We start from the raw sequence: 57671 nt of genomic DNA, 5'->3' as shown, positions 1-57671 counted from the left end.
GTCTCGGTGAGCTCGCGAAGCGCCGCCTCGTCCTTTTTGCGCCGTGTCACATCAATCGCCGTCCCGATAACCCTGATGCAGCGTCCGTCACGGTCGAACACACCGCGGCCCTTCGCTGCCACCCAGCGGACCCGCTGATCTTCCTTGCCAACAGTGCGGTACTCGACATCGTATAGGGCGCGCGTGTCCGGGTCGGTGGCCGCGGCGAACGCGTGCGTAGTGCGCGCTCGGTCATCCGGGTGCAGGCCCTGATAGAAATCGGCCATGCTGACCGGCTGATCTGCGGAAATTCCGAACATCGCTTTCACAATGGGGGGCCAGATCAAGACGTCATTCACCACGTCGACATCCCAGAAACCAACTTCCGCTGCTTCTGTTGCGAGGCGAAGACGCTCTTCAACTTCGCGCAAAGTCGCTTCAGAGGCTTTTCGGTCGGTTATATCGAACGCCGCTCCCGGGAAACGGAGGGGAGTGCCGTCCGCGTCGGTAACACATCGGCCGCGCGCCGTGACCCAGCGTACATCGTCGCCGGAGTGTGCAATCCGGTACTCCTCACGGTATTCCCCACCTGAGCGGATCGCGGCGTCGATCGATGCCGCGACGCGGGCCCGATCCTCGGGATGGATGGACGACACATAGTCGCTAAGCGGCAGTCCGGCCGCAGCACGGTCGGGATCGATGCCAAACATCTGCGCAAAATGCTGACCGCCGTAAACCCGGTCTTCGCGCATGTCCCAGTCCCAGGTGCCGATGCCGCCTGCCGCATCGAGCGCAAAGCGAAACCGCGCTTCGCTTTCTTCAAGTTGCCGTGTTGTCTCGCGCAAGGCCTGTTCGGCCTCTACGCGCTGGGAGACATCAACCGAAGTTCCGACTAAACCGATCACTTCACCGGATGGTGCGCGGAGCGGAGCCTTGGTCGACAACCATATGGCCCGGCGCCCATCCGGGAAACTCACGGCTTCTTCGAGCTGCTGCACCTGCCCCTGCGCCATGACACGTGCGTCGTTGGCCATGACGGCGGCGGCCTGTTCCTTGTCCTCGAGGAACTCGGCATCGGTCTTGCCCAGGAAACTCTCGATTGGCTTGCCGATCAGTTCGGCCGTGCCTCGGTTGGCGACCAGCATCCGGCCGCTTCTGTCCTTTGCATAGACGACGCCCGGCACCGCTTCGGTAAAGGTGCGCAGGAGCGCAAGCGCCTGATCACGCTCCTGCTCGACCGCGCGTCGGTTTTCGACATCGAGGAGCACGCCGGGAAACCTCACGAATTCTCCGTCGTCCCCCCGGTCGACCCTGCCGTTGGCTTCGATCCAGTAATATTGCCCATCGGCGCGGCGGACCCGGTACTGATGCGCATAGCGGCCTCCGCGGCTGATAACCTCCTCAATGGCCAATTTGAGGGCTGCACGGTCATCAGGATGGACGGTCGAAATGACTTGCTCAAGGCTGAGGCCCGCTCGCCCAAGCTTGGGATCCAGCCCGAATGCAATTGCAAACCGTTCATCGACGGCAAAGCTGTCGCGCTTGACGTCCCAATCCCAGGTCCCGATGATCGCGCCGGCTTCGAGGGCGAGCTGGACCCGTTCTGCTTCCCGCTTCAACGCCTGCTCGGCATCGTGGCGCTGCGTCACGTCGCGATAGAAGATCGCCAGGCCTTCCTCGACCGGAAACGCGCGCATTTCCAGCCAGGCGCGCCGCCCGTCTTCCCATTGGTACTGGTGATCGAGAGCGACCGGCACACGCTCGGTCATTGCCTGCTTGTACGCGCAGCCAAGTTCAGTCCCTTCACTGCCGGGGTACGCAGCCCAATGAGTCTTGCCCACTAGCTCATCGCGCGGCCGCTGTTCGAGCCGCAAGGCTTCAGCATTTACATCGATTATGCGGTAATCGTGATCAAGAAGCGCAAAGCCTTCGCCCATGCCGTCCAGCACGCGGCGGAGCCTTGCCTCCGCGCTGCGGGCCTCGCGTTCGGTCGCGACCAGATCGGACACCTCGCTGTTGACGCCGAACCAGCGTCGCACCTCGCCCCTGCCGTCCCGAACGGGGGCGGCGCGGGTCTTGAAAGGGCGGTAAACGCCATCAGCGCCGCGCAAGGGGAAGGTCATTTCGAATGGCTGTCCGGTCGCGATCGCGTCAATCCATCGCTTTTCGACGTCCGGCAAGAGAGCCGGGTCATGCACGGCACGCCAGCCCCAGCCTTCCATTTCCGTGGGGGTCGTGCCGCAATACTCGTGCCAGCAGCGATTATACCAGTAGATGTAGCCATCGCCCCTCGCGATCCAGCACAAGATCGGCAGGTTCTCGGCGAACAGGCGAAATTCTGCGTCACTTGGATCGTCGTGCGGATCGCTGGAGATGCCTTCCGCGCTAGTGGCATTATGCCAGTACATGGGACCCGGGTCGCCAACATCAGTCACATCGCTCAAGGTTTTACGCCTCTCTAGTAGGGCCCGGGTAGGTCGCCGGATTGATACCAGCGCAGCCCAGCACAGAAAAGGCGCAAAAGCAGCCGCCCCAGAAGGCAGTGCGGTTGATGGCAGATACGATGCGGCGCCGTGGCGGGCGCAGAATCCTGTCAGCCCGCCACGGCCCTGCGATATCGGGAGTGTCTTGGCAGAAGATGCGGCGGGCTCGAGAGCCAAAACAACCGCTCAGCTGCAGGAGCGCTGGCTGCTATTCGCTAGAGCTATTGCTACTGGACAGAGAGCTGAACCGGCGGGAACGGAGCCTTGACCGTGCGTTTACGATCGAAGGGCGGGGCGCAGGGAGCAATTTGCATGAAAAGTGTCGCATTGTGTCTTGAGGCTGCCACCAAAACCAAAGCCTGTGCCATGGTCGTACATGATCGGTACATCCGTGAGGACCTGATCACGAAAGCCGACCGCTTGCTGGATCGGCCCTGGTCCATGAACGAGGCGAGCCCATTGGCGCCGCCCCTGCCGGCAGACTGCTGCCGACCTTGCGATCGGATCTTTCGGCAAAGGTAACGCGGTCGCCCCGGCATCACCGGCGCTGGGCGAAGGCAATATCCTGCAAGGAAGGTGCAAATCTTGGCGCAGCGATGGCCGTGATGAACCGAAAAAACCGGATTTGCGCGAGAAGCATGGCGCGTACCGCGGTGCCTATCTTTGTCTAGAACGAGGACCAGTCGTCGTTGGGGACGATAGCGAGCCTGCGCGAGGACGCGCCTGTCAGTACGGGCGTCATGGTGTGTCTGGGAGACGCGATTCTTGAATCCATGACCCTGTCCGCGCCCCGCCGCGGTGCAGGCGAGGCTGCCGCGACGATGTGCCGCGCGGTGCTGTTCCGGCTGCCACGAAACTGATCGACAAGGCGGATCATTGCGTCAGCGCGCTCGGCGAGGCTGCGTGCAGCCGCCGTACTTTGCTCCGCCATGGCCGCATTCTGTTGGGTCATGCGGTCCATTTCGCCGATGGCCATGTTGACCTGCGCAAGGTTGCCCGCCTGGCATGCAGCTGTCGCCGCGATTGTTTCTACACTCATGCCAACCTCACCGATGCGGTCGACGATCTGGGTGAGGGCGCTGCCGGTTTCGCCCACAAGCTCGACGCCCTCGTCGACCTGGGCGTTGGATTTGCCGATCAGGTTCCTTATCTCGCGGGCGGCGTCGGCCGAACGCTGTGCAAGAGCGCGAACCTCGGTGGCGACCACGGCAAACCCCTTTCCCGCATCGCCCGCCCGTGCGGCCTCGACGCCCGCATTGAGGGCGAGCAGGTTCGTCTGAAAAGCGATACCGTCGATGACCCCGACAATGCTCGATATTTCCTGTGCCGAGGCGTGTATGGCCTGCATCGCGGCCACCGCCCGGGACACGACCAGGCCGCCTTCGCTGGCTTCGGCATGCACTTGGCTAACCGCCGCATTGACAGCGGCAGCCAACGCCGCGTTGGATTGGACCCCGCCGCTCACTTCGCCCATCGCGCGCGTTGTGCCCTCGATCGCCGCTGCATTCTGTTCTGTACGGGCTGATAGGTCATCGGATGCTTCGCGTAATTCCGCGACGCTGGTGTGGATATCGTGAGCCGTTGTGCGAACCGCGGCGATCGTCTCTCGCAGGGCCGCCGTCGCCGCATTGAAGTCCTTGCGCAGCTGGTCGTATTCTGCGGGGAATAGATCGGTGATGACGTACTCGAGGTCTTTTTGCGACAGGCGGTGAAGTCCCTCGCGTACCGCGGCGACAATCGCCTCCAGGGCAATCTCGTTGTCGCGAACGGCGACGATGTTCCGGCTGAAAACAGCCATCGCCCGGGTCATACGGCCTACGCAATCCAGATGTTGGGTGTGGTGTACGGGGCTGCTGACATCGCCATTGGCCAGAGCTTCCATGCGAACCACCGTGTCGACGTAGGGCTTGCATATCAGGTGGCTGAACAGCAGGCCGAGCAAAGCCGCGGCCAGGAGCGGGGCCGACGCTGCAGCAATAAGCCAGTATGAGTGTGTTGCCAGCGCCGTACAGACAAGGCCCATCGATGCCAGCATGCAATGGACGACCATCATCACGCGAAATTTGTGGCGGATAGAAAGATCTTCCCGGAACCAGCGCAGCATGTCGGCACCTTACTAATAGGCAATTCCGATGTGCATAATTTGAATGCATTGAAATGCATTGGGCGTAATTATAAGTATTGTCCCTAACGCAGTTGACACTCTGTGCATACCGTAAAGCGGCGATTCAATGACAAGTGCGGTAGCTGCCTGTCAGCGAACATTATCGCACGATCGCATGCCCGATCTGACCTTCCGCGGCCATCATCGACAAAATCAGACCGTACAGCCCTATCGGGCCGGATTGGTGTGTTATTGCACACATCGGCCCTCCGAGACGAACCCGACTGAAGCCAACACGGCGTCGCCGGTGCTGCGGCTGCCCCCTGGCTTCCCGCTATCAATATCCGTCACATCAGCGGCGTCTGCGGCAACTTTTAAGGGGCTCGCGGAACAGTGCTGCAAGTTGCGGGTTATGAAACGGCGGACGAACAGCACACCGGCTCGCGGTTGGTTTGGTGTGCCTGAATGACAGAAATGCACCAATTCAGCAAAAGGGCGGATCGATGGCACCGAAGACTTCACGGCGTGAAGATGGCAAGATTGCAGGGCAGTCGGCGGTCAAGGAGCCAGCGCTGCCCAAGGGGGCCCTGCTGCCCGCGACGTTTGAGGAGCCCGTCGGCAACGGCGGCGAAACGCACCAGCAGGCGCAAAGCGCGGGCCAAACCATGACCACTCAGCAAGGCATGCCCGTCGCTGATGATCAGAACAGCCTTCGCGCGGGGCCGCGCGGGCCTACCCTGCTGGAAGATTTCATCCTGCGCGAAAAAATCTTCCATTTTGACCACGAACGTATTCCCGAGCGCGTGGTTCACGCCCGCGGCTTCGGAGCGCACGGGGTGTTCGAGCTGACGGAAAGTCTCGCAGAGTTCACCACAGCCGAGGTGCTGGCCAACGTCGGACAGCAGACCGAGGTCTTCGTGCGCTTCTCGACTGTCGCAGGGCGGGCGGGCTCGATGGATCTGGCCAGAGACGTGCGCGGGTTCGCCGTCAAGCTCTACACCCCACAAGGGAACTGGGATATCGTCGGCAACAATATCCCGGTCTTTTTCATTCAGGACGCGATCAAGTTTCCCGATCTGGTCCATGCCGTAAAGGAAGAGCCCGATCGCGGCTTTCCCCAGGCTCAGTCAGCGCATGACAACTTCTGGGATTTCGCCAGTCTCATGCCTGAGGCCTGGCATATGATCATGTGGCAGATGTCGGACCGAACCATTCCACGGTCGTTTCGCACCATGGAAGGGTTCGGTGTTCACAGCTTCCGGCTTGTCAACGCGTCGGGCGAATCCACCTTCGTCAAATTTCACTGGAAGCCGCGCCAAGGTCTGCAATCGGTGCTCTGGAACGAAGCGGTCAAGATCAATGGGGCAGATCCCGATTTCCATCGGCGAGACTTGTGGGACGCGATCGAAAGCGGAGATTATCCCCAGTGGGATTTGGGCGTGCAGCTATTTACCGAAGAACAGGCTGAAACGTTCGAGTTCGATCATCTCGATGCGACCAAACTGATTCCCGAGGAGGTGGTTCCGGTCCGGATCATCGGGACAATGACGCTCAACCGGACCGTGGACAACTTCTTTGCAGAGACCGAGCAGGTCGCGTTCTGCACGCAGAACATCGTGCCCGGCATCGACTTCAGCGACGACCCTCTGCTTCACGGCCGAAATTTTTCCTATCTCGACACGCAGCTCAAGCGCCTCGGAAGCCCGAACTTCACGCACCTGCCGATCAATGCGCCGCGATGCCCCGTCATGCATTTCCAGCAGGATGGCCACATGGCAATGGTCAATCCTAAGGGCCGGGCAAATTACGAGCCGAACAGTTGGGGCAAGCAGGCCGGTCCCCGCGAAGATCCGGCCCGCGGCTTCCGATCCTTTGCGGCGCAAGCGGATGGCAGCAAGCAGCGCATTCGTTCGGAAACGTTTTCGGACCATTACAGCCAGGCGCGCCAGTTTTATATCAGCCAGACACCGATCGAACAGAAGCATCTGCGCGACGCTCTCATATTCGAGCTAAGCAAGTGCGAGAGGGTCGACATTCGGGCGCGCGCCGTGTCGCATCTCGTCAATATTGACGCGCAGATGGCGGCAATGGTCGCCGATGGTCTTGGTATGGAGCTGCCAGAGGCTGCCGTTGCTGCAAAGCCGACGCTTGATCTTGCCGCCTCGGCGGCCCTGAGCATCATTGCCAACGGACCGAACACGTTCAAGGGACGCAAACTCGGCATCCTTTTAACCGATGACTCGGATGCGGCACTCTTCAAGGCGCTGACCGCCGCAATCGACAGGGTGGGCGCAGTGTGGGAGGTCGTGGCGCCGAAGATCGGCGGCGTGACCCTTGATGACGGCACGACTGTCGCAGCACGTCACAAGATAGATGGCGGCCCATCCGTGCTGTTTGACGCCGTGGCGCTGCTCCCTTCGAACGATGGGGCCACGATGCTGTCGACCGATGCCCCATCCAAGGATTTCGTGTCTGATGCCTATGCTCACTGCAAGTTTATCGGCCATAGCGCGGCGGCCAGTTCCTTGTTCGCAGCGGCGCGCCTTCCGACCGAGCGGGACGAGGGATTCATTTCACTCGACGGCAAGGGCAGCGTCGACAGCTTCGTAGATATGCTGGGCCAGCTGCGCTTCTGGCCGCGGGAGCTGGCGGTGGACATTGACGCGAAGCCCCCCAAATCACCCCGCAAAGCCAAGTAACCGGCCGATGCCTCAAGCTTGGGAGACTATCGTCGTGGGGGCAGGGCCAGCAGGACTGACCGCCGCGCTTTACCTTGGCCGGTTCCGCCGCACCGTTCTCGTGCTCCACGACGGGACCGCACGCGCACTACGTATTCCCCTAACCCACAACGCGCCAGGATTCGGGTCGGGCATAACCGGTCCAGACCTGGTCGAGCGGATGACTGACCATGCCGTCCGTTACGGCGCGGTTATCGATGAGGCGCGGATCGTGGCCGCGCGCCGCGAACGCGGCACCTTCGTGCTGAGCTCGCAGGCAGGCGACACGTGGAGGGCTCGCACGCTTATCCTGGCAACCGGACTTCATCTGAACCAGATCCCGCTCGATGCGGCAACGCATCAAGCGGCAATTGAAGCTGGCGTTCTGCGCTATTGTCCCATCTGCGACGGATATGAACACATTGGGGCCCGCATCGGCGTTGTCGGCAGCGACACACAGGGCGCGGCCGAAGCCCTGTTTCTGCGGCGGTATTCAGATGACATCACGCTGATCCCGAAGTCTCACGCCGAACTGTCGCCCTCGGAACGAGGCGACCTCGATCGCGACGGGATCAAGGTCATTGCTTCTGCGGCCTGTGACTATTCACTGGCCGAGGATGCGATGTCGGTGACGCTCGAAGACGGGACCGTCATGTCTTTCGATGTCGTTTATCCAGCTTTAGGCAGCCGTCCGCGTACGCGGCTTGCCAAATGTCTTGGCATCAACTTTGAGACAAACGGCTGTTTGCCTGCCGACACACCGTTCGAAACGGCGGTGCCAGGACTTTATTCAGCAGGAGATGTCGTTGACGGTCTGGACCAGATCAGCGTGGCCATCGCACATGGCGCAATCGCAGCAACAAAAGCCCATAACTGGCTGCGTGAGGGCGACGGCGAAGGTTTGTCGGAAACGCCACAATGATCGCCGAGGTCGCCAGCTGGGCGGCGCCTGCCGCGACTATGATCGCTGCCATGATGACCGCGGCAAATATCGGCTCGCGCGTAACCGGCTGGGGGTTCGCGGTGTTCGTTGCCGGGTCGGTAGCATGGTCTGTAGTCGGGATTGCGACAGGTCAGACCAACCTTGTACTCACCAACGCTTTCCTGACCCTGGTCAACCTTTTCGGTGTGTGGCGGTGGCTCGGACGGCAGGCAAAATATGATGATGGCAGTGCCCGGGCCGCGCACCGTAGCGCGCGTGCCCGTGTGCCAACCCTGTTCGCACTGGGGGCCCTGCCCGGTACAAGGATCATTGGACCTCATGGGGAGGCAATCGGCACGATCGTCGACGCAATGGCGGGGTGTCACGATGCCAAGCTGAGCTATGTCGTCGTGTCCGTGGGCGGCTTGGGGGGGCTCGGCGAACAGCTGCATGCTATTGACCCAAATCTTCTGGCCTTTTCGCATGATGGTGTGACCACGACGTTGTCGGGGGCGGATCTCGCCGAGTTACCGACGATAGAACCCGAAGACTGGCCCGCTATGCTCCCTGCAGCGACCAGAACCCCCGAAAATCCCGCGGTGGCAGCGGAGAGATCATGGCGATGAAGAGCGATACAGTTTCCCCCGGATCAAGGCGGGCGGGACCGGCGCCGGAATCCTCATGATCTCCCGGAGCCAAAGTGAAATGAGCAACTAATCCTTGTAGAATGGAGACTGAAAATGGCAGCACAGACCAAATCACGCGCAAAGCCGAAAAAGGGCGCGCGCGCCACCCGCAAGGCGTCAATCGGAACCAAGCGACCCAGCGATGCAATTGCCTTGCTGAAAGCCGATCACAAGGAAGTGAAGGGCTGGTTCGAGCAATTCGACAAGGCCGAAGACGATGCGACCAAGCAGGAGCTTGCAGACCGCATCTGCCGCGCGCTGACGGTCCATGCCCAGATTGAAGAGGAAATTTTCTACCCGGCCGCCTATGATGCGCTGGATGACGACGGCGATGATCTCCTCGACGAGGCCGAGGTCGAACACGCCAGCGCCAAGGCGCTCATTGCGCAGATCGAGGCTAGCAAGGCCGGGGAGCCTTTGTTCGACGCTAAGGTGACGGTGCTGGGCGAATACATCAACCACCACGTCGAGGAAGAAGAAAGCGAACTGTTTCCGGAGTGCCGTGCCAGCGATATGGATTTGAAGGTGCTCGGCGAACAACTGGCGTCGCGAAAGGCCGAACTGATGGCTTCAGGGCAAGTTTGAGGAATGCATCCCGTTGGCCCAATCGGCCGCTACAGCCACTTGCGCCAACGGGCCAAAACCAATGTCAGCAGTGACAGGAAGGCCAGGAGAGAGATCACCTCGAAGAACCCTGTCGTGCCGGACTTGAAGAATGGCAGTTCGAAGTTCATTCCGAGTAAGCCGGCGACCAGTCCACAGAAGCCGATAATGGCTGTCAGCAGCGTCAAGGCCTTGACCAAAGCATTGGTCTGCTCGGTTGTCATCGACGTAAACAGATCGAAGCTGCCAACGACCACGTCTCTAGTGCGTTCCACTTCGTCGATCGCACGATCAAAACGGTCCGCCAGACGCGCATAGCACTGGACGGCGACGTCTGGCAGATTGAGCACAAAGTCTGGCCGGGTAAATCCGTAAAAGATAGGCCGCTGGGCCGCGAGCAAGGCGCGCAAGCGCGACACGCGCGTGCGAACGCTGACGATACGTCGTAGGATCTGTTTGTGCGTGCCCTCGTTCAGGATTTCGAGATCAAGCTTGTCCACATCAGCTTCGATGGCAGCAACTTCGCTCAGGTATTCGGTCAGGTGCCAGTCAAGCAGGGATGCAGCGAGCTCTCCGGGGCTTAGCCGCCCAATTGCTGTTTCGCCTTTGTCTTGTGCGGTAAATCCCTGGAGATACCGGATCGGGGTGTCATGGATTGTCAGCAACCAACGGGCGCCGACAATGAACCCGAGTTGCGCGCCGGGCGCCGTGGTGCCATCTTCCCGGCGCAAATCGGGCGCATCAACCGCAAACGAATAGCATGAAGGATAGTTGTCCAGATAAGGAGCCCGGTTGCGATCGATCACCCTGTCGAGCATCGGCTGCGTTATGGCGAGAAGAGCGCATAGAGCCTGCCGGTCGGCCTGATCAATCGCTTCGGCGTCAACCCAGAGCAGTTGGTCTTCGGCCAGATCGCCCAGCAGATCAGCGTGAATCGGCACTGTTCGGTCGTGGCCGTGCGCGTCATAGAGCTTGGCCGTCAGCGACACGTCAACGCCTCATGCGGCACGGTCACAGGCAATTGCAATGGACACTCACTGTGCGAGTCAAACGACACCCGAAAACAGGCCGCGAGTTGGGGCGTTAGCAAGCTGGACGGGGAGCGCGTCATCTCCACAGGTACTGGCGATATCGTTCGAAGCACCGCGCGCCGCAGGTGAGGCGTATCAAGGCGCCTTCAGCAATCGCGACCGCCAAAGTGGGGTCGGCTGCAACGATTGGACGCAGCGCTTCGCGGTTCCAGTCGGCACTGTGCTTCACATCCAGCACCGCGTGAAGTTCGAAGTAGCGCCGCTGGCTCTCGCTGAGGCCGATACGCCGAAGTCCTTTGGCCACCATGGCTGAGCGGCCGGGAGCAGTCAGCTCAATCACGCCCAGGGCGCCGACCGAGTGCCAAGCGTAATGGCGATTTGTAGCCATGGCGGTCATGGCGTTCGCCAAGGCGAGGCTTTCCCAGACGGTCGCTTCAATGGAAGGGTCAACGCCCAGTACGCCGACAAGACGCGCAAGCATTGGGCCATGCATCCCGTTTGCATTTCCGCGCCCCATCTCATCCCAGTAGTTTCTGGCGAGTTCGAGCTTGGCGGGACTTGGCAGTTTGACCTGAGTGTAGGCCACAAGATCGTCGAAACCCGCTTCTCCGGCCGCCTCCTGGCCGAAAAACCAGCGCAGCTCGTCGCGCGAAGCTTCTTCGGCCAACCAAGGGAACAACGGATCTCCCTGACCTGGACCGGATGATTTCAGGTCTTCAAACCAAGTCACGAATCCATCAGGATCGGTAGGGACACTCATGGCCCGCTGTCGAACCTCGCCGCGAAGATACTCGACAAAACCGATTTCGAGGCGCGCCATCTGAATGTCGCGGCGTTCGATTTCGCGCCAATCGTCGGGCGGAAGGGAGGGCGCCAGACGATCACGATTCCAACGGGCAAGACCTTGCTGAAAATCATCATTCAGGAACTGCGACTGGCAGCGCGGACTACTTGGGTTGGAAATTGCGGTCATGAGCATAAAACGCCATGGCAGTTTGGCTGTTCCCGCGGTGCTGACGGCCTATCGCCTGACATCCGCGCCAGACCCGGCGGTGCCACACGCCGCTGTTCTTCCGTTACGGAGCCGAGACGGTCCTGTAACGTCAGAGCCGAGCACAACCCCAACGCGAACTAGGCGAAATTGCCAAGTACAAGCCTGGCCCAGTCCGGGAGCAACCCTTAAGCTGCGACCCGAGGGATTCGCTTATGCAAGTCGAAGCCATCACCGCCGGCCACGACGTGCAGTTTGACACCGAATATGGAGAGGGGCTGGTCGTCCCGCGCTTCAGCGACATTCGAGTGCGTAACGTCGGTACCGTCGACAATGTAGACGGCGCCAGCGCCGATCACTTTGAAGATGTTGTTGTTGAGGATGATCGCCGTATCTTCGTCGATGCCAATGCCCAGGACCCGTGGATTTTGCGCGACCGCGCCCAGCAGACGCCCGATACGGCCGCGCTCTGCAAAATGCTGATCGATGATAACGTCGCGAATCAAGCCCAATCCCGGCGCCATGTTAAGGTTGCCGATCCGGTGTGATTCTCCGCTCGCACCGCGCACCAACATCGTTTCGCTCATGACCGAAGCGCCCGCAGACGTCCCCGCGATCACGCCGCCGCGCTGATGAATGACCCGCACCATGTCCTCGACCGGCGTGTCGCCGATCTGGCTCGAGATTCGCAGCTGATCGCCGCCGGTGAAAAAGACACCTTGTGCATCTGACAGCAGCGCGCGCACGCTGTCAGACCGCGTCTCTTCACGTTCGTTGACATAAAGTTCAACAAGATTTGTTACACCAAGATCGCTAAAAGCCGCTTTATAGGCGTCAAAGTATCCTTCGGGTTCGTGACTGGCGACTGTTGCGATCACCAGTTTACCGCCGTTGAGGTACTGTGCGATTTCCTTCAAGATCAGACGATCGCCCTGTTTGTCTTCGTGGCCACCGATCACGATCAACGGGCCTGGGGCGTCATGCGTCATGAGCGTATCCTTCAAGGTCAGTCCAGTGGATACCGGCTTGCGGGTAGTCCAACCAGCTCGCGGCAATCGCCATCGCGAAATGATCGCTGTTGTGCGCAAACCCGAAACGGCCGTCCCGGCCAACCGCGATGATCCCGGCTTCGCCGCCGATGCGATCAAGCGCGGCAAGGGCAGTCCTGGCGCTTTCCGTTGGCGGCTTCCCTTGCATCTGCAAGATGACCCGCGCAGCAAGAGATACACGTAGGATACTCTCGCCGTCCCCCGAAATTGCGACGCCGCCCACTTGATTGTCAGCGTAGAAACCGCACCCGGGTATGGGCGCGTCTCCGACCCGCCCCGGACGCTGTCCGGTCAGTCCGCCTGTCGAGGTTGCGACTGCGATGTTGCCATGAACGTCGCGAGCAACGCAGCCGACCGTGTCGCATTGCGGCTCCGCCGTCGAACATGACGCAGGAGAAGAAGAGGCAATGCCTTGTTCGGCAGCAAATGTCTGGGCCCCTTCGCCAACCAAGAGCACCGTCTTCTCCTTCAGCAAGAGCCTCGCCACCGCAACGGGGTTCGATATGCCGCGCAGGGCGGCGACCGCACCGATCTCCAGGCTGCGGCCATCCATGATCGCCGCATCCATCTCGATCTGCCCCGATGACGTCGGCACCGAACCGCTACCCGCATTGAAGGTTGGATCGTCTTCAAGCTCGCGCACGGCCTGTTCGGCCGCTTCGAGTGCTGTGCCACCTCTACGCAGGATTGCTGCGCCGCGCTCGGCGGCGGCAAGACATCCCCTGCGATTGGCCGCTTGGATATCTGGCGGTATGGTTCTGGCACCGCCGTGCACGATCAGCGACCAAGCACCATCAGACATAGGCGATACTTTCGGTCTGGAGCAGATGCGCAGTCGTTGGCTCAAAACGGGAAACGAGGTCCCAGACCATGTTGACCTGACTCGGGCTTAACACGACCACGTCTCCGGGCCTGGCAAGATTGAGGCTGAACACCGTGGCTTCTGCCTCTTCCACGATCCTGTGCACGTGCTCGGGAGCAAGGCCGCCGTCGATCGCGCCTCGCGACATCAAAGCGTTGATTTCGCCGCGTGGTCGGCCCCGGCCGTGGGGCGTTTCGCGGCAGACAAGTTCGTCAAAGATCGATGCTGCAAGCGTTCCCATTCCGATCAGATCCTCATCACGCCGGTCGCCGGGCACGCTGAATGTGCCGATAAACCTGCGCCCGGGTCGCCGCAGCGTCGCGAGGTAACGGCCAAGCGCAGTGACCGCCGCGGGATTGTGGGCATAATCCACAATGACCGTGACCCCGCCGCGATCGACTATGTTGAGCCTGCCGGGACTTTCTTCAAACGTGGTGGAAAAGCTGCAAAGCGCAGCAGCGATGGTGTCTGGAGCAATTCCGAGGGCGCTCGTCATTGCAGCCGCCGCCAGCGCATTTTCTGTGTTGAAATCCGCCGCGCCCCCAAGCGTGGCAGGAATGTCGGCCACGGCGATTATCGGCCAGTGTTGCCCCTTATCATAGAGTACCAGCCAATCGGTGCCATCCACCGGTTCGCGCACGGCTGCAAGACCCCCGCCAGCGATATGGTCAGCAAGAAAAGGATCGAGGCCTGCCGCCGAAAACCAACAAATCTTCCCCCGCGCGCGGCGCGCCATAGCGCGGGTCAGGGGGTCATGGGCGTTGAGCACGCTGTGGCCGCGGCGGCTAACGGCCTCCACCACGACAGACTTGACCTTTGCCAGGTCCTCGACGGTATTGATCCCCTTGATGCCGAGGTGGTCCTCGGTGACGTTGAGCACGCAGCCTACGTCGCACCAATCGAAACCAAGACTTCGCGCAGAATCCCGCCGCGCGCAGTCTCGAGCACGGCTGCGTCAACCGTAGGATTGGCCAGCACCATCCGCGCGCTTTTCGGACCGCTGGCATCGGCGGCCCGGATCAGACGGTCACCGACATACACTCCGCTCGTTGTGGTGAGACCGACCGTCATGCCAGCCTCGCCAAGGATGCGCGCCGCCATCCGCGCCGTCGTGGACTTGCCATTGGTGCCGGTGATGGCGAGGATCGGGATCCTGCTCGTGCCGGGCTTGGGAAACAGTTGACTTACAACAGGCGCGCCCACATCCTGCGGTGCTCCGGACGAGGGAGCTAGGTGCATCCGCAAACCAGGCGCCGCGTTGATTTCGACAATCCCCCCGCCGGTTTCGCTGACAGGTCGGGCGGCGTCCGGTAACAGGAAATCAATGCCGGCAACGTCCAGTCCGATCAGTGCAGCCGCCTGTTCGGCAATGAATCGGTTCTCAGGATGGACCTCGTCGGTGCAGTCTTCGGCAGTACCACCCGTCGACAGATTGGCAGTCTCGCGCAGAAAGACGATCTGCCCTGCCGGGGGAATGCTGCCCGGTTGCAAGCCCTGACTGGCGATAACGCGCTCAGCTGTTGAATCGAGCGCGAGCTGCGTCAGGACATTTTCATGTCCTGGGCCTCGGCGCGGGTCTCTGTTCTCCTGGTCCACCAGCATTGCGATGGTGCTGTGGCCGTCACCAGCAACCGCGGCGGGAAGGCGCTTTGCAACGGCGACGACCTTCCCGCCGACGACGAGGAACCGGTAATCTGAGCCTCGCATTTGCTGTTCGACGATCACCCGGGATGAATGCTTTTGAGCAGCCGCAAATGCAGTCTCAAGTTCCGCATCACATCCGATACCAAGGCTCACACCGCGCCCGTGATTGGCATCAACCGGCTTGACGACGACCGGCCAGCCGAGCCTGCCGGCCAATGTGCGCGCTTCGTCCACTGTGCGAACCATGCCGCCCTGCGGCGCGGGCAGACCGGCAGAACGTAACATGTCGCGAGTCACCTGTTTGTCGCCGGCGAGTTCAACTGCAATGTGGGACGTCTGGCCGGTGACGGTTGCCCTGATCCGGTGCTGACGCTTTCCAAAGCCAAGCTGAATGAGGCTGCGATTGTCGAGACGCATTACGGGTATGCCGCGACGCCGCGCCGCATCGACGATCGCCTGCGTACTGGGGCCGAGCGCAGTCTTACGCAGCGCGCTGCGAATTTCTGACAGTGCTGCGTCTAGGCTTTCGTAGCTCAGCACCCCGCTCGCCGGCAGTATCGTATCACCCGTCAGCTTCGAAAATTCAGCAGGCAACAGGCTGGATACGAGCCGCAAGGCATGGAGGCCTGCGACAAGCGCAGCCTGCTCGTCCCGATATTCAAACAGGATGTCATAAACGCCGCGTTTTCCCGCCACCGACCGGGTCTTGCCGCGCGTGACGGCCGCGCCGGCAAGGCATTGCAGCTCCAGGGCGACATGCTCGCAAACATGTCCAAGCCACGTGCCTTCGGCCATACGATCGACCAGCCCGCCAACGCGGCCAAGACTGCAATGGTGGCGCCCAAGGCCGGGTAGAATAGCCAGCAAATGGTCGGAGAAGCCGGGTAAAGTATTTGTGGGGCGCGCTTCGAGAGGGCCCAGATTGATCCGAATGCGGACCATCGTCCGGCGGCTGTAGATATTGGGGCCTCGGTAAATCGAGCGCTCGAGAACAATAATCCCGGTCGGCTGGTCAGCCGCCAGCTCTACCTGTTCTTCGCCTTCACAGAGGTCGCGGAAGCGGTCGATCGAAGCGTGTTCCAAATCTTCAGCCCTTCAATAAAGCAGCAACGGGAGACAAGATTGTCCGCGTCATGTGGACAATGCGGCCGCCGCCGGCTCGATCCGGTAATGGATTGGCTTGAATGTGCCGCCGTTGGAGTCGGGCGCCGAGCACGCCGTTAAACCAATGACAAGATCGCGTGCCGCAATGAAATCGACATGATCTCCAGCCCGGCTAATCGGCGGCAACACCTGCAGCTTGCCGGTTGCAGCGTCGATCGGCACATTCATAAAGCAGTTGAAGGCCACCGGGATATCGTCCGGTACGACTCCGAATGGCGCCAACGCTTCAGCAAGATTCCCGAAACATCCGCGATGGGGCGGCAAATCAGGATAGAAATGGTGGAATGTATCAGTAGAGCAGGGCGTCAGTAAAAAATCGTGTCGGCCAACGGTGTCTTCCACGATTTCTAGAAGAACCCGTGAGCGATTTGAATATAACCTGTCGCCGGTCGTCAGATAAATGCGTTCAGCATAATCGAGTGTGCGGCCCGAGGATAGCACCTCTCGCGTGTCGCCCGCATCAAACGCGAGAAGGTCGGCAACCTGCTCGCCGCAAGGATCGATCACCACCAGACGCTCGCCCTTGGCCAGCCGGAATGCCGTTCCGCTGCGCTCGGGTATGATCCGCAGCTCGCTCATGGCCGTCCTTTATACCGAAAGGGGCAACGCCAGTCGTCGCCGACTATCCGCCCCGAATATTGCCGTGCTTCGCTGATGGTCCCGTGCTCAGCGAGCATGGGATTGCGGGACCCGGCGACGGCTTCATCGCGGATCATGATCTTTTCGCGCATGCCGTCATATTTGCCTTGGGCACGTAGCAGCTCGAACTGAGCATGAAGGTTGAACACCATTGTTGGATGCGAAAAGCGTCGGGCCGGGCGAGCCGCGTTCGGATGCAAACCAACCACAAAGTATCCCTCGCCGCCGAAAGACAGGGAAAAATGCGGGTCTTCGGGATCAGGGCTCACTCTGGCGTCATAGGGTTGGCCGCGCCACGTATCCTTATCGGATAGCGATTGTATTCGCTGCCATAGGTGCTGCTCGAATTCGGATTCCGTTAAGTTGTGTGGCCCTTCGAATACCACTGCGAAACTGCGAAACAATGATGGGCTTTTCCGGAAGCGCTCCGCGAAAGCCAGAAGCGCATCATGAATGGGCAAGTCATTCCACGCGCTTGTCATATCGCGAGCGGCGAGTACGTCGAGTGTTCCTCTTTTCAGTGCGGCTTTGGCACCCACACAAGGGAATGCGTGGTCTGAGATATGTGCATGGAGGGACCGGGTAAGCATTTCGGTCTGGCCGGAGCGGCTTGCGCCGGAGGACAACGCACTCGAGCGGCGAGGTAAGCTCGACCATCTCGCTCTCCCAATTCCGAGCACATCACTGCTAGGGTTCATGAATTCCATCCGGCTTCTACGATGCTTTAAGGTCGGTAACCAGCGCGCGGGGGTCCGTGCGGACCGCGCATGCTCAGCAAAACCCCGTTACCCGGTGTTGGGTTCCAAACACTCGGCCTCAAATAAAAACGTCGACAGGCCTAGCCCATCGGATAAATAAAAGGGACGACTGATAGTGAACGTTGTGGTCTGAGCCCCGCAATTTCCGCCAGATTTGAGTAGAGTCCGGCCCACTTAGGGGGTCGGACGGAATGAAGCGGAGCAGGTTCAGCGAGGAACAGATCATGGCGATTTTGAAGTAGCAGGAGGCCGAGATGGCGACGGCGGATGTCTGTCGCCGGCACGGCCTCAGCAGTGCGACCTTCTACAAGTGGAAGGCCGAGTTCGGCGGCCTGAAGGTGTCCGAGGTCAAACGCCGGCGGCAGCTCGAGGACGAGAACAGCAACTGAAGAAGCTGCTGGCCGAAGCCATGCTAGACGATGCGATGCTCAAGGAGATCAAATCGCTACGCGCGGCGATGCCTTCTACCTCTCAATTCTTGGCGGCGATGCGCTGTTCGAGATCGCCAAATTCGCCGAATACCTCAGTCAGCATGCCACGCGTGAGCTCGTTGTTCATATTGGGAAGTACCCGAGGCATATCGGCCTTAAACTTGCCAGCGCCCTGATGGATCGCGATGCCGTATTCCAGGCAGAAAGCGCGCATCTGGCTGATCAGCCGCGTACAATGGGCGATCATCCTGTCACGGACGCGTTGCAGAGCCTGTAGGTCAATCTGTTCCGGAGACCCGATCTCCACAAAGCGCATCGTCGGCGTGGTCACCGCTTCTGCGATTGCCTCGGCGGCGATGATGTCGTTCTTGTTCGACTTCCCAAACGGCTTCACGAACTGTGCCGGCACGATCCGCACAGTGTGGCCCATCGCCTGAAGTTTGCGCGCCAGCCACTGCGATCCGGGACACGCCTCCATCCTGATCAGCACCGTCGATGCCCGCTCAAAGAACTGCAGCAACGTCTCCCGTCTGAAAGTGGCCTTCTGGATCGGGGCGTGAGCTGCATCGAGGCCGACGACGTGAAAGACCGTCTTGCCCATGTCGATGCCTAACACGGCTGCATCTCTCGGTTTGTTGCGTATGCTCATTGCATCCTCCTTCTTGATCACCCGACTTCGAGTGGAAGGACAGGGCGGGTCATACCGTAAATGGAAGCGCCCGCTGCCAAGCGCGAAGCGGTCGCTCACCTTGAGCGGGTGTTCGAGGTGAGCCAGTGGCGGGCGTGTGATGTGATGGGCGTGGACCGGACGATGGTGCGGTATCGAAGCCGGCGCGGTGATGACGGTGCGATCCGGAGCGGATGCGGGGCCTCGCAGCGGAGCGGCGCCGGTTCGGCTACCGCCGTCTGCACTGGCTTCTCGGGCGCGAGGGTGTTTGGATCAACCACAAGAAGTTCCCGCGGGTGTACCGCGAGGAGCGTCTGCAGGTGCGGCGCCGCGGCGGCCGCAAACGGGCGCTGGGCACTCGAGCACCCATGGCCATCCCGTAGGGCCGCAACCAGCGCTGGTCGCTGGACTTCGTGTCTGTGATTTGGATTGGAGCTCGGGTGGCTTAGCTGTCTTATTTCGCCGTGATGCTCGAGGCTGTTAACGGCCTTCCTAGCCGGTGATGCTGGTGCGGAGCAAGATGGGTTAGCAGTCGCGCGGATTGGGAGGTGAAACGAAGACTCGCTCAAGTGCAGTCCAACAATGCGCAGGCCATGAATCTTTTACCGTGGACGCTGATGTGTGGAGGCTGAGCAGCCGCAGCGCCAAACAAGCGCACTGCTACCTAGAGAGCTACCTAGCACAAAAACGCTCGCGGCCGCTCGCTCGGAAGCGCTTCGTATCCAATTGAAAGGTTAGGAGAAAGTGGTGGACGCACTAGGGCTCGAACCTAGGACCCGCTGATTAAGAGTCAGCTGCTCTACCAACTGAGCTATGCGTCCACACCGTACCGCTTCCGGTAACCGGGAGCCGCCCAATTAGCGATTTCTGCCGCCCTGCCAAGCCCCAAATTCGAAAAATTATCGCAAGGCTCCGCGCGGCATGCGCGACCAGCGGTCTACGGCCATCAAAGTGCCGATGCAGAGCATGTTGGTCATCATCGAGGAGCCGCCGTGGCTGACGAAGGGCAGGGGGATGCCCACCACCGGCGCAAGGCCCATGACCATCATCAGGTTGATGCACACGTAGAAAAAGATCGTCGTCACCATGCCCGCCGCAAGCAGGCGCGAGAAGCGGTCCGGCGCGCGCAGGGCTACGCCGAGGCCCCAGCGCAGCACCAGCGCGAAGACGATGAGGACGAAGAAGCCGCCGATCATGCCCCACTCCTCCGCCATCGTGGCGAAGACGAAGTCGGTGTGCGCTTCGGGCAGATAATCGAGGTGGCTTTGCGAGCCCTGGCCGAAGCCCTTGCCGAACAGGCCGCCCGAGCCGATCGCGATCTTTGACTGGGTGATGTGATAGCCCGAACCCAGCGGATCGCTTTCGGGATCGAGGAACACCAGCACGCGCTTCCGCTGATAATCGTGCAGCACCGTGAAGAACGCCAGCGGCGCGGCGACCGCGATCGCGGCCCCTCCGCTGATGAACAGCCACAAGGGCAGACCGGCGAGGAACATGATCACCACCGCGCCAAAGCTGATCGCAAGGCCGGTGCCGAGATCGGGCTGGAGCATGACGAGCCCCGCCGGCAGGCCAAGCAGCACCACCGCCGGCGCGATCGCCCGCCAGGTGCGGATTTCGGAAGGCGGGAGCACGCTGTAGAACCACGCGAGGACCAGCACGATGCACGGCTTCATCAGTTCCGAAGGCTGGAGCTGCATGAAACCCAGATTGAGCCACCGCTGGCTACCCCCGCTGACCCGGCCGAGCAGCTCGACCAGCACCAGCAGCACGCAGAGCAAGGCATAGGACGGCAGCGCCGCATTCTTGAACCACGCGGACGGAATGCGAGAGACGACCATCGCCATGCCAAGGAACACCACGAAGCGCACCACGTGGAGCAGCGCCCAGGGCATCAGGTGCCCGCCTGCCGCCGAATAGAGCACCGCGCCGCCGAAGGTGACGAGCGCGCAGAGCGGCAGAATCACGCCCCATGGCTGGCGGGCGATGAAGGCGGGGATATAGGCGCGCTGCATGCCCTAGGCTCCCGGTGCTGGCGCGGCGGGCGCGGCGGTGGCGGCAGGAGTAGGCGCGGCTGCGGGCACGGTGAGGTCGGCCGGGGCAGGGGAGGTTTCGGGTTCGGGCGCGGGCGGTGCCGCATCGGTTTGCGCGGCGGTCGGTTCGGCGATGGGGGTGTTGTCGGCTGCGACTGCCTCGGCCGCCTGCGCCTCGTCCGGCGCCGCTGGCGCGCTCGCACCGAACCGGGCGGCATAGGCGTTATACTTGGCGGCCATGCGCTGCTGCACGTTGCCGCCCCATTCCTTCTCGTAGCCTTCGAGCACTTCCATCGCCTTGGCGCGGTCGAACAGGAAGGTCATCACGTCGCGCGCGATGGGGTAGGCCGCGCCCGATCCGCCGCCATGCTCGATGGCGACAGCGCAAGCATAGCGCGGCTTGTCGAACGGCGCGAAGCAGATGAAGTGGCCGTGGTCGCGGTGCTTCCACAAGCCGCCCTTGCCGTTGCCGATGTTGAGCCCGACAACCTGCGCGGTGCCGGTCTTGCCGGCCATCTGCACGCCTTCCACAGGCAGCCGCGCCTTGCCCGCCGTGCCGCGCCCGTTGACCACTTCGTTCATGGCCGCGTGGATCAGATCGAGGTGGTCTTGCCGGATGCCGAGCGAGGGCGCCTGCGGGGCATGGTGGTCCATCAGGAGGCGCGGGGTGAGTTGCAGGCCGGAGGCAAGCCGTGAGGCCATCACCGCCTGCTGCAGCGGATTGACCAGCATGTAGCCCTGGCCGATCGTGGCGTTCACGGTGTCATAGATCGCCCATTCCTTGCCATACTTGCGCTGCTTCCACGCAGGATCGGGCACCGTGCCATAGGATTGGCCGGGATAGGGCATGGGGAATTCCTGCCCCAGCCCCAGCCGCCGCGCCATCGCGGCGATCTTGTCCATCCCGATTTGCTGGGCAAAGTGATAGAAGTAGACGTCACACGACTGGTAGATGCCCTTCGACATGTTGGTCGTGCCATGCCCCCGGTGGTTCCAGCAGTGGAACACGCGGTTCCCCACGCGCAGCCCCCCCGCGCAGCCGACGCTCGCTTCGGGATCGAGCCCGGCTTCAAGGAAGGAGAGTGCGACCATCGGCTTCACCGTCGAGCCCGGCGGATAGAGCCCGCGCAGCACCTTGTTGCGCAAGGGTACGTGATCGTCTTCGGCCAGCATCTTCCATTCGATGCGGCCGATGCCATCGGCAAAGCTGTTGGGGTCGAAGCTGGGCATCGAGACCATCGCGAGCACGTCGCCGCTCGCGCAGTCCATCACCACGACCGAGCCGGATTCAAGCCCGATCCGCCGCGCGGCATAGTCTTGAAGGCCCGCATCGATGGTGAGCTGGATCGGCTTTCCGGGCACGTCTTCGCGCGTGCCGAGATCGCGCACCACGCGCCCGCCTGCCGTCGCCTCCACCCGCCGCGCACCAGGAACGCCGCGCAGGCGCTCCTCGAAGTGCTTTTCCAGGCCATCCTTGCCGATCTTGAAGCCGGGCGTGATCAGCAGCGGGTTGCGCTCCTTCTCGTAGTCTTCCGCCGAAGCCGGGCCGACATAGCCGACAAGATGGCCCACCGCCGCGCCGGTGGGATAATAGCGCGAGAAGCCGCGCTGCGGGATCACGCCGGGGAGTTCGGGGAGGCGCACGCTGACCGCGGCGAATTTGTCCCAATCGAGGTTGGAGGCCACTTCGACTGGCTGGAAGCCGCGCGCCTTCTTCAGCTTGTCCTTGATATCGCTGACCCGGTCTGCAGTCAGGCCGAGAAGCTTTGACAGCGTGGCCATTGTCGCATCGGCATCGACGACACGATCGGGCACGAGATCGACGCGAAAGTCCGCGCGGTTGGCCGCAAGCGCCGCGCCGGTGCGATCGATCACCCAGCCGCGCCGGGGCGGGATCAGCGTGAGATTGACGCGGTTGCTTTCCGACGCCGCGCGGTACTTGGCGTTTTCCGCCACGGCGAGCCAGGTGAGCCGCCCGGCGAGCAGGAGGCCGACGCTTGCCTGCGCCATGCCCAGCACAAAGGTCCGCCGCTGAAAGGAATGGGTGAGCTGCGCTCCGGTGACCGGCAGAGGCTTTGTTTGCTTGGACCAGGGCCATGTCCATGTCTGGCGCATCGCATCAAACCGAGCGCAAGGGGAGCAGGCGGATGCGATCGAGCAGCGCGACGAGCCGGGTTACCAGCGGATAGAGCGCGAGCGTCACGAGCAGTTGCGGGCCGATCACCAGCGGCAGCGGATAGGCGGCGGCAAGGCCCGCAATGCCCGCGCAGAGCACGAGATAGGCGATCATCATCAGGCACGCGACCGCCCAATCCTGCACGAAGCTGCGCCACAGCAGGCGGTTGTCGATCGTGTCCATCACCAGCATCGCGGCGGACCATAGCACGATCGCGCAGCCGAAGGGCTGTCCGCTGTAAAGATCATCGAACGCGCCGAGCGGGAGGCCTGCCCAAAGCGGCAGGAGGCTGGGGCGGAGCATGCGCCAGGCGAGGAGCACCATGAACGCCAGCGGCGGCACCAGCGGCGCGGACGCGATGACCGGCGAGAACGCGGCCAGCGACGCCAGCATGACCGAAATCCACGGCAGGCCGGAGGCGAGAAGCGGGGAGGGCGCCCGGTTGATCCGCTGGGGGACGATGTCCTCCGGCCGCATCGGCAGGCTCGGCAGATCGGGCAGGCGCGGGAAAGGCATCAGGTGCCGCCTCCGGCTTCGCTGGGCTCGGGCGCAGGCCCGGCGGCCTGCTGGCTGGCCCCGAGCGCGGTGACGGCTGCGGGCTGGAACACCGGCAGGACAACCACGAAATCGGCATCGGCCGGATCGCTGGCGAGGTGGCCCACGCCGCCATCGTGCAGCACCTCGGTGACCACCGCGACAGGAATGCCCGGCGGATAGAGCCCGCCCGAGCCTGAGGTCACGAAGACATCGCCGAGCTTGAGCGGATTGACCCCCATGTTGAGCAGGCGAATCGCGATGCGCCCGTCGGACTTGCCTTCGACAAACGCGGGCAGGCCATCGCGCGCGCGGCGGACGGGGACAACGTTTTCGGGGTCGGTCACCAGTAGAACGCGCGCGGTGCCAGGCCCGGTCTCGATCACGCGGCCGATGAGACCGGCGGCCGAGCGCACCGGCTGGCCCGGGCGCACCCCTTGCGAGGAGCCTGCGGAAAGCACCGCAAAGCGGCGCGCGCTGGCCGATGTCGAGCCGATCAGGCGCGCGGCGGCCACCGGCTTGACCGCCGGATCGACAATGCCGAGCAGCGCCTTCAGCCGCCGGTTCTCGCCTTCCAGCGCCTGCATGGTGAGGGCATTGGCGCGCGCGGCGGCGACTTCACGGGTCAGTGCCGCGTTTTGGCGGCCAGCCTGGAAATAGGCGCCGATGGCCGCGATCACGCTCTGGCCCGCCGCCCGGGTCTCCGCGCCGGCCTCACCGGCGGGACGCGCGATCTCGCTTGCCGCGCCGCGCACCGAGCTGAACGCGGACGGGTTGACGATGCTCACGATCAGGAGCGCCGCGCCCGCAAGGAAACCGGCCACGGCGATGACGTAGCCGGTGAAGATCCCGTATTGCGCCCTGCGCGAAAAGCCCGGGCGCCGGTCCGCAGGCCGCGCCATCCAGCTACCTTTCCTTATGCGAACCCAAAGCGATGTGGCCGCATGCCATCGAGCGGCCTTACGCCGTCATCAGCACGCCGCGGTAGATCGGATCTTCCATGGCCCGGCCAGTGCCCAGCGCCACGCACGAAAGCGGGTCTTCGGCCACGCTGACCGGCAGGCCCGTTTCCTCGCGCAGGTGATCGTCGAGCCCGCGGATCAGCGCGCCGCCGCCCGTCAGCACGATGCCCTGGTCGACGATATCCGCAGCCAGCTCCGGCGCGGTGTTTTCAAGCGCGATGCGCACGCCTTCGACGATTGCGCCGATCGGTTCGGACAGCGCTTCGGCGACATTGGCCTGCGTGATGGTGATTTCCTTGGGCACGCCGTTCACAAGGTCGCGGCCCTTGATATGGATCGTCTCGCCCACGCCGTCCGCCGGCACGGTGGCGATGCCGAAGTCCTTCTTGATCCGCTCGGCGGTCGATTCGCCGATCAGCAGGTTGTGGTGGCGGCGCACGTAGGAGACGATGGCTTCGTCCATCTTGTCCCCGCCCACGCGCACCGAGGTGGTGTAGGCAAGACCGCGCAGCGAAAGCACCGCGACTTCGGTGGTGCCGCCGCCGATATCGACGACCATCGAGCCGACCGGTTCGGTCACGGGCATGTCTGCACCGATCGCGGCGGCCATCGGTTCGAGGATCAGGAACACCTGGCTTGCCCCGGCGTTGCTGGCGGCATCGCGGATCGCGCGGCGCTCGACCGAGGTGGAGCCCGAGGGCACGCAGATCACGATTTCCGGATAGCGCAGCAGGCTCTTCGAGCCGTTCACCTTGCGGATGAAATGCTTGATCATTTCTTCCGCGACTTCGATGTCGGCAATCACGCCATCGCGCAGGGGACGGATAGCTTCGATGTTGTCAGGGGTCTTGCCCATCATCATCTTGGCGTCGTCACCCACGGCCTTGACCCGCTTGATGCCGTTGATCGTCTCGATCGCCACGACCGAGGGTTCGTTGAGCACGATGCCGCGATCCTGAACATAGACCAGCGTGTTGGCGGTGCCGAGATCGATTGCGATGTTCTGGGAGCCGAACTTGAAGAATCGGGAAAGCATCGATGCCATCAGGAAATCCGTATAAAACTGCGGTTGGGCCCGCCCGCGCAAAGGGCGAGAGGGACTCTGGCGGGGCTTGCGAAGTGCGCGCATTAGCAGGGCCGCAGAGCAAAACCCAATATTTTGTGCAGGACTTTCCGGGATAAGTATGGGCGCTGGCCTCGAAAAAACGCGGCTTCGTCGCTAGGCTGCCCCGATCCATGTCCCAGCCTGCCCGCACCATCCGGCGTCTGCCCGAAAACCTCGTCAATCGCATCGCCGCCGGCGAGGTGGTCGAGCGTCCGGCCAGCGCGCTCAAGGAACTCGTCGAGAACGCCATCGACGCCGGTGCGAGCCAGATTGCGGTGCGTCTGGCCGAAGGCGGTCTCGCGCTCATTGAGGTGACGGACGACGGCTGCGGCATGCGCGCGGAGGAGATCGCGCTGGCGCTGGAGCGCCACGCCACCTCCAAGCTGCCCGATGAGGCGATCGAAATGGTCGCCACCCTCGGCTTCCGCGGCGAGGCGCTGCCCTCGATCGCCTCCGTTGCGCGGGTAACCATCGAAAGCCGCGCCGGAACGCATGGTGAAGCCTGGGCACGCATGGTCGATCACGGCATGGTCGTCTCCGATGGCCCCGCCGCGCTGCCGCCCGGTACACGCGTCCGGGTCGAGGACCTGTTCGGTAAAGTCCCCGCCCGCCGCAAGTTCCTGCGCAGCCCGCGCGCCGAATGGGCCGCCAGCCTCGATGTGGTGCGCCGCCTTGCCCTCGCGCGGCCCGATATCGGCTTCACGCTGGAGCATGATGGCCGCCGCGCGCTGCAGGTCCAGCCGGGCGATACGCTCGCGGCGCGCACCGCCCAGCTCGTCGCGCGCGAACTGCATGACAACGCCGTCGCGGTCGATCTGGTGCGCGGGCCGTTCCACCTCATGGGCGTTGCCGGGCTGCCGACCTACAACCGCGGCGTTGCCGATCACCAGTACCTCTTCGTCAATGGCCGCCCGGTGAAGGACAAGCTGCTGATCGGTGCGGTGCGCGGCGCCTATGCCGATATGCTCGCGCGGGATCGCCATGCCGTCCTCGCGCTGTTCCTTGAAGTCCCGCCCGAGGAAGTCGACGTCAACGTCCACCCCGCCAAGACCGAAGTGCGCTTCCGCGATCCGGCGCTGGTGCGCGGCATGATCGTCTCGGGCCTGAGGCAGGCGCTGATGACGGGGGACCGCCGCTCCGCGCAGGCGCCCGACGCTGCTGCCATGCGCGCCTGGCAGGCAGAGCCCATCGCGCCCGCCATTCCGCCCCAGTCCAATCTGTTCTTCTCCTCGCAACCCGCCCCCCGCGTTTCCGAGGCGGGACAGGCCTGGCGCGGCTACGAGGCGGCGATGATGGCACCCCCCGCCGCGCGCGCGGAGCCGGCGGTGGAGGCCGTCCCCAGCCATCCGCTCGGCGTCGCGCGCGGCCAGATCGCGGCGACCTATATCGTCGCCGAAGCGGAAGACGGCCTCGTCCTTGTCGATCAGCATGCCGCCCACGAGCGCCTCGTGCTCGAAAGGCTGCGCGCCGCAGGGGCAGGGGAGGGCACCGCGCCCGCGCAAGCGCTGCTTCTCCCCGAAGTGGTCGAACTCGATGAACCCTCGTGCGACCGGCTGGAGGAGGCCGCCACGGAACTCGCCGCTTATGGCCTTGCGCTCGAACGCTTCGGCCCCGCCGCGATGCTAGTGCGCGGCGTTCCCGCCGTGCTGAGGGGTGGTGATGTCCAGGCTCTGGTGCGCGATGTTGCCGATGATCTGGCGAAGAACGGCGCAGCGCTGCTGCTGGGTGAGAAGCGCGATCTCGTTTTGGCAACCATGGCCTGCCATGGTTCGGTAAGGGCCGGGCGCGTACTGAGCGTGGCGGAAATGAATGCCCTGCTGCGCGAAATGGAAGTGACGCCGCGTTCGGGACAGTGCAACCATGGCCGACCGACGTGGATCAAGCTGGCCCACGGCGATATCGAAAAGCTCTTCGGGAGGAAATGATGCGGGGAATTGCTCTGGGCCTGGTGCTGCTGCTGGCCGCGTGCGGCTCGCCGCCGCCGCCCCCGCCGCCCGCCAGCACGGTCCAGCCCGAGCCGATCACCTATCCCGATATCAAGGACAACGAACTCTATGGCGCCGGCTGCAACTTTGCCGCTGATGGCGGCGGCATGTCCGCGCTCGTGCTGGCACAGGAAAAGGAGGCGATCCTCAAGGTCAAGGGCAAGATCGTGCGCATCCCGGCCGACAAGAAGAGCCAGATCCTCCCCGAAACAGCTCGCACGCGCTACATCGGTCCCGGCAATATCGTGATCCTCGCCCCGCTGCCCGGCGCCGAGCCATCCGAGAACGGCGTGATCAGAAGCCTCGCCGCCAGCCTCACGATCATGGACCTGCAGGGCCGGATCCAGTTCTTCTCCAAGGGCCAGCTGCAGTGCAAGCCGATGTGAGGTCTGCGGTGTTTAGTCGATCATCGCTTCCACCGTATCGTGCGGATAGAGGATGAACTCGCGGTAGATCTTGAAATGCGCGGTGTCTTCGAGCGCGATTGGCCTCAGGCCGAAGCGCTCGATCTGCCACAGGTCTGCATCGGGCAGCGCCATCAGGATGGGCGAGTGCGTCGCCATGATGATCTGGCAGCTTTCCTCGCGCTGCAATTGCCGCAGCAGCTTGAGGAATTCGAACTGCTTGGCGGGTGACAGCGCAGATTCGGGCTCGTCAAGGATGTACAGGCCCTGCTCGGTCAGCCGCTCTTCAAAGAAGCTCAGGAATCCTTCGCCATGCGATGCGCGCAGGAAACCGGCGCGTGTGGAGCCTGCCTCGTCGAGGTAGCGCGCCACCGAAAAGAACGTCTCGGCGCGAAAGAACCAGCCCCGCCGCACTTGCGGCAGCCACGCCGCCTTGAGCAACTGCCCAAGCCGCGCGCCATCCTCGCCCGAAGCCGCCGATGGCCCGACCGCGCGCATGCCCGATGCGCCGCCGCCCTCGCTGAAACCTGCCATGGTGGCAATGGCCTCGAGCAATGTTGATTTGCCCGAACCGTTCTCACCCACGATGATCGTGACGGACTTGTCGAACGCGAGGTCAAACGCGCCGCGGTGCAGGAGCGGCAGCGAGAGCGGATAGTTGTCCCAGTCGAGCCCGTCGCCATCGGCCTCGCCTGGCAGCCATACGCGCTTGAGATAGGGCGGGGGCAGGCGGGTGGGGCGCGATTTTTGGCTCATCGGGTCCTCAGGCGGGCGACGCACCGAATGTCGCACGCCTTGCGCGGGGCGTCACGTCCTCTCCGCACCGATCCGGATTGTCTCGCCTGATGCGTTCAGAACCCGCATGGCTACCACTCCGGTTCCATTGATAGCCTCTGCTAAAGCAGGCGCCCCATGCTGATGTGCTCTTCTACGGTGAAGCCCAGCCCCTTGTAGAACGCGATCACCGCGGCGTTGGTGCTGCGCACTTGCAGGTTGATCTTGCAGCAGCCCAGCCGGCGCAAGGCCGCTTCGGCGGTCTGCACCAGCGCCGTGCCGATCCCGCGCCGCTTGGCATCCTGCCGCACGGCGACGGAATAGAGCCAGCCCCGGTGGCCATCGTATCCCGCCATGATCGAGCCGATGACACGGCCCTGATCCTCTGCGACGAACAGCAGGTCGTCGTTCATCGCGAGCTTGGCCGGGACGGAGACGTCGGCGCGGTTGCGCGGCGGATCGTTCGGGAAGGCTTCCCGCCAGAGCGCATCGAGTCCATCGAAATCCGCCGCCGCGTAGGGCCGGATTTCCACGGCCGCGCTCAATCCGTCCCCGCCGGGTCGCGCGTCGCCACCAGGCCCAGCGCCTTGAAGCTCATCACCAGTTCGTCGTTCTGGTTGAAGACGCGCGTCTCGCCCTTGATGATGCCCATTTCCGGCCGCGTCTTGCTGCGGCGCTTTTCGAGCAGCGTGTTCTCGCAGCGCAGCGTGTCGCCGGGGTAGACGGGCTTGATCCAGCGCAGTTCGTCGACGCCGGGGGAGCCGAGCCCCGCCTGCTTGTTGTTGAGCAGGTTCGCCACTGTCATCGACATCGTCATCGCAGCCGTGTGCCAGCCGCTGGCCGAAAGGCGGCCGAAGTGCGTCGCCGCTGCCGCATCGTCATCGAGGTGGAAGGCCTGCGGATCGTATTTCCGCGCAAACTCCATCACTTCCTCGCGGGTCACTTCGTAGTGGCCGAACTTGGTCACTTTGCCGACCACCAGATCTTCGTAGTATTGCATCAGATCAATACCTTATACATTGAACTTGAAGTGCATCACGTCGCCGTCGCGCACCACGTATTCCTTGCCTTCCTGCCGCAGCTTGCCCGCATCGCGCGCCGCCGCTTCACCGCCCAGCGTGACGAAATCCTCGTAGGCAATCGTCTCGGCGCGGATGAAGCCGCGCTGCATGTCGGAATGGATCTCGCCCGCCGCCTCGGGCGCCTTGGCCCCGGCATGGACCGTCCATGCCCGCGCTTCCTTGGGGCCGACGGTGAAGAAGGTGAGGAGATGGAGCAGCTCGTAGCCCGAGCGGATGATTTTCGCGAGTCCGGCTTCCTCCAGCCCCAGCGCGCTGAGGAATTCGGCGCGGTCCTCCACCGGCATTGTCACGATATCGGCCTCGATCGCGGCGGAGACGATCACGGCGTTGGCCCCTTCCGCCTTCGCCTTTGCGAACACGCGCGCGGAGAAATCGTTGCCGGTGCCGGCGGCTTCCTCCTCGACATTGCAGACGTAGAGCACCGGCTTGGCGGTGATCAGCTGCGCCTGCGCAAAGACGCGCGCTTCCTCGTCGTCCTTCGGCACCGTCAGGCGCGCGGGCTTGCCTTCGCGCAGCAGATCGAGCGCCTGGCCCAGCACCGACGCAGTGATCTTCGCTTCCTTGTCGCCCTGCGCGGCCTTCTTCTGCGCGGCTGGCACGCGCTTTTCCAGGCTTTCGAGGTCAGACAGCATGAGCTCGGTCTCTACCGTCTCGGCATCCGAGATCGGATCGATCTTGTTGTCGACGTGCTGGATATCGACGTTTTCGAAACACCGCAGCACATGGACGATCGCATCCACCTCGCGGATATTGCCGAGGAACTGGTTGCCCAGCCCTTCGCCCTTCGATGCCCCGCGCACGAGGCCGGCGATATCGACGAAGCCTAGCTGCGTCGGGATGATCTTCTGGCTGCCCGCGATCCGCGCCAGCTCGTCGAGCCGCGGATCGGGCACGCCGACATTGCCGATATTGGGCTCGATCGTGCAGAACGGATAGTTAGCCGCCTGCGCCGCCTGCGTCTCGGTCAGCGCATTGAACAACGTCGACTTGCCCACGTTCGGCAGCCCGACAATCCCGCAGCGAAAACCCATGACGTGTTCCTTGTCTGGTGCAGCAGGCGAATGGCTTGCCCGCTGCCGTGAAGCGCGCGATGGTATCGCGCGGCGACAAGGTCAAGGGGGCGCGGGCGATATGAAGCAGTGGATAGCATGGCTGATGCTTTTGCTGGCGGCCTTCACTAGCACCGCCGCGCACGCCGCCGACGGCGCGCCGCATCAGGCACAGGCGGTCAAAGTGACCACGCTCTCGACGATGCTGACCGACTACGGCACGCTGGGCGAGTGGGGCTTTGCCGCGCTCGTCGAGGTCGATGGACGGCGCATCCTGTTCGATACCGGCGCCAATCCGGATACCGTGCTGAAGAATGCCGAAGCGCTCAAGATCGATCTTTCGAGCGTGGAAGAGGTGGTCATCTCGCACTTCCACGATGATCATACCGGCGGCTTGCTGACCTTGCGCAAGGCGCTGATGCAGAAGAATCCGGCGGCGCTTTCCCACCTCTACGTGGGTGAGGGCATCTTTGCGCCGCGCTATGGCAAGGACGGGCAAAGCGGCACCGAGAACGACTTTCCCGCGCTCGCCAAGGCTTATCTCGATACCGGCGGGCGAATCCAGCAGCTCTCGGGACCGGCCGAGATCGCGAGCGGCATGTGGCTGACCGGTCCGGTGCCGCGCGGCCATGACGAGACCAACTGGAACCCCGGCCTCACCGTGAAGGCGGGCGGGCAACTCGTGCCCGATACGCTGCGCGAGGATACATCGCTGGTCATCGCGACGGCAAGCGGCGTGGTGATCGTCACCGGCTGCGGGCATGCCGGGATCATGAACATCGCTGATGCCGCGCAGACGATCACCGGCGATGCGCGGCTTCATGCCGTGATCGGCGGCATCCACCTGTTTGCCAAGCCCGATGCGGTGCTGATCGCCACCGCCGGCCGTCTCAAGGGCCTTGCCTATCTGCTCGGGGCGCATTGCACCGGTATCGAGGCCACAGTGCGGCTGCGTGAACTGCTCGGACTCGATCGGCGGACTGCGGTGATCGCGGCGGTCGGTTCCAGCTTCACGCTCGGAAAGGGCATTGCCGCCGGGCAGATCGCCGGTTGGACCGGATAGATTCACGCCTCCTTCACCAAAATTTCAAGGATTGGCGCTTAGGTCCGTTCTGAATGTATGGCCGCCTGCCTGACCCGCAGGCGCAGAAGGAACGCACCTGATGAACCGGATTGCCCCGCCGACGCTTGCCCCGTCGACGCTTGCACTGTCGGTGCTTGCGCTTGCCCTCGCAGCGGGAGGATGCAGTCCCGATCCCAAGGCGCTCGCGGACAAGGCGCGCGCCGAATTTGCCGCGCATCAGTATCTGGCGGCGCAGACCGACCTTGCCGCTGCGCTAGCGGCCAATCCGGGCGATGCGGGGCTGATCGAACTGCAGGCGCGCAACGCGTTGGCGATGGGCGATGGCATCGCGGCGGGGGCGAGCCTCGAAAGGCTGGGGAGCCTTCGCAAGCCCGCTGATTTCCATCGGCTGCTCGCCGAAGCTGCACTCCTGCGCGGGCAGGCGCAAGATGCGCTCGCCGCGCTGGGTGACGACAAGTCTGCCGCCGGGCTGCGGCTGCGCGGCCTCGCGCTGCTCACGCAGGGCGACAAGCCCGGTGCCCTCGCAGCCTTTCAGGCCGGTCTTGCGGCCGAACCGCGCAACGCTCCGCTGCTTGCCAGCCTTTCGCGCCTGAAGCTGCTGGAAGGCGATACGGCAGAGGCTCGCCGCCTTGCCGATTCTGCGCTGGCCGCGGATGGCAATCTGCTTGATGCCCTGCTCGTCGATGCTCAGGTCGCGACCGCCGAAGGTCGACTCGGCAATGCGCTGGCCTCCTATGCCAAGGCCGGCAAAGGCTATCCGGGCAATCTCCCCGCGCTTACCGGGCAGGCCGGCATTCTGGGCGATCTCGGGCGGACGGACGAATTGGCCGCGCTGCTGTCGGGCTTCCAGGGCCAGAGCATTGACGGCACGCTGGCCTATCTGAAGGCGCGTCTCGCCTCGGCGAAGGGCGACTGGAACGCTGCGCGCGACATTCTCCAGGCCAACGAGGACAAGCTCAAGGACCGCGACGACGCCAATGTGCTTTATGCGCAGGCGCTCACGCAGATCGGCCAGCCCGAACAGGCCCGCGCCCGCCTCGCGCCGATGCTCGCCCGCCACCCCGAAAGTGTCGTGCTGCGGCGCGAACTGGGCAAGGCGCAGCTTGCAGGCAACGATGCGGCCGGCGCGGTACAGACGCTGATGCCTTTCGCGCAGAGCAAGTCTGCCGCGCCCGATGACCTGCGCCTCCTTGCGAAGGCAGCCGAGGCGGCTGGCGATCCCAATGCGGCCTTCTTTGCAGCGCGGGCGCGCTATCCCTCGCCGCAATCGCTGGGGCAGGCGCTGAGTGCGGCCGATACGGCGATGAAAGCGAGCAACTGGGGCAATGCGATCCTCGCCTACGATCAGATCCTTGCGCTGACCGATGGGCGCAGCGCGCTGGTGCTCAACAACATGGCCTGGGCGCAGGCGCAGGTCGGCAATACCGACAAGGCGCTGCAGTTCGCCCAGCGCGCCATCCAGGTCGCGCCAGAAGATCCCTCGGTCATGGATACGCTCGGCTGGCTGCTGTTCCAGAGCGGCAGCAACAAGAACCGTGCGCTCGATCTGCTGCGCCGCGCCGCGCAGAAGGCGCCGCAGAACCAGACGATCGCCAAGCACCTCGCCGAAGCGCAGCGCGGCTGAACGGCACACGCAGAAAGGCCCCGACCGCGTGGTCAGGGCCCTTCCGCTTATGTGGGGCTCAGGAAATCGCGGGATCAGGCTGCGGCGAAGCGCACCTGCGCGACCTGACGGCGACGGCGTGCCAGCGCGAGGCCGATGATGCCCGCGCCGAACAGGCCAAGCATGCCCGGCTCCGGCACCGGCGTACCGCCTGTCGAGGTGCTGCCACCGCTGGTCGTGCTGCCGCCGCTGGTGCTGCTGGTGATCGTGCCCGCGCCGCTGGCCGAGGTGATGCCCTGCACGCCAGTGATCGACTGGTAGCGCACGTAGAAGTCGCTTAGCGTCAGCGCGGAAACCGGCGAGGCGAAGCTAAGCGTGAAGCTGCCGGTGCCGCTCTGGCCTGCGGTGAGGCCGCCGCTGCCGCCGCCCGCGCAGGCGCCCGTCGAAGCATCCTTGAAGCAGACGTCGACAGTGCCGATGCCGTTGGGATAGTTCGAGTTGAGCTGGGTGTAGCTGTAGGCACCGGTCGAAGCAGCGCCCGAGATCGTGGGATCGGTGTTGAACGCGAAGCTCGAGATGCGCGAGTCGGTCACCGGCGCGGAGGTGGTGTTCGCGACCGAATAGTCGAAGGTGTAGTCATTGCCCGAAACGCCGGTGAGCGTGAACGTGGTCGAACCGGTCAGGCCGTTGATCGACGCGCCGCCAGACCCCGAATAGCCGTTATAATCGAGCGTGATCGCCTTGCCGATGTCGGCCGCATTGAACAGCATCGAGTCTGCCAGCGCCGGGGACGCGACGGTCAGGGATGCCGCGATCGCGAGTGATGCGAACTTGAAATACTTAGTCATGGCCCTGCCCCTGAGTGGTTAAATTCTGATCCCACGCATCTTAAGCAAACACCATGCCAGTGGCGTAAATCCACCATTTCGGATGATTAACGATGCTCCGCTTGTAAACCATTCCGACGGTTTGCCGCGCGGCTAGGCGCGCGCGCTTTTTCACCGAAACTTCAGGGCTTAGGTAGTATTGGTGAGCGTGATGAAACGCGCTGTGCTCCTTGCTGTCCTCCTGCTGGCCTCGGCCTGTTCGCGCACCGATCCGGCGGCGCAATTCGCCGCAGCGCAAAAGGCCTTCGCGGCAGAGGATTATGCCGCCGCGCGGACTCAAGTGCTCGGCGCGCTCGATTCCGACGGCGCCAACCGCGACATGCTGCTGCTCTATGCGCGCACCCAGCTCAAACTGGGCGATGGCGACGGCGCGCAGGCCACGCTCACGCATCTTGAGGAAGCGGGCTTCACCAGTGCCGAACTCGTAAGGATGAAAGCAGAAGCGGCGATCCTGCGCGGTCAGCCGCAGGCGGCGCTGAACCTGCTCGGGCAGGACAGCGGCGCGGAGACGTGGCGCCTTCGCGCCGCCGCCCACAGCGCGCTCGACAACGCCCCCGCCGCGCTCGAAGCGCTGCGCCGGGGCCTTGCCGCCGATCCGCGCAACTATGCGCTGGTGCATGATTACGCGCAGTTCCTGATCGCCGCGCAGGACTATCCTGCCGCAGGCAAGGCGGTCGAAACCTTGCGCCAGCTCGCACCGGGACGGCTGGATACACTGATGATGGCCGGAACACTGGCTGCGCAGCAAGGGAAGCTCGAAGCGGCCAGGAAGAGCTACAGCGCAGCCGCCGATGCCTTTCCGGCGCGGGTGGAACCGCTGACGGCACTCGCCAGCCTTGCAGACATGGAAGGGCAGGTCGACGCAGCGCTGCTCATCGTGGCGCGGGCCGCGAAGATTGCCCCCAGCCATCCCGAAGTGATCGACCTTTCGGTGCAGCTCGCATCGGAAAAGGGTGACTGGGAAACGGTGCGCAAGACGCTCGCATCGCAGGAGGCCACGCTCGATCCGCGCTCGGCAAACGCAATGAGCTATGCCGAGGCGCTGCTGCGGCTGGGCCACCCGGAACAGGCGCGTGCGATGTTTGCGCAGGCGCTGCTGCTTTCGCCGCAGAACCCCTACGCGCGGATCATGCTGGCCGAGGCGCAGCTGGCGGTTGGCGACCCGCGATCAGCCCTGCGCACGGTGCAGCCGCTGTCAGACAGCGTTCTGGCCGGTGAGCGCGAGCTCGATCTGGCAGTGCGGGCAGCGCAGGCAGCGCGCGATCCGTCTGCCGGCGCGCTCCTCGCTCGGCTCAAGTCGCCGGCCCTGAAGGCCAGCCAGCAGCTCGCCAATGCGGGGCAGGCCGCGCTTGCCCGGCAGGACTGGCCTGCGGCACTGGCAGCCTTCGGGCAGATCCCGGGGCACGAGAACGATGGAGAGGTGCTGCGCCGCATGGCGCTCGCGGCGTCGCGCGCCGGGCAGGTGGATGTCGCGCTGGGTTATGCCGATCGCGCGCTCGAGCTTGCGCCGCGCAATGCCGATATGCTGCATACGGCCGCGCTGGTCCGGCTCGAAGCGGGCCGCGACCGTGATCAGATGCTTCGGCTGATGAAGGAAGCCAGTCGGCTCGATCCGGCGAACCACCTGTTTCGTGCCGACCTTGCGCGCGCGGTTGCTGGCGGCGGCTGATCAAACGAGGCACGCGGATCGCCCCGATGGCCTTGCGCTGATCTAACCCCGCAATAACTGCCCTGCCGGTCCTTCACGGGTCGCTTGGCGGCCCCGTGAAGGACTTGGTGGGGCAAGGGGTCGTTCAGGTTCAGCGGCGGCGGCGACGCGCCAGGGCAAGGCCGACGAAGCCGAGGCCCATCATGCCGAGCATGCCCGGTTCGGGAACCGGGGTGCCGCCCGAGGTCGAACCGCCCGAAGTGGTGGTGCCGCCGGTGGTCGTGGTGGTGCCGCCCGTGGTGGTGGTGCCGCCCGTCGTCGAAGTGGTGGTGCCGCCTGTCGTCGAAGTGGTCGTGCCGCCGGTCGTCGAAGTGGTGGTGGTGCCGCCGGTGGTGGTGGTTCCGCCCGTGGTCGTCGAGCTCGTGCTGGAGCTGCCGCACATGGTGCCGCCGGACGGGTGACCGCAGTTGCAATAGTGGGTGTGCTTCACCCAAGCCGAAGCCGGCTGCGAGATCATGGCTGTGCCGAGGAGGGCAGCCGAGGTAATCAGGATACGTTTCATGGTTCAGTCCCCTTGCCAGTAAACCGTGGTTAAACCCTGACAAAGCAAACTTGATGCCAAATACGCATTTCTGCCGATTCTGCTGGTTAACGCCTGTTCGTACGTTACGTCATTGTAAGCCAGCCCGACGCTTGGACTGGTTAATTCTGGCGTAGCGCCACGTCGTTCATGAAGCGCACACTGTCCCCGCTAGCGAGCCATTCCGCCTCTCCGGCCACAGCGCCGAGCATGGTGATGAGGTCGTCCTGCTCCGCCTTGGCGAAGTTGCCCAGGACATAGCCGGTCACCCGGTCCTTGTGTCCCGGATGCCCGATGCCGAGCCGCACGCGGCGGAATTCCGGGCCGATGTGCTGGTCGATCGAGCGCAGGCCGTTGTGCCCGGCATGGCCGCCGCCCTGCTTCACCTTGACCTTGAACGGCGCGAGATCGAGCTCGTCATGAAACACCGTCAGCGCGTCCGGCCCGAGCTTGTAGAAGCGCAGCGCCTCGCTCACCGCGCGGCCGCTTTCGTTCATGAAGGTGGCGGGCTTGAGGAGGATCAGGCGCTCGGAGCCAATGCGGCCGTCCTGCACCCAGCCCTGAAACTTCTTCTGGACCGGGCCGAAGGAATGCACCTCGGCAATGGTGTCGAGCGCCATGAAGCCGACGTTATGCCGGTGGAGGGCGTATTGGGGTCCGGGATTGCCGAGACCGACCCAGAGCTGCATGGCGAGGGTCTTCCTATACGGGGCTGGCGCCAGGAACGGTAAGCTTGATCGGGTTAGGCCAGTACCGGTCCCTCACGCTGGGCGGGAGGGACCGGACACATGGCTTTTCGCAGCGCTTGGCTGCGGGCATCAGGCCAGGTTGGCCTTAGATGCGCAGGAAGTCCGCGTGAAGCGGGCGTTCGGAAACCGGGTGGAACGCAACATCCTTGGGCTGGGTGCGCACGGTCACGCCGCCGACGGTGAGCTCGATGATCGAATCGAAGAACTTGCCGGTGCCAAGCTGGCGGCGCAGTTCCTTTTCTTCGATGTGGATCGCAACCGGATCCTGATTGCCGCCGTAGATCACGGCGGGTGTGCGGCCTTCGCGACGAAGTGCACGGGAGGCTCCCTTGCCAGCCCGTTCACGCGTCTCGGCCGGCAGATGCAGCGTATCGCTCATGTGTCCGTACCTTCACGTTTATGTGTCAAACCGATTTCCTTGCGCCACGCCTCCAGGGATGACCATGCACGCAGGAAGCGGCGGCCCTTAGCGTCTGTGGCGGAAAAAGCAAGCGGAAGCGGGTTTATTGGGTTCGCGCAGAGGCGCAGAGGCGCGGAGAAGAAGGCAGTTGGATTCGCGCAGAGTTCGCAGGGATCGCAGAGATGTCTAGCGGCGGCAAAGCCGCTATAATTCATTGCGCATGTGCAAGGGCGCAATCAATGCCTGCGGCGCGCAGCCTCTTTGCGATCTCCGCGAACTCTGCGCGAACCCTTTACCCTTTTCTTCTCCGCGCCTCCGCGCCTCTGCGCGAACCTTAATAGACCCGCTTCACCTGCCAGCCGCGCGCTTCGAGCAGGCGCGGGAGGCCGTCGATCCCCGCCACATGCGCCGCGCCCACTGCGATAAAGGGCTTCGCGCCCGCTTTCAGCATTGCGTTGATCTGATCCGCCCAGGCCAGATTGCGCCGGGTCAGCAGCGCGGTGCGCAGCTCGGGATCGGCGAGGAAGCCGGTCTGCGCTTCGCGCGCGATGCCCAGTTCGTCGCCGCGCAGCCACAGCGCCAGCATGTCCTTGTCGTCATCGCGGCTGTCCGCCGCCTCGTGCGCAACCTGCTCCAGCAGCACCGACTGCGCGCGCGACGGCAGCGTATCGAAAATGCCGAACTGGCTGTCGATCGTTTCGAGCCCCGTGACCGGCCTGGAGCCGATCACCTTGCGCAGCTCGGGCTCGACCCCGCTTTCGGGCTGCATGCCCTGCTTGAGCCCGCCGATGGCCGCGATCTGCAGCGCCACGGCCCAGCTTTCCTGATCCTTGAACTGCCCGTCGTTCAGCGAAAGGTCCTTGTAGACTTTGGCAAGATCGCTGCGGAACTTGGGCTCAACCCGCTCACTCGGCGGCGGCAGGCCGGGAGTGAACGCAAGCCGGCCCAGCGCTTCGCCCGCCACTTGCGGATTGAGTGCTTCGCCGATCTCCAGCACCAGCCGGTCCGCCCCGCTGATCGCGCTGTCGATGGCCGGGCGGCGCCAGTTGGTGCCCGGAGGCAGCGAGTGGACGGTGCCGAGCAGCCAGCCGTGCACCCCGGTGCTGTCCGATATCGCCCAGAGCGCAACCTTGGCGGGCTCTTCGGGCGGCGGTTTGGCCGCCCCGCAGGCCGCAAGGCTGATGAGCAGGCAGCCGGCCAGCAGCTGTAGGAGCCGGGTGAGGGGGGAGGGATGGCGCTTCATCGCCCCATCGGGATGGACCAAGCGCGCAGGCGAAGCAAGAACCGCGAGCCTCCACGGTTGATTTGCCCCGGTTGATTTGGGAGCGCCAATCCGCCAAAGCGCGCGGGCCATGGCTGATACTGCAAACCCCGCTTCCACCCCTCTCAGCGTGCAGGACATGATCCTCACGCTCCACGCCTATTGGGGCGCGCGGGGATGCCTGATCCTCCAGCCTTACGACATGCGCATGGGCGCAGGCACCTTCCACCCCGCCACGACCTTGCGCTCGCTTGGCCCGCAGCCGTGGAATGCCGCCTATGTCCAGCCCAGCCGCCGGCCCACCGATGGTCGCTATGGCGAGAACCCGAACCGGCTGCAGCACTACTACCAGTACCAGGTCATCATGAAGCCGAGCCCGGCGGACTTCCAGGAGCTTTATCTGGGCAGCCTGTTTGCCATCGGCATCGATCCGCTGCTCCATGATATTCGCTTTGTGGAAGACGACTGGGAATCGCCCACGCTCGGTGCCTGGGGGCTGGGCTGGGAAGTGTGGTGCGACGGCATGGAAGTCTCGCAGTTCACCTATTTCCAGCAGATGGGCGGCTTCGATTGCAAGCCGGTCGCGGGCGAACTGACTTACGGACTTGAGCGCCTCGCGATGTATATCCAGGGCGTCGACAACGTCTACGACCTCCGGTTCAACAATCACGGCGTCAGCTACGGCGAGGTCTTCCTCGAAAACGAGAAGCAGATGTCGAAGTGGAACTTCGAGGTAGCGGACACCGAAACCCTGTTCGAAGGCTTCCGCCGCGCCGAGGCCGAGTGCCGCAAGGCATTGGAAGCCAAGGTTCCTATCGCCGCTTACGAGCAGGCGATCGAGGCGAGCCACCTGTTCAACCTCTTGCAGGCGCGCGGCGTGATCTCGGTGCAGGAACGCGCGAGCTACATGGGCCGGGTGCGCGATCTCGCGCGTGGGTCTTGCGAGGGTTACATGGAGAAGTACCGCCCCGAATGGGAAGCGAAGTTCCCGGGGTGGACGGCATGAGCAATTCCCCAACCCCGTTCGTGTCGAGCGAAGTCGAGACACAAAGCGCAACCGCTGATTTCCTCCTTGAACTGCGCTCCGAAGAAATCCCCGCGCGGATGCAGGCTGGCGCACGCGCCGATCTCGAAAAGCTGTTCCGCCGCGAAATGCAGGCCGCTGGCCTCGCTGTCGGCGAGATCACCGTCTGGTCCACCCCGCGGCGCCTGACGCTCATCGCCAATGCCCTCCCGCTCGCAACGGAAGCGGTGCACGAGGAAACCAAGGGTCCGCGCACGTCCGCGCCCGAACAGGCGCTCGAAGGCTTCCTGCGCAAGACCGGCCTTTCCAAGGACCAGCTGACCGAGCGTGACGGCGTGTGGTTTGCCATCGTTGAAAAGCCCGGCCGCGCTGCTGCCGATGTGCTGGCTGAAGCGATACCCGCCATCATCCGCGCCTTCCCCTGGCCCAAGTCGCAGCGCTGGGGCGCGGCAAGCCTCGCACCGGACAGCCTGCGCTGGGTCCGCCCGCTCTCGGGCATCATTGCGCTGCTCGGCGGCGAAGTGGTGGAATGCGAGATCGGCGGCATCCGTTCAGGCCGCACCACCATGGGCCACCGCTTCCACCACAGCGGCGAAATCCAAATCGACAGCGCCGACGACTACGCTGCCAAGCTGCGAGCTGCCCACGTGATCGTCGATCACGCCGAGCGCGAAGGCATCGTCCGGGAAGGCGCCAAGAAGGCCGCTGCCGATGCCGGCCTCATGCTGGTCGAGGATGAAGGCCTCGTCATCGAGAACGCTGGCCTCACCGAATGGCCTGTGCCGCTGCTCGGCCACTTCGACGAAGCCTTCCTCGAAGTCCCGCCCGAAGTCATCCAGCTCACCGCGCGCGTGAACCAGAAGTACTTCATCTGCCGGGATAGCGCAGGAAAGCTCGCCAACGCCTTCGTCTGCACCGCCAATATCGCCGCGCACGATGGCGGCGCTGTGATCGTCGCGGGCAACCGCAAAGTCCTCGCCGCCCGCCTTTCGGACGCGCGCTTCTTCTGGGAGCAGGACCGCAAGACGCCGCTTTCCGCGCAGGCTGAAAAGCTGGCGCGGATCACCTTCCACGAGAAGCTGGGCACCGTCGCCGACAAGGTGGAACGGGTGGCCAAGCTGGCGCGTTGGCTCGTCGAAGAGGGCATCGTCACTGCTGCCCCCCTCCCCGTTGGGGAGGGGTCGGGGGAGGGGGCTCCCCCATCGCAGTCGCAGAGCACCCCCACCCAACCCTCCCCCGACCGGGGGAGGGCTTTGCTTGCGGATCAAGCCGAACTCGCAGCCCGCCTGTGCAAGGCCGATCTCGTCACCGAAATGGTCGGCGAATTCCCCGAACTGCAGGGCCTGATGGGCGGCTACTATGCCCGCGCCGAGGGTCTGCCCGATGCCGTCGCCCATGCGATCCGTGATCACTACAAGCCGGCCGGGCAGGGCGATGATGTGCCCACCGCGCCGGTAACAGTGGCCGTGGCGTTGGCGGACAAGCTGGATACGCTGGCGGGCTTTTTCGCGATCGACGAGAAGCCGACCGGCTCGAAAGACCCGTTTGCACTGCGCCGCGCGGCATTGGGCGTCATCCAGATCCTGCTGACCGCACAGGTCCGCTGCAGCCTGTCTGACGTGCTGAGCGGCGCCATTGCCAGCGTATTCCGTTCTGTTCTCGACCGTGCTGTTGCAGGCGATCCGAACTTTGCGATGTACATCGAGAAGGTCTGGAAGGTGCAACCGCACCCGTCGCTGCCTGCAGCGGAATTTGCCGCGCGGATGAAAGACTTCGCCGCCGAGCTTGGCGATTTCGAGATCAAGCTTGAGGCCTATTCCGAACTTGCGCTCGAATTCCTGCGTACCGCTCCGGCCGTGATGAGCAGCACGCCCGCTGCACTCGTTGCCTTCTTCGCCGACCGGCTCAAGGTTCAGCAACGCGAAGCCGGTGTCCGCCACGATCTGATCGACGCGGTTTTTGCCCTCGGCGGCGAGGACGATCTCGTCCGCCTGCTCGCGCGCGTCGATGCGCTGCAGGCCTTCGTTGGCACCGAGGACGGCGTGAACCTCCTCGCGGGCTACAAGCGCGCGGCGAATATCCTCAAGAAGGAAGACTACGCGCCGGTCGAGGGCACCTATACCCGCGAACCCGCCGAACAGGCCCTCGTCGATGCGCTCGATGCTGCCGAGCCGCGCGCCGAAGCTGCTGTTGCAGCGGAAGATTTTACAGCCGCAATGGCTGCGCTCGCCACTTTGCGCGCGCCGATCGATGCCTTCTTCGAGAGCGTTACCGTCAACGATGCCGACCCGGCCAAACGTGCAGGGCGCCTCGGACTGCTTGACCGCTTCCGTGCTGCAGTGCACAAAGTTGCGGACTTTGGCCGCATAGAGGGCTAAAGCGCCCCATCACTTTTCGGCGAATCCGGGAAAACCGGAAACAATTGAAGTTCGCAGGGAGCCTCTTGGTCTTATGAGCGCATACGTATTCCATTTCGGCGGCGGTGCTACCAACAACGACCCGCGCTCGCGCGACAAGACCATCACCGGCGGCAAGGGCGCGAACCTTGCCGAGATGGCCGGCATCGGCCTGCCGGTGCCTCCCGGCTTCACGATCAGCACCGAAGTCTGCACCGCCTACAACGCGGCGGGCAAGGCGTTTGACGACGACCTGCGCGCCGGCGTCGCCAATGGCGTCGCGCATATCGAGAAGGCGACGGGGCGCGTCTTCGGCGATCCGGCGAACCCGCTGCTCGTCTCGGTCCGCTCGGGCGCGCGCGTTTCGATGCCGGGCATGATGGATACTGTGCTCAATCTCGGCCTCAATGACGTGACCGTCGAAGGCCTCGCCGCCGGGTCTGGTGATGCCCGCTTCGCGTGGGACAGCTACCGCCGCTTCATCCAGATGTATTCGGACGTGGTGCTCGGCCTCGATCACCACCGCTTCGAAGATGCTCTGGAAATCGCCAAGGAAGACAACGGCTTCTACGCCGATGTCGAGATGAGCGCGGAACATTGGCAGGCGCTCGTGGCCCAGTACAAGGCCATCGTCGCCGAAGAACTCGGCCGCCCGTTCCCGCAGGACGTCCACGAACAGCTCTGGGGCGCGATCGGCGCCGTGTTCGATTCGTGGGAAAGCGACCGCGCCAAGGTCTACCGCCGCCTCAATGCCATCCCGCATGACTGGGGCACCGCGGTCAACGTGCAGGCCATGGTCTTCGGCAACATGGGCGAAACCTCCGCCACCGGAGTCGCCTTCACGCGCGATCCCGCGACCGGCGAGCGCGCCTACTACGGCGAATGGCTGGTCAACGCGCAGGGCGAGGATGTCGTCGCCGGCATCCGCACCCCGCAGTACCTGACCAGGGCCGCGCGCGAGCGGGCAGGGGCGAAGCCGCTCTCGATGGAAGAGGCGATGCCGGAGGCCTACACCGAGCTCGCCCGCGTGTTCGACCTGCTCGAGCTCCACTACAAGGACATGCAGGACATCGAGTTCACCGTCGAGCAGGGCAAGCTGTGGATGCTGCAGACCCGCTCGGGCAAGCGCACCGCCAAGGCCGCGCTCAAGATGGCGGTGGACATGGCGCGCGAAGGCCTGATCGACGAGGCCACCGCAGTGAAGCGCGTCGATCCCATGGCGCTCGACCAACTGCTGCACCCGACGCTCGATCCCAGCGCGCCGCGCGATGTGCTCACGCGCGGCTTGCCGGCCTCGCCGGGCGCCGCCACCGGCATCATCATGTTCGATGCCGATAGCGCCGAACACCGCGCGCAGATGGGCGAAGATGTCATCCTCGTCCGCGTCGAAACCAGCCCTGAGGACATTCACGGCATGCACGCCGCCAAGGGCGTGCTCACCGCACGCGGCGGCATGACCAGCCACGCCGCCGTGGTCGCGCGCGGAATGGGCCGCCCCTGCGTTTCCGGTGCTTCGGGCCTCTCGATCGACATGGCGACCCGCACCGCGCGCATGGGCACGCGTGAGGTCAAGGAAGGCGAGGTCATCACGCTCGACGGATCGAACGGCGATGTGATGCTCGGCGCGGTGCCGATGGTCGAACCCGAACTGGTCGGCGATTTCGCTGTCCTGATGGAATGGGCGGATAAGCACCGCCGCATGAAAGTGCGCGCCAATGCCGAAACCCCGCTCGATTGCCAGGTCGCGCGCCAGTTCGGCGCCGAAGGCGTGGGCCTTTGCCGCACTGAACACATGTTCTTCGATGCGGGCCGTATCTCGCTGGTCCGCCAGATGATTCTGGCCGAGGATGAAGCCACCCGCCGCCGCGCGCTGAACAGCCTGCTGCCCGAACAGCGTGCCGATTTCACCGCGATCTTCGAGGTCATGGCCGGGCTTCCCGTCACCATCCGCCTGCTCGATCCGCCGCTCCACGAATTTCTGCCCCATGGTGAGACGGAGTTCGAGGAGCTTTCCGAAGCGACCGGCCTCGGTGTAGATCACTTGAAGCGCCGCGCGGGCGAGCTCCACGAGTTCAACCCGATGCTCGGGCATCGGGGCTGCCGCCTGGGCATAACGTTCCCCGAAATCTACGAAATGCAGGCCCGCGCGATCTTCGAGGCTGCTTGCGACGTCGCGGAGAAGTCGGGCGAAGCGCCCGTCCCCGAAGTCATGATCCCGCTCGTCGCGACCCGCCGCGAGCTCCTCATCCTGCGCGCGCTCGTCGACCGCGCCGCCGAGGCCGTCTTCGCCGAGAAGGGCCGCACGCTCGAGTACCTCGTCGGCACGATGATCGAACTGCCGCGCGCCGCGCTCATGGCGGGCGAAATCGCCGAGGAAGCCAAGTTCTTCTCCTTCGGCACCAACGACCTCACGCAGACGACGCTCGGCGTCAGCCGCGACGATGCCGCGCGCTTCCTCGGGCCTTATGTCGAGCAGGGCATCTACCCGCGCGATCCCTTCGTCAGCCTCGATATCGAAGGCGTCGGCCAACTGGTCGAGATGGCCGCCGTGCGCGGGCGCGAGACCCGGCCCGACATCAAGCTCGGCATCTGCGGCGAACATGGCGGCGATCCGGCATCGATTGCGTTCTGCGAGAAGGTCGGTCTCGATTACGTCTCGGCCAGCCCCTACCGCGTGCCGATTGCGCGGCTGGCGGCGGCGCAGGCGGCTTTGGGGTAGGGGCCAAGCGGCCCCACCAAACATTCGTCATTCCCGCGAACGCGGGAAGATAGGTGCCGAAGAATAGGGACTGTCCCTATTTTCTTGGCCCTATTTTCTAGAACTTCGGCGCGCGCAGAGCTTTGGCCCAACCGCTCAGCGTCAGGATTGCAAAGCGCTCGGTCACACGCCCATCCGCGTCTGCCGCTGCCGCAAACGCATCTTGCGCACGCGCCCAGCCGGCCTTGCCCAGCACCGGGCCAGGCCGGGCAAGGCAGCTCGAGAGGCCTTGGGCCCGCAAATCCTCCAGCAGCCGGGCAAAGCTCGCATAGCGCACATCCAGCATGCGACTATCGCTCATCGGTTCGGCAAAGCCGCAGCGTTGGAGCAGGTCGCCGCCCGCCCGCACATCAACTTGCGGATGGATGCGCGCAGCTGGGCGCGCGCCATCGGCAGCGACCATCACGTCGCGCAAGGCGGGCACGCTGCCCGCGCCGCACCAGCTCATGATCGCGAGGCCATCCGGCGCCAGCGCGCGGCGAATATGCACGAAGGCGCCGGGTAAGTCGTTGACCGTGCCGAGCGTGCCGAGGTGCGCGATCAGATCGAAGCTCGCCTCACCTGGCCAGGGCTGTTCTTCGTCGAGCGGCAGTTCGCCGGCAAGCGGTGCAGGATCGGCTCGCACGATTGCGCATCCCCGTGCGGCCAGCGCTTTTGCCAGCATGCCACTGAAGTCGCCCACCAGCAGCGCTCGCTTCGGTTCGTGACGCAGGAAGTCGAGCCGGTCGAGCACATCCTCGGCCATGTCCTCTGCCAGATAGCGCGCGGCATCTGGTCGGCGCTGCAAGGCGCGCATCCGCTGACGCTGCGAGCGGCGACGGGTGGGCGAAAAGATCGTCGGCGGCTTTGGGGGGAGAGGGGGCGTGGCCATGGCATCCGCCCCTGCCGCGCCGCGTGCGCTCTGCCAAGCCCCTCTTGCCAATGGCGGCCTTCCGGGCGAGACTTTGGCCATGGCGAAACCCGCGCTTCTCGCTCCGCTGATCGATCTGGTGTTCCCCCCGCGTTGCCCCCTGTGCGGCGATGCGCTGGCGCAGCAGGGCGGGCTTTGCGCGGCGTGCTGGACGAAGTTGGCCGTGCCGGGCGAACCGGCCTGCTGCACCTGCCAGCGCCCGCTGGCTGACAGCGTGGTCCACTCCGGCGAGGTCCAGTGCGCGCCGTGCATGGCAAACCCGCCGCGCCACGCGGGGATCGCGGCGGCCACGCTCTACAACGATGCTTCGCGCGAACTCGTGCTGGCGTTCAAGCGCGGCAAGCGCATCGCGCTGGCTGACCTGCTCTCGCGCCTGATGGTGCGGCGCCTGCCGGATCTGCAGGGCGAATGGCTGGTGGTGCCGGTGCCGCTCCATCGCTGGCGGCTGTGGGAGCGCGGGTTCAATCAGTCTGCGCTGCTCGCGGAGCGGATTGCGCGGACGGTCAATCAGCCGCTGGTGGTCGATGCGCTGGAGCGCCGCAAGCGCACGCCCTCGCTCGGCGGCCTCGGCAAGCGCGCGCGGGCTGATGCGCTGCGCGGCGCGATCAGCGCGCACCCGCGCCGTGCCGAGCGGCTGAAAGGCGCCCGGGTACTACTGGTCGATGATGTGATGACGAGCGGCGCCACGACCGATGCCTGCCTTGCCGCGCTGCGCAAGGCGGGAGCGGCCGAAGTGCGCATCGCCTGCTTTGCGCGGGTGCTTGATGAGGCGCTCGATCAGGCTGGCCGCGAGGACGCACCGCTGGCGGCGTGAGATTTCCGGAGCCTGAAACACGAAACGCCCGGAGCGTTCACTCCGGGCGTTCCCGTGACGATACCTGATCGGTTCGGATCCATCCAGTCACGGCCTGCCCCTCGCGGCCCCAGCTTCTGCTGGTCTAGTGACGGATGACGGACCCTGCCGAAATCCCTGAGCGTTTTTTCCGAGAGCCTCGCTGCTCTGCCCGTTTCGGGGAGCGGCGCCGCTTTCGGACCCCATGTGATTCCAACCCTGAACTTTGGCCTGTATGCGTGCGCCCGGGCGGTTAACCCGGTTCGTATTTGCAGCTCCCTCAAGCCGCGACCCCTTCATCCGCCATTGCCGGGCGAGGTTAAAGCATGTTGTTCAAGGCCCATGGATTTTGGCCGGGGCATGTGGTTATCCTGCAACAAAATGACACCCGCGCTGCGAAAGGCCTGCCCATTTCCATCCAATCGCCCGAAACCGAGCTGCGTGAGCAGGGTGCGGTGTTCATGCCGCGCTTCGACTCAGCCGGACTCGTCACCGCCGTTGCGGTCGATCACGCCAGCGGACAGCTGCTCATGCTGGCGCACATGGATGCGGAGGCGATTGCCCGCACGCGCGAGACCGGCTTTGCCCACTTCCATTCGCGATCGCGCGGGCGGCTGTGGATGAAAGGCGAGAGCTCGGGCCACGTGCTCAAGGTGATCGAGATTCGCGTCGATTGCGATCAGGATGCGCTGGAGCTCCGGGTCGAGGCGGCGGGCCCGGCCTGCCACACCTTGGCGCCCTCGTGCTTCTACCGCAGGCTTGATGCGGACGGCGGGCTGGAGCGGATCGATAGTTGACGCTTACGTAAAGGGTAGTTAGGTCGTGCGGGCATGTCCTCGCGTCCCATCACCACGAGTCCGGCCAATACCGCGAACCAGGAACGGATGCCGGTCGCCCAGACCCGCCGGGCAGACTCGGCCCGTAGCAGTGATCACACCGGGCACTTGCACCAGCCCGATGCGCTCGCGCGCGAACAGTTCACCATCTCCGATCTTTCGAGCGAATTCGGCGTTACCGCGCGCGCGCTGCGCTTCTATGAGGACGAGGGCCTGATCGCGCCGACCCGCGTCGGCCTTGCCCGCATCTATTCGAAGCGCGACCGGGCGCGGCTGGCCTGGATCATGCGCGCCAAGAACGTGGGGTTCAGCCTCTCCGAAATCCGCGACATGATCGACTTGTACGATCTGGGCGACGGGCGCGCGAAGCAGCGCCGTGTGACGATCGACAAGTGCCGCGAGCGCATCGACAACCTCAAGCGCCAGCAGGCCGATATCAACGCGACGATTGCCGAACTCAACAGTTTCGTCGCGCTGCTGATCGAGCGGGAGAAGCTCGAGGGCCGCCCGGTCAACCTTGATGGCGATCCTGAATAACCTTTCGAGAGGACCTGAACCATGCCCGTTTTCCAGGCGCCGACCCGCGACACCCGTTTTGTCGTCAATGAAGTGCTGGGCCTTGAAGGCTACGGCCATCTGCCGGGCTTCGAGGCCGCGACCCGCGATCTGACCGACAGTGTGATCGAGGAAGCCGGGCGCTTCGTGAACGAAGTCGTCGCCCCGCTCAATCTCTCGGGCGATCAGGAAGGCTGCACCCGCCACCCGGACGGCAGCGTGACGACGCCGAAGGGCTTCAAGGAAGCCTATGCGCGCTACATCGAGGCGGGCTGGGGCACGCTCGCCGCGCCGGAGATCTACGGCGGGCAGGGCCTGCCGCATGTCATCGGCTTCGTGATGGAAGAATACCTTGCCAGCGCCAACCAGGCCTTCGCGATGTATCCGGGCCTTGCCAATGGTGCGATCTCGGCGATCTCGTCCAAGGGCTCGCCCGAGCAACAGGCGATGTACCTGCCCAGGATGGTGAGCGGCGAATGGCTCGGCACGATGAATCTGACCGAGCCGCACTGCGGCACCGACCTCGGGCTAATCCGCACCCGCGCAGAGCCGCAGGCGGACGGTTCCTATGCCATCACCGGCACCAAGATCTTCATCTCCGCGGGCGATCATGACCTGTGCGAGAACATCATCCACCTCGTGCTGGCCAAAACCCCGGGCGCGCCGGAATCGAGCAAGGGCATCTCGTTGTTCATCGTGCCCAAGTTCATCGTGAACGCCGATGGCTCTCTGGGGGACCGCAATGCCGTCTCGGTTGGATCGATCGAGCACAAGATGGGCATCCACGGCAACGCGACCTGCGTGATGAACTACGATGGCGCGAAAGGCTGGCTGATCGGCGAGGAGAACAAGGGCCTCGCGGCGATGTTCATCATGATGAACGCGGCGCGCCTCGGCGTCGGCATCCAGGGCCTCGCGCAGGCGGAAGCCTCGTACCAGAACGCGGTGCTCTATGCGCAGGAGCGGCGGCAGGGCCGCGCGCTGACCGGTCCGGCAGAGCCTCAGCAGAAGGCCGATCCGCTGCTCGTGCACCCTGACGTGCGCCGCATGTTGATGGACGCCAAGATGTTCATCGGCGGGATGCGCGCGCTGTGCCTTTGGGGCGCTCTGCAGGTCGATCTCTCGCACAAGGCCGCGACCGAGGAAGAGCGGCAGGCCGCCGACGACCTCATCAGCCTGCTGACCCCTGTGATCAAGGGCTATGGCACCGACATGGGCTACAAGACCGCGACCGACATGCAGCAGGTCTGGGGCGGGCACGGCTACATCGCCGAGAACGGCATGGACCAGTTCGTGCGCGATGCGCGCATCGCGATGATCTACGAAGGTGCCAACGGCGTGCAGGCGATGGACCTCGTAGGCCGCAAGCTCGCGCTCAACGGCGGCCGGGCGATCCAGCGCCTGTTCGCGGTGATCGATGCCGAATGCGCAGAGGAAAGTGCGGACGAGACGGTCAGGCTGGTGGCCGAGCGCCTCGCCAAGACCGTCGGCCACCTCAAGGCGGCCACGATGTGGTTCATGCAGCACGCCATGGCTGACCGCAACGCGATCGGCGCGGGCGCCTACGCCTATATGACGCTGACCGGCGTGGTCTCGCTCGGCCTGATGTGGCTGCGCATGGCCAAGGTTTCGGCTGCGGCGCTGAGCCAGGAAGGCGCGGACAAGCCCTTCTACGAGGCCAAGCTGCTCTGCGCCAAGCACTGGGCGCTGCGCTTCGCCCCGCAGGCGGGTTCGCTGCGCTATGAAGTGGAAGCGGGTGCCGAGACGGTGATGGGGCTGACGGCCGAGCAGTTCGCCGCCTAGAACACCTCGGCGAACAGCCCCGTCAGCGCTGCCCAGCTTTGGCGGTCGGCGCTGGCATCATAGCCGATGGCGGGAACGCCGCGCGCGTCGCTGCCGGGATCGGTGAAGCCGTGCCTCACGCCGCTGTAGGCGTGGAAGTGCCAGTTGGCTCCGGCAGCGTCCATTTCGTCCCAGAAGGCTGTCACTTGCGAACGCGGGACGAGCGGATCGGCATCGCCGTGGCAGACGAGGATGCGCGCCTTGACCGCGCCCGGGGCGGCGGATCTGGCCGTATCGAGCAGGCCATGAAAGCTGGCGGCGAGGACAATGTCGGCCCCGTCGCGCGCGAGTTCGAGCGCGGCCTGCCCGCCCATGCAATAGCCGATGGCAGCGGTCTTGAGGCCCTGCGCTTCCGGCAGTCCGGTCAACGCATCGAGCGCGGCGCGCAGGCGGGCGCGGTAGACATCAACCGAGGCCCTGAGTGCGCCAGCCAGCTGCATCGAATGCTCGAAATCGCGCACCGGCTGGCCATAGAAATCGGCGACCAGCGCGAGGAAGCCGGCATCAGCCAGCATCGCCGCACGCCGCTCCATCGGCGGGTTCGGGTTCATGATCGTCGGCAGGACAAGCACTGCGCCGCGCGCCGCGCCGATGGGGCGGGCGAGCCACCCCGTCAGCGCGGTATCACCATCGGAATAGGTCACCGGTTCGAGCGCCATCCCGCTCACTCCGGCAGGAAGTCCGGCACCGAGAGGTAGCGTTCGCCGGTATCGTAGTTGAAGCCGAGCACGCGGCTGCCGGCGGGCAGCTCCGGCAGCTTCTGGGCGATGGCGGCGAGCGTCGCGCCCGAACTGATGCCGACGAGCATGCCTTCCTCGCGCGCGGCGCGGCGGGCCCATTCCTTGGCATCGGCGGGATCGACCTGAATCGCGCCGTCGATTGCCTGGGTGTGGAGGTTGCCGGGGATGAATCCGGCGCCGATACCCTGAATCGGGTGCGGCGCGGGCTGGCCGCCCGAGATGACCGGCGAAAGCGTGGGCTCGACCGCCCAGGCTTTCATGGTCGGCCAATGGCCTTTGAGCATTTCGGCACAGCCCGTGAGGTGTCCGCCCGTGCCCACGCCGGTGATCAGCGCGTCGATCGGGGCATCGGCAAAGTCCGCCAGAATCTCCGCAGCGGTGGTCCGCACATGGACGGCAACGTTGGCCGGATTGTCGAACTGCGCGGGCATCCATGCGCCCGGAGTCTGCTCGACGATTTCGAGGGCGCGGGCGATGGCGCCCTTCATGCCCTTCTCGCGCGGGGTGAGGTCGAAGCTGGCGCCATAGGCCAGCATCAGCCGCCGCCGCTCGAGCGACATCGATTCGGGCATGACGAGCACGAGCTTGTAGCCCTTGACCGCCGCGACCATGGCAAGGCCGATGCCGGTGTTGCCCGAAGTCGGCTCAACGATGGTGCCGCCGGGCTTGAGGCTACCGTCAGCCTCCGCCGCCTCGATCATGGCAAGGGCGATGCGGTCCTTGATAGAACCGCCGGGATTGGTGCGTTCGCTCTTCACCCATACCTCGTGGTCGGGAAACAGGCGGGAGAGGCGAATGTGCGGAGTATTGCCGATAGTGGCGAGAATATTGGCCGCTTTCATGTCGCTTCCTTCTGGTGAAGTGTCTTGTCTGCAAACGTGCGTACGAGTCGGAGTTCAGGGAACCAGATCGCCCACGCCGCGGTAATGATTATCGCACCCACCCCGCCGAATACAACCGCGCCAGTTGCGCCGAGGAGGGCTGCGGCGACGCCAGATTGCATTTCACCCAGCTCGTTCGAAGCCGAGATGGCGAGGCCGGAAATCGCCGAAACCCGGCCGCGCACGGCATCCGGCGTATAAAGCTGGACCAGCGTGTTGCGGATGAACACCGAAACCATGTCAGCCGCGCCGAGTGCTGCCAGCATCGCCAGCGAAAACAGGTAGTCGCGGCTCAGGCCGAATCCGATGGTGGCTGCGCCATAGACGGCAACGGCGATCAGCATCTTTGCACCCACGCCACTGGCAATCGGTCGGCGTGCCAGCAGCAGCGCCACGATCACCGCGCCCACGCCCGGCGCTGCGCGCATCAGGCCAAGGCCGTTGGGGCCGACGGGATGGCCATCGATCATCAGGATATCGCGCGCGTAGACCGGCAGCAGCGCCGTCGCGCCGCCCAGCAGCACGGCAAAGAGATCGAGCGTCACGCAGCCGAACAGGAAGCGGTCGTGCCACACGAAGGTCAGCCCGCCGACGATTTGCGAGAGCGGATGCGCACGCTTGTTCTCGTCTGGCGGCGGCAGCGGGCGGATGCGCAGGACCAGCAGGGTGGCCGTGCCCAGCAGCAGAGCGGAAATGGCATAGGGCAGGGCGGGAACCTGCGCGAAGAGCAGACCGGCAATCGCCGGACCGCCCACCGAACCGGTCTGCCACGCCATGGAATTGATCGCGACAGCGCGGGGCATCAGCCGCACCGGCACGATATTGGGCGCGATCGAGGCCATTGCGGGCCCGATAAACACCCGCGCGATGCCATGCAGCGCGCCGAGCGCAAAGAGCAGCGGAAGGGTGAGGTGACCAATAAGGGTCGCCGCCATGAGCACCACCGCAACGATCATGTCGACCGCATTGGCAAAGCCGGCCACCAGTCGGCGGTCAAAGCGGTCTGCGACAAGACCGGCGACAGGCGTGAGCAGCAGGACCGGCAGGAACTGCGCCAGGCCAAGCAGGCCCAGCTGAAACGCGGCCGCGCCGATGCTCATGCCATATTGGCTGCGCGCCACATCGTAGAGCTGATAGCCCAGCACCACGACCATGCCGGTCGTGGCGAAGACCGACAGGAACCGGGCCAGCCAGAAACGGCGGTAGTCTGGAATATCCAGCGGCGAGCGAGGTTCGTCTGCAGGCAAGGTCACGCCGTCCGAATGGCAGTGCGGCGCGCCCTTGCCAAGCAAGCAAAACTCACCAGCGGTTTAATTCTTCCCCGCCGTTCAGATCTTCAGCGTCGCCGTCAGGCGGATGTCGCGCCCGGCGATCGGTACGAAGTCGCGCGTTTCCGAAGTGGCGAGGCGGCCGACCTTGTCGAGAAGGTTATCGCCCGAGAGGATGAGCGTGAGCGGCCCGTTCTTGCCCATCGGGCGCCACGTGACATTGGCGTTCAGCAGCGTGTAGCTGTCCACCGGGTTCTCGTAGGTGGTGACGCGGTCCTGCCGGGCGTGAACGATTGCCTCGATGTTCGCGCCGACGCGGTCGGATTCGTAGGTCACGCCGCCGCGCACCCGCAGCGGCGGAATGCGCGGAGCCGGGCCGGAACCGGTGAGGCTGGCGTGGACATAGTCGACCGCGCTTTCGAGCGAGAGCGAGCGGCCATTGTCCCAGGTCAGCGCCTTCCACGAACCTTCGGCTTCGAGGCCGCGGAACTTCGCGGGCAGCTGGATATACTGGTAGACCGGCGCGCCATCGATCCGCTCGCCAGTGGGGATCGGTGCGATGAAATTGCTGAAGTCCGTGGCATAGGCGGTGAACGCCCCGGCAAAGCGGTCGCTGTGATAGCGCAGGCCCGCTTCGACCGTGTTGCTGCGCTCGATCCGGAAGGTGGGATTGCCGCGCTCGTAGGATTGGGTCGCATCATGCAGGCCGTCGATGTAAAGCTCCTCCGCCGTCGGCGCGCGCTCACCATGTGTAGCGGAGAGGCTCAGCGTCACGCTTTCGAGCGGATGCCAGGCAATACCGGCGCCGGCAGCGAAGAGATCGAAGCTGCGGCCGGAATCATTGGGGCCGAGGCCCTTGGGCTTCACTGAGACGTGCTCGCCGCGCAGGCTGCCTTCCAGATCGACAGACCCGAGCGAAAGCTGTTGGCGGGTAAATCCGGCGATGCGTTCGGTCACCGAATTGGGCAGCAGCGGCTCACCCTCGATGCGGAAGTTGCGCGTGCCATACTGAATGCCGCTTTCGCCGCGCCAGCCGCCGTGGCGGGCCTGGGTCAGCACGAAGCGCGATTCGATCGACTTGTTGAAGAAGCGGGTGCCCGCGACGCCGTCCTCGATCTCGGCATGGGTGTAGTCACCGTAGGCGACGCGTGCTTCCAACCGGTCGAAGAACCCGCCAAGATTGACGCTGCCGCGCAGGTCATAGCGCGTCTGGCGCAGCGACAGCGAGACCGGATCGGGTGCTGCAGCCGAAGGACGCGGCGGAATGCCGTAGTCGCTGTTGAGGCGCTGGACCGAAACACCGAGCGTGCCGCCGGCGTCGATGAAGGCAAGGCCGGCACCGAAGGCGGAGCCGCGCGCCCACGAATTGGCAAGGCGCCCGCGCGCATCGATCCCGGCGGTCAGGTTCGCCGCGCCTTCGGGATCGCCGGCGGCCGTGAGGTCATCAGCTTCGGCGCGCAACCGGGCGCGCAGCGGATCGGATACGACATCGCCGCCGATGCGCACGTCGCCCGCGCGGTTGTACGAAGCGTCGAAATGTGCGGCAAGCCGGGGTGCGATCGCCACATCGACCGCACCGCCCAGGTTGACCGAATCTGCTGCCGAACCATAGGCACCGAGCGCGTTCACCGTGATCGGCTTGTCCGGCATGCGGCGCGGGATGCGCCGGTCGAGCGCGTTGACGGCGCCGCCTGCCGGGTCTGCCGCGTAGAGCAACACTTCCGGCCCATGGAGCACGTCGATCTGTGCGACATTGAGCGTATCGATGGCAACGCCGTGGTCCGCCGAGACCGAGCTTGCGTCGAGCGCGCCGAGGCCGTCGGTCAGCACTTGCACGCGCGGGCCGTCAAAGCCGCGCAGGACAGGGCGGGATGCGCCGGGAGCAAAGCCGCTGGTCGAAACGCCGGGGAGATGCGCGAGCACGCTGCCGATCTGCGCGGCGGCGCGGCGGGCAAGGTCTTCGCCATTGATCACCACCGGCGCCACGATCGCGTCACGGTCGCCCGAGATCAGGCGCCCGGTCACCACGATCGGGGCGTGGCCTGCGTCATCGGTCTGGGTCGTGCTGATCTGCCCGGGCGATGCCGCCTGCGACCCACCGGTTGCTGCGGGAGCCGGGCTGGCCGGATCCTCCGCGGCGGCGAAGGCAGGATTGGAGAATGCGAGAAGAACGGCGCTGAGCGCAGTGCTGGCGGCAAGCGTGGATTTATGCATTGGCGACACCCGAAGCGTTGTTTCGGGTGTCGCTTTAGCGTGATGATATAATATATCAAGTGACAATCGGCAGTCTGAACCACTTCCATGCGCAGCCGATGCTGCGCTGCATCAACGGCTGCGCTGAAGCCTTGGATTGGGCTGCAAGGACTTGATCATCATCAGAAAATCGTCGCCTCTGATAATGCGTTCGAACTGGAACCCGGCGCGGGTGCCGTCGCTCCAGACAAGGAAGGCCTCGATTCGCCCGATGTGCTGCAGGCGGATGGTGATACGCTCACCGCGCTGGAGGGCGACTTCGCCCTTCACCATGAAGCCGGTGGTGGAGATGTTGATGACATGCAGCATCACATCTCCCAGCCGGCGATGTTCGCCGATCAGGGGCAAGTCTACCGGATGGCGGGTTGTGAGCCGCTGATCGGTGACGGAAAGCTGTGCGCCGCTGGCCATGGTCGCTCCTCGTGATGGTCAAGCACACGAGTATCTGAAGCCAATAGGCTGATAATTCGTAAAGGCCCGGCACCGTTTTGCCGGTTTGCGGTAAAGGCTTGCCGGTTAACGGCAAGCTGATGCCGGTCAGGCCGGGCGCAGGACGCCGTGCTTCTTTTTGCCCGAGGAAACGCGGATTTCAGCGCCTTGAAAGGCGATGACGTGCGCTTCGTCGGTCACCGACTGACCTTCGACCCGCGCGCCGCCGCCCGCGATCAGGCGCTTGGCCTCGCCGCGGCTCGCCGCAAAGCCCAGCCCGATCAGCGCATCTATCAGCGCGATGCTGCCATCGGGGCAAGCGAGCGAGGGCAGGTCTGCGCCGACACCGCCGCCGGCGAAGGTCGCTGCCGCGGTCGCTTCTGCCGCCGCCGCCGCTTCCGCGCCGCGCACCAGCTTGGTGACTTCGTTCGCCAGGACGACTTTGGCCGCATTGATCTCGCTGCCGCCAAGCGCCTCGAGCCGCGCGATCTCGTCGAGCGGAAGATCGGTGAACAGGCGCAGGAACCGGCCTACGTCGCGATCGTCCACGTTGCGCCAGTATTGCCAGAAGTCCCAAGCGGGGAGCGCATCCTCGTTGAGCCAGACTGCGCCCGCCGCCGTCTTGCCCATCTTGGCGCCGTCAGCCGTCGTGAGCAGCGGGGTGGTGAGGCCGTAGACCTCCACACTTTCCATACGCCGCGTCAATTCGATGCCGTTGACGATATTGCCCCACTGGTCCGAGCCGCCCATCTGCAACCGGCACCCGGCAGTGAGCGCGAGTTCGCGGAAATCGTAGGCCTGAAGGATCATGTAGTTGAATTCGAGGAAGGTCAGCGGCTGCTCGCGCTCGAGCCGGAGCTTGACCGAATCGAAGGTCATCATCCGGTTGATCGTGAAGTGCGGGCCGACGGTGCGCAGCAGTTCGACATAGCCGAGCGCGCTGAGCCAGGTGTCGTTGTCGACCATCACCGCGTCGGTTGGGCCGTCGCCGAAGGTGAGCAGCTTTTCGAACACGGTGCGGATCGAGGCGATGTTGGCGGCGATGTCTGCGCTCGTCAGCATCTTGCGGCTTTCGTCCTTGCCCGAAGGATCGCCGACCTTGGTCGTGCCGCCACCCATCAGAACGATGGGCTTGTGGCCGGCCTGCTGGAGCCGGCGCAGCATCATGATCTGCACCAGGCTGCCGACATGGAGCGATGGCGCGGTCGCATCGAAGCCGATATAGCCCGGCACGATCTGCTTCGCCGCAAGCGCATCGAGGCCGTGGGCATCGGTGACCTGGTGGACATAGCCGCGCTCGCTGAGCAGGCGGAGGAGCGAAGAGGTGTACGGAGAGGCGTTCTGGGTCATGACGCGGCGCGCCTAGCACGAAAGAGCAAGGCTTGGAAACGTTCGACCTGACCGCGCATCCGGCACATCCGGCCAAAGTTGTGTCCGGTATAGCAGCGCGCATTCTCTCGTTCGATGCGAATTGGCTTACACTGCGCTGGAAGGTGGACGGGGCGGGTGCGCTCGTGTTGCCGCCGTTTGCCGGCCGCGCGCGGACGGATGGGTTGTGGCAGACCACTTGCTTCGAGCTCTTCGTGACGGCGCCGGGCGGGGAAGGGTATGCCGAGTTCAACCTTTCGCCCTCCGAGCGCTGGGCGGCCTATGATTTCAGCGGGTACCGTGCAGGAATGGCCGAGCGGGCGGTGGAGCGGCCGCCGGTGTGCACGCCGCGCCGGGGCGGTTCGGTGCTGATCTTCGATGCGGCGATCCCGGCAAGCGCGCTGCCGCCGCTGCCGTGGGCTTTTGGGCTGACCGCGGTGATCGAGGAGGAAGGCGGGATCAAGTCCTACTGGGCAATGGCGCACCCGCCCGAGAAGCCCGACTTCCACGATCCGGCTTGCATGGCCGGGCGG

General features: G+C 64.4%; 48 protein-coding genes, 1 tRNA gene and 3 pseudogenes (2 of these 52 running past the window's edge). 19 read left to right on the top strand and 33 right to left on the bottom strand.

Translation table 11 applies throughout. The features are described from left to right. Together ACODS2_RS18920 and ACODS2_RS18915 are read right to left on the bottom strand one after the other, a co-directional pair. On the bottom strand, positions 1-2414 hold the 5' portion of the coding sequence (locus ACODS2_RS18920) for a PAS domain-containing protein (RefSeq protein WP_253204286.1). Its footprint begins 1606 nt before the window's first position; 2414 of the gene's 4020 nt are visible here — the first part of the coding sequence; its start codon is at positions 2412-2414; the stop codon falls past the left edge of the window. A gap of 715 nt (positions 2415-3129) precedes the next feature. Next, entirely contained in the window at positions 3130-4566 is a 1437-nt protein-coding gene (locus tag ACODS2_RS18915) for a methyl-accepting chemotaxis protein (protein ID WP_216313570.1), read from the bottom strand. Positions 4567-5069: 503 nt separating this feature from the next. On the opposite strand from ACODS2_RS18915, the gene ACODS2_RS18910 reads away from it, so the two are divergent. The 4 genes from ACODS2_RS18910 to ACODS2_RS18895 all read left to right on the top strand — a co-directional run bounded on the left by ACODS2_RS18910 (position 5070) and on the right by ACODS2_RS18895 (position 9476). Next, the gene (locus ACODS2_RS18910) at positions 5070-7265 is read left to right on the top strand and encodes a catalase (RefSeq protein WP_216313568.1); all 2196 of its coding nucleotides are present in this window, start codon (positions 5070-5072) and stop codon (positions 7263-7265) included. 7 nt (positions 7266-7272) lie between these two features. Further along, positions 7273-8205, top strand: coding sequence for an NAD(P)/FAD-dependent oxidoreductase (locus tag ACODS2_RS18905; RefSeq protein WP_216313566.1), 933 nt, complete (start codon positions 7273-7275; stop codon positions 8203-8205). Then, a complete protein-coding gene (locus tag ACODS2_RS18900; protein WP_216313564.1) occupies positions 8202-8831 on the top strand; it encodes a PRC-barrel domain containing protein in 630 nt (209 codons plus the stop codon). The genes ACODS2_RS18905 and ACODS2_RS18900 overlap by 4 nt, the downstream gene beginning before the upstream one ends. Before the next feature lie 114 nt (positions 8832-8945). After that, a complete protein-coding gene (locus ACODS2_RS18895) occupies positions 8946-9476 on the top strand; it encodes a hemerythrin domain-containing protein (RefSeq protein ID WP_216313562.1) in 531 nt (176 codons plus the stop codon). Between the two features lie 29 nt (positions 9477-9505). Here ACODS2_RS18895 and ACODS2_RS18890 read toward each other — a convergent pair whose 3' ends face one another. From ACODS2_RS18890 to gntA, 8 genes are all read right to left on the bottom strand, one after another. After that, entirely contained in the window at positions 9506-10483 is a 978-nt protein-coding gene (locus ACODS2_RS18890) for a magnesium transporter CorA family protein (protein WP_216313560.1), read from the bottom strand. Positions 10484-10601: 118 nt separating this feature from the next. After that, positions 10602-11498 (bottom strand): iron-containing redox enzyme family protein, encoded by an 897-nt coding sequence (locus tag ACODS2_RS18885; RefSeq protein ID WP_419714206.1) that lies wholly within the window; start codon positions 11496-11498, stop codon positions 10602-10604. Between the two features lie 206 nt (positions 11499-11704). Continuing rightward, positions 11705-12505 (bottom strand): cyanophycinase, encoded by an 801-nt coding sequence (locus ACODS2_RS18880; RefSeq protein WP_216313556.1) that lies wholly within the window; start codon positions 12503-12505, stop codon positions 11705-11707. Further along, positions 12495-13340: an isoaspartyl peptidase/L-asparaginase family protein gene (locus tag ACODS2_RS18875; protein WP_489000194.1), complete on the bottom strand. Its 846-nt coding sequence runs from the start codon at positions 13338-13340 to the stop codon at positions 12495-12497. Before ACODS2_RS18875 ends, ACODS2_RS18880 begins: the two co-directional genes overlap by 11 nt. Positions 13341-13359: 19 nt before the next feature. Further along, positions 13360-14307, bottom strand: a complete 948-nt coding sequence (locus ACODS2_RS18870; RefSeq protein ID WP_253204249.1) for a glutamate ligase domain-containing protein — start codon at positions 14305-14307, stop codon at positions 13360-13362. A gap of 5 nt (positions 14308-14312) precedes the next feature. Then, entirely contained in the window at positions 14313-16154 is a 1842-nt protein-coding gene (locus ACODS2_RS18865; RefSeq protein ID WP_419714204.1) for a cyanophycin synthetase family protein, read from the bottom strand. A 48-nt stretch (positions 16155-16202) separates the two neighbouring features. After that, on the bottom strand, positions 16203-16814 hold the full coding sequence (locus tag ACODS2_RS18860; protein ID WP_216313552.1) for a DUF1989 domain-containing protein: 612 nt from the start codon (positions 16812-16814) through the stop codon (positions 16203-16205). Beyond that, a complete protein-coding gene (gene gntA / locus ACODS2_RS18855) occupies positions 16811-17500 on the bottom strand; it encodes a guanitoxin biosynthesis heme-dependent pre-guanitoxin N-hydroxylase GntA (RefSeq protein WP_419714280.1) in 690 nt (229 codons plus the stop codon). Before gntA ends, ACODS2_RS18860 begins: the two co-directional genes overlap by 4 nt. A gap of 323 nt (positions 17501-17823) precedes the next feature. Here gntA and ACODS2_RS18850 point away from each other — a divergent pair. Next, positions 17824-18119, top strand: a pseudogene (locus ACODS2_RS18850) (transposase); the annotation flags it as partial. Here ACODS2_RS18850 and ACODS2_RS18845 read toward each other — a convergent pair. Further along, positions 18104-18664, bottom strand: a complete 561-nt coding sequence (locus ACODS2_RS18845) for an IS110 family transposase (RefSeq protein ID WP_437183928.1) — start codon at positions 18662-18664, stop codon at positions 18104-18106. The pseudogene ACODS2_RS18850 and the gene ACODS2_RS18845 overlap by 16 nt on opposite strands. A 117-nt stretch (positions 18665-18781) precedes the next feature. Here ACODS2_RS18845 and ACODS2_RS18840 point away from each other — a divergent pair. After that, a pseudogene (locus tag ACODS2_RS18840) lies at positions 18782-19110 on the top strand (IS3 family transposase); the annotation flags it as partial. Positions 19111-19475: 365 nt separating this feature from the next. Here the strand turns inward: ACODS2_RS18840 and ACODS2_RS18835 are convergent. The 6 genes from ACODS2_RS18835 to ACODS2_RS18810 form a co-directional block, all read right to left on the bottom strand. Continuing rightward, positions 19476-19551 (bottom strand) — tRNA-Lys (locus ACODS2_RS18835). Positions 19552-19629: 78 nt separating this feature from the next. Next, positions 19630-20745, bottom strand: coding sequence for a rod shape-determining protein RodA (gene rodA, locus ACODS2_RS18830; RefSeq protein ID WP_489000193.1), 1116 nt, complete (start codon positions 20743-20745; stop codon positions 19630-19632). Between the two features lie 3 nt (positions 20746-20748). Then, positions 20749-22773 (bottom strand): penicillin-binding protein 2, encoded by a 2025-nt coding sequence (gene mrdA, locus ACODS2_RS18825; RefSeq protein WP_489000192.1) that lies wholly within the window; start codon positions 22771-22773, stop codon positions 20749-20751. A 109-nt stretch (positions 22774-22882) separates the two neighbouring features. After that, positions 22883-23455 carry a rod shape-determining protein MreD gene (mreD, locus tag ACODS2_RS18820; RefSeq protein ID WP_489000191.1) on the bottom strand — a complete coding sequence of 191 codons (573 nt, stop codon included), beginning with the start codon at positions 23453-23455 and terminating at the stop codon, positions 22883-22885. Then, the gene (gene mreC / locus ACODS2_RS18815) at positions 23455-24375 is read right to left on the bottom strand and encodes a rod shape-determining protein MreC (RefSeq protein WP_489000190.1); all 921 of its coding nucleotides are present in this window, start codon (positions 24373-24375) and stop codon (positions 23455-23457) included. The genes mreD and mreC overlap by 1 nt, the downstream gene beginning before the upstream one ends. Positions 24376-24433: 58 nt before the next feature. After that, the gene (locus ACODS2_RS18810) at positions 24434-25480 is read right to left on the bottom strand and encodes a rod shape-determining protein (protein ID WP_147159928.1); all 1047 of its coding nucleotides are present in this window, start codon (positions 25478-25480) and stop codon (positions 24434-24436) included. Positions 25481-25671: 191 nt separating this feature from the next. On the opposite strand from ACODS2_RS18810, the gene mutL reads away from it, so the two are divergent. Together mutL and ACODS2_RS18800 are read left to right on the top strand one after the other, a co-directional pair. After that, on the top strand, positions 25672-27465 hold the full coding sequence (mutL, locus tag ACODS2_RS18805) for a DNA mismatch repair endonuclease MutL (RefSeq protein ID WP_489000189.1): 1794 nt from the start codon (positions 25672-25674) through the stop codon (positions 27463-27465). Next, on the top strand, positions 27462-27911 hold the full coding sequence (locus ACODS2_RS18800; RefSeq protein WP_489000188.1) for a hypothetical protein: 450 nt from the start codon (positions 27462-27464) through the stop codon (positions 27909-27911). The genes mutL and ACODS2_RS18800 overlap by 4 nt, the downstream gene beginning before the upstream one ends. Before the next feature lie 12 nt (positions 27912-27923). Here ACODS2_RS18800 and ACODS2_RS18795 read toward each other — a convergent pair whose 3' ends face one another. The 4 genes from ACODS2_RS18795 to ychF form a co-directional block, all read right to left on the bottom strand. Further along, positions 27924-28685, bottom strand: a complete 762-nt coding sequence (locus tag ACODS2_RS18795) for an AAA family ATPase (protein WP_489000187.1) — start codon at positions 28683-28685, stop codon at positions 27924-27926. Between the two features lie 140 nt (positions 28686-28825). Then, complete coding sequence (locus ACODS2_RS18790) at positions 28826-29236, bottom strand: GNAT family acetyltransferase (RefSeq protein WP_489000186.1); 411 nt, start codon at positions 29234-29236, stop codon at positions 28826-28828. A gap of 8 nt (positions 29237-29244) precedes the next feature. Then, positions 29245-29703 (bottom strand): MaoC family dehydratase, encoded by a 459-nt coding sequence (locus ACODS2_RS18785; protein WP_421838708.1) that lies wholly within the window; start codon positions 29701-29703, stop codon positions 29245-29247. A gap of 12 nt (positions 29704-29715) precedes the next feature. Beyond that, a complete protein-coding gene (gene ychF, locus ACODS2_RS18780) occupies positions 29716-30816 on the bottom strand; it encodes a redox-regulated ATPase YchF (protein ID WP_421838707.1) in 1101 nt (366 codons plus the stop codon). 100 nt (positions 30817-30916) lie between these two features. Between ychF and ACODS2_RS18775 the strand changes: the two genes are divergently transcribed. Both ACODS2_RS18775 and ACODS2_RS18770 read left to right on the top strand, forming a co-directional pair. After that, entirely contained in the window at positions 30917-31897 is a 981-nt protein-coding gene (locus tag ACODS2_RS18775; RefSeq protein WP_489000185.1) for an MBL fold metallo-hydrolase, read from the top strand. A gap of 100 nt (positions 31898-31997) precedes the next feature. Next, positions 31998-33542 (top strand): tetratricopeptide repeat protein, encoded by a 1545-nt coding sequence (locus tag ACODS2_RS18770; protein ID WP_489000184.1) that lies wholly within the window; start codon positions 31998-32000, stop codon positions 33540-33542. Positions 33543-33616: 74 nt separating this feature from the next. On the opposite strand, the gene ACODS2_RS18765 is transcribed toward ACODS2_RS18770, so the two are convergent. Next, a complete protein-coding gene (locus ACODS2_RS18765; RefSeq protein ID WP_489000183.1) occupies positions 33617-34369 on the bottom strand; it encodes a cistern family PEP-CTERM protein in 753 nt (250 codons plus the stop codon). 190 nt (positions 34370-34559) lie between these two features. Here ACODS2_RS18765 and ACODS2_RS18760 point away from each other — a divergent pair, with 190 nt between their 5' ends. Further along, the gene (locus tag ACODS2_RS18760; RefSeq protein WP_489000182.1) at positions 34560-36077 is read left to right on the top strand and encodes a tetratricopeptide repeat protein; all 1518 of its coding nucleotides are present in this window, start codon (positions 34560-34562) and stop codon (positions 36075-36077) included. 130 nt (positions 36078-36207) lie between these two features. Here the strand turns inward: ACODS2_RS18760 and ACODS2_RS18755 are convergent, their stop codons facing one another. The 4 genes and pseudogenes from ACODS2_RS18755 to ACODS2_RS18740 all read right to left on the bottom strand — a co-directional run bounded on the left by ACODS2_RS18755 (position 36208) and on the right by ACODS2_RS18740 (position 39028). Further along, positions 36208-36618: a PEP-CTERM sorting domain-containing protein gene (locus ACODS2_RS18755; RefSeq protein WP_489000181.1), complete on the bottom strand. Its 411-nt coding sequence runs from the start codon at positions 36616-36618 to the stop codon at positions 36208-36210. Between the two features lie 140 nt (positions 36619-36758). Beyond that, on the bottom strand, positions 36759-37325 hold the full coding sequence (pth, locus tag ACODS2_RS18750; protein WP_489000180.1) for an aminoacyl-tRNA hydrolase: 567 nt from the start codon (positions 37323-37325) through the stop codon (positions 36759-36761). A 148-nt stretch (positions 37326-37473) separates the two neighbouring features. After that, positions 37474-37764 (bottom strand): annotated as a pseudogene (gene rplY, locus ACODS2_RS18745) (50S ribosomal protein L25); the annotation flags it as partial. 355 nt (positions 37765-38119) lie between these two features. After that, positions 38120-39028: a TraB/GumN family protein gene (locus ACODS2_RS18740; protein WP_489000179.1), complete on the bottom strand. Its 909-nt coding sequence runs from the start codon at positions 39026-39028 to the stop codon at positions 38120-38122. Between the two features lie 109 nt (positions 39029-39137). Here ACODS2_RS18740 and ACODS2_RS18735 point away from each other — a divergent pair, with 109 nt between their 5' ends. The 3 genes from ACODS2_RS18735 (at position 39138) to ppdK (ending at position 45185) form a co-directional block, all read left to right on the top strand. After that, a complete protein-coding gene (locus ACODS2_RS18735) occupies positions 39138-40052 on the top strand; it encodes a glycine--tRNA ligase subunit alpha (protein ID WP_489000178.1) in 915 nt (304 codons plus the stop codon). Continuing rightward, positions 40049-42448: a glycine--tRNA ligase subunit beta gene (gene glyS, locus ACODS2_RS18730; protein ID WP_489000177.1), complete on the top strand. Its 2400-nt coding sequence runs from the start codon at positions 40049-40051 to the stop codon at positions 42446-42448. The genes ACODS2_RS18735 and glyS overlap by 4 nt, the downstream gene beginning before the upstream one ends. 73 nt (positions 42449-42521) lie before the next feature. Continuing rightward, positions 42522-45185, top strand: a complete 2664-nt coding sequence (gene ppdK, locus ACODS2_RS18725) for a pyruvate, phosphate dikinase (RefSeq protein WP_489000176.1) — start codon at positions 42522-42524, stop codon at positions 45183-45185. Between the two features lie 97 nt (positions 45186-45282). On the opposite strand, the gene ACODS2_RS18720 is transcribed toward ppdK, so the two are convergent. Then, complete coding sequence (locus ACODS2_RS18720; protein WP_489000175.1) at positions 45283-46095, bottom strand: methyltransferase domain-containing protein; 813 nt, start codon at positions 46093-46095, stop codon at positions 45283-45285. Positions 46096-46174: 79 nt separating this feature from the next. Here ACODS2_RS18720 and ACODS2_RS18715 point away from each other — a divergent pair, with 79 nt between their 5' ends. The 4 genes from ACODS2_RS18715 to ACODS2_RS18700 all read left to right on the top strand — a co-directional run bounded on the left by ACODS2_RS18715 (position 46175) and on the right by ACODS2_RS18700 (position 50160). After that, positions 46175-46948 (top strand): ComF family protein, encoded by a 774-nt coding sequence (locus ACODS2_RS18715; protein WP_298169216.1) that lies wholly within the window; start codon positions 46175-46177, stop codon positions 46946-46948. 455 nt (positions 46949-47403) lie between these two features. Continuing rightward, the gene (gene hisI / locus ACODS2_RS18710; RefSeq protein ID WP_298169220.1) at positions 47404-47763 is read left to right on the top strand and encodes a phosphoribosyl-AMP cyclohydrolase; all 360 of its coding nucleotides are present in this window, start codon (positions 47404-47406) and stop codon (positions 47761-47763) included. Between the two features lie 87 nt (positions 47764-47850). Next, positions 47851-48339: a MerR family transcriptional regulator gene (locus ACODS2_RS18705; RefSeq protein WP_298169223.1), complete on the top strand. Its 489-nt coding sequence runs from the start codon at positions 47851-47853 to the stop codon at positions 48337-48339. Between the two features lie 21 nt (positions 48340-48360). Beyond that, a complete protein-coding gene (locus tag ACODS2_RS18700) occupies positions 48361-50160 on the top strand; it encodes an acyl-CoA dehydrogenase C-terminal domain-containing protein (protein ID WP_489000174.1) in 1800 nt (599 codons plus the stop codon). On the opposite strand, the gene ACODS2_RS18695 is transcribed toward ACODS2_RS18700, so the two are convergent. The 6 genes from ACODS2_RS18695 to tyrS all read right to left on the bottom strand — a co-directional run bounded on the left by ACODS2_RS18695 (position 50157) and on the right by tyrS (position 57120). Beyond that, positions 50157-50858 (bottom strand): dienelactone hydrolase family protein, encoded by a 702-nt coding sequence (locus ACODS2_RS18695; protein WP_489000173.1) that lies wholly within the window; start codon positions 50856-50858, stop codon positions 50157-50159. The genes ACODS2_RS18700 and ACODS2_RS18695 overlap by 4 nt on opposite strands. 5 nt (positions 50859-50863) lie before the next feature. After that, on the bottom strand, positions 50864-51781 hold the full coding sequence (gene cysK / locus ACODS2_RS18690) for a cysteine synthase A (protein WP_489000172.1): 918 nt from the start codon (positions 51779-51781) through the stop codon (positions 50864-50866). Further along, positions 51778-53073, bottom strand: a complete 1296-nt coding sequence (locus tag ACODS2_RS18685) for an MFS transporter (protein ID WP_489000171.1) — start codon at positions 53071-53073, stop codon at positions 51778-51780. Before ACODS2_RS18685 ends, cysK begins: the two co-directional genes overlap by 4 nt. A 75-nt stretch (positions 53074-53148) precedes the next feature. After that, positions 53149-55302, bottom strand: coding sequence for a TonB-dependent receptor (locus ACODS2_RS18680; RefSeq protein WP_489000170.1), 2154 nt, complete (start codon positions 55300-55302; stop codon positions 53149-53151). 111 nt (positions 55303-55413) lie between these two features. Next, positions 55414-55752 (bottom strand): PilZ domain-containing protein, encoded by a 339-nt coding sequence (locus ACODS2_RS18675; RefSeq protein ID WP_298169140.1) that lies wholly within the window; start codon positions 55750-55752, stop codon positions 55414-55416. A 126-nt stretch (positions 55753-55878) separates the two neighbouring features. Beyond that, positions 55879-57120 carry a tyrosine--tRNA ligase gene (gene tyrS / locus ACODS2_RS18670; RefSeq protein ID WP_489000169.1) on the bottom strand — a complete coding sequence of 414 codons (1242 nt, stop codon included), beginning with the start codon at positions 57118-57120 and terminating at the stop codon, positions 55879-55881. A 32-nt stretch (positions 57121-57152) separates the two neighbouring features. Here tyrS and ACODS2_RS18665 point away from each other — a divergent pair, with 32 nt between their 5' ends. Next, a protein-coding gene (locus ACODS2_RS18665) for a DOMON-like domain-containing protein (RefSeq protein WP_489000168.1) crosses the window boundary here: on the top strand, positions 57153-57671 show its 5' portion. Its footprint extends 24 nt past the window's final position; 519 of the gene's 543 nt are visible here — the first part of the coding sequence; it begins with the start codon at positions 57153-57155; its stop codon lies off the right edge, out of view.

The sequence above is a fragment of the Novosphingobium sp. FG137 genome (assembly GCF_057809735.1).
The sequence above is the reverse complement of the archived record's forward strand: the minus strand, read 5'-3'. Positions and strand labels throughout refer to the sequence as shown.

Excerpts from the sequence above, each read along its gene's own strand:
- ACODS2_RS18915 (WP_216313570.1), bottom strand. The coding sequence starts at position 4,566 with ATGCTGCGCTGGTTCCGGGAAGATCTTTCTATCCGCCACAAATTTCGC.
- ACODS2_RS18910 (WP_216313568.1), top strand. The coding sequence starts at position 5,070 with ATGGCACCGAAGACTTCACGGCGTGAAGATGGCAAGATTGCAGGGCAG.
- ACODS2_RS18905 (WP_216313566.1), top strand. The coding sequence starts at position 7,273 with ATGCCTCAAGCTTGGGAGACTATCGTCGTGGGGGCAGGGCCAGCAGGA.
- ACODS2_RS18900 (WP_216313564.1), top strand. The coding sequence starts at position 8,202 with ATGATCGCCGAGGTCGCCAGCTGGGCGGCGCCTGCCGCGACTATGATC.
- ACODS2_RS18895 (WP_216313562.1), top strand. The coding sequence starts at position 8,946 with ATGGCAGCACAGACCAAATCACGCGCAAAGCCGAAAAAGGGCGCGCGC.
- ACODS2_RS18885 (WP_419714206.1), bottom strand. The coding sequence starts at position 11,498 with ATGACCGCAATTTCCAACCCAAGTAGTCCGCGCTGCCAGTCGCAGTTC.
- ACODS2_RS18880 (WP_216313556.1), bottom strand. The coding sequence starts at position 12,505 with ATGACGCATGACGCCCCAGGCCCGTTGATCGTGATCGGTGGCCACGAA.
- ACODS2_RS18860 (WP_216313552.1), bottom strand. The coding sequence starts at position 16,814 with ATGAGCGAGCTGCGGATCATACCCGAGCGCAGCGGAACGGCATTCCGG.
- ACODS2_RS18845 (WP_437183928.1), bottom strand. The coding sequence starts at position 18,664 with ATGGGCAAGACGGTCTTTCACGTCGTCGGCCTCGATGCAGCTCACGCC.
- rodA (WP_489000193.1), bottom strand. The coding sequence starts at position 20,745 with ATGCAGCGCGCCTATATCCCCGCCTTCATCGCCCGCCAGCCATGGGGC.
- mrdA (WP_489000192.1), bottom strand. The coding sequence starts at position 22,773 with ATGGCGCAGGCAAGCGTCGGCCTCCTGCTCGCCGGGCGGCTCACCTGG.
- mreD (WP_489000191.1), bottom strand. The coding sequence starts at position 23,455 with ATGCCTTTCCCGCGCCTGCCCGATCTGCCGAGCCTGCCGATGCGGCCG.
- mreC (WP_489000190.1), bottom strand. The coding sequence starts at position 24,375 with ATGGCGCGGCCTGCGGACCGGCGCCCGGGCTTTTCGCGCAGGGCGCAA.
- ACODS2_RS18810 (WP_147159928.1), bottom strand. The coding sequence starts at position 25,480 with ATGGCATCGATGCTTTCCCGATTCTTCAAGTTCGGCTCCCAGAACATC.
- mutL (WP_489000189.1), top strand. The coding sequence starts at position 25,672 with ATGTCCCAGCCTGCCCGCACCATCCGGCGTCTGCCCGAAAACCTCGTC.
- ACODS2_RS18800 (WP_489000188.1), top strand. The coding sequence starts at position 27,462 with ATGATGCGGGGAATTGCTCTGGGCCTGGTGCTGCTGCTGGCCGCGTGC.
- ACODS2_RS18795 (WP_489000187.1), bottom strand. The coding sequence starts at position 28,685 with ATGAGCCAAAAATCGCGCCCCACCCGCCTGCCCCCGCCCTATCTCAAG.
- ACODS2_RS18785 (WP_421838708.1), bottom strand. The coding sequence starts at position 29,703 with ATGCAATACTACGAAGATCTGGTGGTCGGCAAAGTGACCAAGTTCGGC.
- ychF (WP_421838707.1), bottom strand. The coding sequence starts at position 30,816 with ATGGGTTTTCGCTGCGGGATTGTCGGGCTGCCGAACGTGGGCAAGTCG.
- ACODS2_RS18775 (WP_489000185.1), top strand. The coding sequence starts at position 30,917 with ATGAAGCAGTGGATAGCATGGCTGATGCTTTTGCTGGCGGCCTTCACT.
- ACODS2_RS18770 (WP_489000184.1), top strand. The coding sequence starts at position 31,998 with ATGAACCGGATTGCCCCGCCGACGCTTGCCCCGTCGACGCTTGCACTG.
- ACODS2_RS18765 (WP_489000183.1), bottom strand. The coding sequence starts at position 34,369 with ATGACTAAGTATTTCAAGTTCGCATCACTCGCGATCGCGGCATCCCTG.
- ACODS2_RS18760 (WP_489000182.1), top strand. The coding sequence starts at position 34,560 with ATGAAACGCGCTGTGCTCCTTGCTGTCCTCCTGCTGGCCTCGGCCTGT.
- ACODS2_RS18755 (WP_489000181.1), bottom strand. The coding sequence starts at position 36,618 with ATGAAACGTATCCTGATTACCTCGGCTGCCCTCCTCGGCACAGCCATG.
- pth (WP_489000180.1), bottom strand. The coding sequence starts at position 37,325 with ATGCAGCTCTGGGTCGGTCTCGGCAATCCCGGACCCCAATACGCCCTC.
- ACODS2_RS18740 (WP_489000179.1), bottom strand. The coding sequence starts at position 39,028 with ATGAAGCGCCATCCCTCCCCCCTCACCCGGCTCCTACAGCTGCTGGCC.
- ACODS2_RS18735 (WP_489000178.1), top strand. The coding sequence starts at position 39,138 with ATGGCTGATACTGCAAACCCCGCTTCCACCCCTCTCAGCGTGCAGGAC.
- glyS (WP_489000177.1), top strand. The coding sequence starts at position 40,049 with ATGAGCAATTCCCCAACCCCGTTCGTGTCGAGCGAAGTCGAGACACAA.
- ppdK (WP_489000176.1), top strand. The coding sequence starts at position 42,522 with ATGAGCGCATACGTATTCCATTTCGGCGGCGGTGCTACCAACAACGAC.
- ACODS2_RS18720 (WP_489000175.1), bottom strand. The coding sequence starts at position 46,095 with ATGGCCACGCCCCCTCTCCCCCCAAAGCCGCCGACGATCTTTTCGCCC.
- ACODS2_RS18715 (WP_298169216.1), top strand. The coding sequence starts at position 46,175 with ATGGCGAAACCCGCGCTTCTCGCTCCGCTGATCGATCTGGTGTTCCCC.
- ACODS2_RS18705 (WP_298169223.1), top strand. The coding sequence starts at position 47,851 with ATGCCGGTCGCCCAGACCCGCCGGGCAGACTCGGCCCGTAGCAGTGAT.
- ACODS2_RS18700 (WP_489000174.1), top strand. The coding sequence starts at position 48,361 with ATGCCCGTTTTCCAGGCGCCGACCCGCGACACCCGTTTTGTCGTCAAT.
- ACODS2_RS18695 (WP_489000173.1), bottom strand. The coding sequence starts at position 50,858 with ATGGCGCTCGAACCGGTGACCTATTCCGATGGTGATACCGCGCTGACG.
- cysK (WP_489000172.1), bottom strand. The coding sequence starts at position 51,781 with ATGAAAGCGGCCAATATTCTCGCCACTATCGGCAATACTCCGCACATT.
- ACODS2_RS18680 (WP_489000170.1), bottom strand. The coding sequence starts at position 55,302 with ATGCATAAATCCACGCTTGCCGCCAGCACTGCGCTCAGCGCCGTTCTT.
- ACODS2_RS18675 (WP_298169140.1), bottom strand. The coding sequence starts at position 55,752 with ATGGCCAGCGGCGCACAGCTTTCCGTCACCGATCAGCGGCTCACAACC.
- tyrS (WP_489000169.1), bottom strand. The coding sequence starts at position 57,120 with ATGACCCAGAACGCCTCTCCGTACACCTCTTCGCTCCTCCGCCTGCTC.